This window comes from Nocardioides bigeumensis (genome assembly GCF_039531755.1).
Lineage (GTDB): Bacteria > Actinomycetota > Actinomycetes > Propionibacteriales > Nocardioidaceae > Nocardioides > Nocardioides bigeumensis.
On sequence record NZ_BAAAQQ010000013.1, the window covers coordinates 964258 to 1021126 of the forward strand.

Genomic DNA, 56869 nt, shown 5'->3' on the forward strand with positions numbered 1-56869 from the left:
GCAGGGCGACCGCCCCGCCCGACTGAGCCCGCCTGAGCCCCCTCACTCCGGAGGCCACGGCACGCGGTGCACCAGTGAGTGGTCGTGGTCGGTGATCCACAACCACCCGTCGGCGGCCGCGACGCTCCCGCTGCCGCCCCCGGTCCCGATGCGGGCGACCGCCCGTCCCGACGCGGCGTCGACGACCGTGACACCGGTCCACGTGCGGGACCAGACGAAGCCGTCGCTCGCCGCGATGTCGCCACCGTTGACCACCTGGTCCGACGTCGGGATCGCCGACACCTCGTCCGTGGCGGCGTCGACGCGGAACACGGTCCCGTCGACCTGGTCGAGGACCCAGGCCGCGCCGTACGCGAAGGTGAGGAAGCTCGGGACAACTCCGGTGTCCGCGTGCGAGAGCACCCTCCCGGTGTCGGGGTCGAGCCGCTGCACACCGTCGGTCGTGGTCACCCACAACGACCCCCACCCGTAGCGCAAGGCGCTGGGCTCGTCGGGCGTCGGCAGCGCCTTCAGGTCACCCGAGGCGGTGTCGACGCGCAGGATCCGGGGCCGGTCGCGGTCGACCAGGACCCAGGCGACCGCCTCGTCGGCGGCCACGGACGACTCCGGCACGGGTGGTGCCGGAAGCTCGACCCGGTCGACCAGGTCGCCGGTGCGGTCGTCGAAGACGAGGAGCAGGTTCGGCTCCAGTCCCGTGACCCACACCCGCCCCGGCGTGGCGTCGAGGGCCTGGACGACGGCCGACGCGAGGTGGATCCGATGGGTTATCTCGCCGGTCGCGGCGGCGTACCGCACCAGACCCGGCGGTACGCCGGTCACCCAGATCCCGCCCGCGGCCGCGATGGCGAAGTCGTTGTGGGGACCGGCCTCGATCGACTCCCCGCCCGCGTCCGCGACGCTCACCTCCACCGGGAGCTCGTTCCCCTGGGGCGTCGGCTCCGCCTCGGTGTCCGTGCCCGTGTCGGTGGTCGAGGACGTCGCCGTGTCCGTGGCCGAGGACGTCGGTGACGGCGGCTGCGCGGCCGGGCTGTCGGAGCAGGCCGCCAGCAGCAGCGCTCCGGCCAGCACGGCGGCGTACGCCCTCGTGACCCTCATCACCCCATCGGAGCACCAAGACGCCCACGCCACATCGGGGATTCCCCCGTGGTCTGGACCGCCCCACACAATGGGGCCGTGGATCTCGCCGTCATCGCCTTGACGTTCGGCGCGATCTTCGTCGTCGAGCTGCCCGACAAGACCTTCCTCGCGACCCTGGTCCTCTCCACCCGCTACCGGCCGCTCCTGGTGTGGATCGGCGTCGGTCTCGCCTTCGCGGTGCAGACGACGGTCGCCGTGCTGCTCGGGCACGCGGCGTCGTTCCTTCCCGACACCGCGGTCAAGGCGCTCGCGCTCGTGATGTTCCTGATCGGCGCGGTGATCCTCTTCCGCGAGGGACGCGCGCACCACCAGGCCGCAGAGGACGAGTTCGCCGACAAGGCGAAGCCGGCCCAGGGCTGGCGGGCGATCCTGGCCAGCTTCCTCGTGCTCTTCGCCGCCGAGTGGGGCGACCTCTCCCAGCTGCTGACGCTGACCCTGGTCGCGAGGTACGACGACCCGCGCAGCGTCTTCGTCGGCGCCCTCGGCGCACTGCTCATGGTCAGCGGCCTCGCCTGCCTGGTCGGGAGGGCGCTGCTGCGGTGGATCTCGCTGCACGTCCTGCACTACGTCGGAAGTGGCGTGTGTCTCGTCCTGGCTGCCGTAACGGCGTACGAGCTGCTCCGTTGATCCAGGCGTGACCGGCATCTTCGACGGCCTCTCGGCCAAGGACACCCGGCGGGTGCACGCCGCCGGCACCTCCGTGCGGCTGCCCCGGGACTGGTCGCCGATCCACGAGAGGACCCCCGCCGACAAGGCCTACATCCTGCTCGAAGGCGAGGCCTCGGTCCGGCGCGGCGGCCAGGAGGTCGCGCGGCTGGGACCCGGCGACGTCTTCGGCGAGGCCGGCCTGGTCAACCACAAGCTCCGCAACGCGTCGATCGTGACCACGACCCCGGTCCGGGCGTTGCACTTCACCGCCGAGCAGCTCGAGCGGCTCTGCGCCGACGTACCCGCCTTCCGGAGCGCGCTGGACCGCGCCGCGCAGGAGCGACTCGGCACCACGTAGTCACACCGTCGGGGCAGATCCTTGGGAGGGGACATGGCAGGCGAGCACGACGCGTTCGACGTGCGGGCGCTCGAGGAGACCGCCCTCGGGGCGCCGCTGCGCTTCACCCGGGTCGAGGTCGCCGACAAGGCCGGCGTCTCGCTCGACGTCGCCGAGGAGCTCTGGCAGCAGCTCGGCTTCCCCCACGCCGGCGACGACGACGTCGCCTTCACCGAGGAGGACGTCGAGGCGTTGTCGCGCACCCGTGAGCTGGTCGAGCTCGGGGTGCTCACGCCCGACAGCCAGGCCGCGCTGGTGCGCACCTGGGGACGCAGCTTCGCGCGGCTCGCCGAGTGGCAGGTCGCCCTGCTCACCCGGATCGCGGTCGAGGCGGAGGACCCGGCGTCGACGGTCGACGAGCTCACCGGTCAGGTGCTCCCCGCCGTCGAGCACCTCCAGTCCTACGTGTGGCGGCGCCACCTCGCCGGCGCCGTCGGTCGCCTTCTCGAGCAGGGCGGCGACACCTCCACGACGCTGGCCGTGGGATTCGTCGACATCGTCGGCTTCACCGGCCGCAGCCGGCAGCTGACCGAGGGCGAGCTGGTCGCCTGGGTCGAGCACTTCGAGGAGCACCTGACCCGGTCGGTCGTCGAGGCCGGCGGGCGGGTGATCAAGACGATCGGCGACGAGGTCCTCTTCGTCACCGACACCCCCGCCGCCGCGGCCGAGGTCGCGTTGATCGCGACCGAGCGCGGCGCCGACCCCGAGGACGAGTTCCCCCAGGTGCGCGCGGGGATCGCGTACGGCGGCGTGGTCAGCCGACTGGGCGACGTGCTCGGTCCGACAGTCAACGTCGCGGCCCGGCTGACCTCCATCGCGCGGCCAGGCACCGTCCTGGTCGACCGTGGAGCGCACGAGGCGCTCCTGGCGGTCGAGGCCGCGGACGACCCCGCACCGACCGAAGGTGAGCCGTCGAAGCTCGCGGCCCTGGTCGACCGGGCCGCCGAGGAGCTGGCCGACCTGGCGCCGTACTCCGAGGGCAGCGGGTTCAGCTTCCGCCGGGTGCCGCGCACGTCGGTGAAGGGGTACAAGCGCCTGGAGGCCTGGGCGGTCCGCCGCCCGAGCTGACCCCGGCGGAATTCCCCGTGCGGTCTCTAGGGGTGAGTGACCACGCAGGGGATCTCACCGGTCCCTCGCGAGTGCGGTCCTGGCGGCCGGACGTTAAGGTCCGAGCATGGTGAGCACCCCCGCCCCGGCAGACCCCGCCCGCCTCCACGGCGCCGACAGCGAGGTCGGCCGCCTGCAGACGGTGATGCTGCACCGGCCCGGACTCGAGCTGAAGCGGCTGACCCCGCGCAACAACGACCGGCTGCTCTTCGACGGGGTGCCGTGGGTGTCGCGCGCCCAGGACGAGCACGACGCGTTCGCGGCGGCGCTGCGTGAGCGGGACGTCGAGGTGCTCTACCTCACCGAGCTCCTCACCGAGACGTTCGCCGAGGCCGAGGCCCGCCACGAGGCGATCACGAAGGCGCTGGAGAGCCTGCACCTGGGCGACACCCTGCGGGGCTACCTCACTGGCCTGCTGCACGACGCCTCGCCGGAGGAGCTGACGACGTACCTCACCGCCGGCATCCGCAACGACGAGGTCGGCGGCGGTTTCGGGCTCGTCACCAGCCTGCTCGACAGCCACGACTTCCTGATCGACCCGCTGCCCAACCTGCTCTTCACCCGCGACTCCAGCGTCTGGGTGCGCGACCACGTCGCGGTCACCAGCCTGGCCATGCCGGCTCGCTCGCGGGAGACGCACCTGACCGAGCTGATCTACACCCGGCACCCCCGCTTCGTCGGCACCCCGCAGATCCACGGCTGGCACCACGAGCACGTCGAGGGCGGCGACGTGCTGCTGCTCGCGCCGGGCGTGATCGCGGTCGGGGTCGGGGAGCGTACGACGCCCGCCGGGGCTGAGCGCCTGGCCCGCCAGGTGTTCCACGCCGGCCTGGCGCACACCGTGCTCGCCGTGCCGATCGCCCAGGAGCGGGCGACCATGCACCTCGACACGGTCTGCACGATGGTCGACGTCGACAAGGTCGTGATGTACCCCAACGTCGCCCACCAGCTCCAGGCCTGGGCGGTGACGCTGGTCGGGAGTGCCGACACCAACGACGACACCGACCTCGAGCTGCACGTCGCCGACGCCGAGCCGTTCCTGGTGGCCGCGGCCAAGGCCATGCAGATCGACACGCTCCACCAGATCGACACCGGTCTCGACCCGGTCACCGCCGAGCGCGAGCAGTGGGACGACGGCAACAACACCCTCGCCCTCGCGCCCCGCGTGGCCGTGGCCTACGAACGCAACGACGAGACGAACGACCGGCTCGAGGAGTCCGGCATCGAGGTGGTCAAGATCGCCGGCTCCGAGCTGGGCTCGGGCCGCGGCGGCCCGCGCTGCATGAGCTGCCCGATCTCACGGGCACCGCTGGGCTCCTAACGGGTCGGTACTGCTGGATCTCGCAGGAGCCCGCCGGGACGTCGCACACGACGCGGCTTCGCGAGTCGCCCCGCTCGGCCTGGAGGTTCACCACGACGGTGTCGCCGGCCCGTCGCCTCCGTCGATCGCCGCAACGGAGACGCCGCTGTTGATACGCCTGGTCTATCCATCCCGCCGGATCAAGCGGCCCCACGCGGCGAGAAGCCGGCAAATGTAAAAACCCGGTCGTTGCTGACGGGGGAGGCAACAACGACCGGGCGACTCAAAACCTACGGGAAGGTGGAGCGTTGCACAACAGCCAGAGGGGGTTTGGCAAAGGATTCCCGGAGGCCGCCCGGGGTCGTCCGATTAGCGGATCGTGACCTGCCGGTTGGCGAGCCCGTTGCGGGCCGAACGCTCCTCCGGAGTGAGGGGCTCGGTGACGGCGAGGGCCTCGTCGAGGGCCTTGCGGAACGCCGCCGCGGGCTCCTCCAGCGCTGCCGCTCCGGTGCCGACAGGCAGGTCCCACACCGGCACCAGCAGGCCGTGGGCGCGGAACATGCCGACCAGGCGGGAGTCGGGCACGAGCTGGTCGCGACCCGCCGCATGGAGGCGGGCGAGGGCGTCGAACGCGTCGGCCTCGGGCTCGGGCAGCACCCAGCGCAGGTGCTCCTTGGTCGTGACGTCGGTCCAGTACGCCGCTTCGACGGACCCGAGCCGCGCGGTGGGTGCGGCGGAGTGGTCGGCCTGGTGCAGCGCCTCCTCCATCTCGGGCGTCTGCTCCTCCACGTCGGCGATCCAGAAGCCGAAGCCGTCATGCACGGTGATGTCCAGGCCGTCGCCGTTCCCCCCACTGACGACGAGGTCCTGCAGACGCGGCCCGGGACCCGGCGGGTCGGTCAGCCCGACGATCCCCGCCTCGGCGTCGAGGGCCTTGAGCAACACCGCGCCCAGGTCGCGCGCGGGGTCGCCGAAGCTGTGCTGGACCTGCAGCCCGAGCCAGATCGCCCCGGAGTCGCGCACCATCGCGGGAGCGGCGCCGGGGAGCAGCGTGCAGAGCAGCACCTCGCGGTCGGGGTGGTCCTTCAACGTCAGAGGGGCGCTCGCCGCCGGCACCAGCTCGCGCAGCGCCACGATGTCGCGCTCGCCGGGCAGCCCCTCGAACGGGCGGGCGACGTACACCTGCGCGCCACCGTCGGCCGCACCGTGGCAGTGCTTGTAGCGACGGCCCGAGCCGCACGGGCAGGGCTGGCGCGGACCGACCGCACCCTCGGCGGCGTCGGAGGCGGGCGTGCGGGTCTTGCTGCGGGAGCGCTTGGCCATGCGGGCGAAACTACCCGGGCTGCTCGAGCGTCCTGTCATCGAGGAGGCCGAGGATCATGCCGGGACGGTCGGTGATGACCGCCTTCACGCCGTAGCGCAGGCAGACATCCAGGTCGGCCTCGGTGTTGACCGTCCACACGTGGATGTCACGCCCGGTCGCGGCGAGGCGCTGCGCGAACACCGGCGTGTCCCGCAGCAGGTCGATGCCGGGCCCGAGGATCCAGTCGTCCCCGACCACCGGCTGCAACGCCGCCCAGTGGCGCTTCTTGTCGATCAGCATCACCAGCGGCACGCCCGGCGCCAACCGGCGCATCCGCTGGAGGGCGGTGTAGGAGAAGCTCATCACCCGCACCGGGGCGCCGGCTCCGTCCCAGCCGAACGCCGCCAGCGCCTCGGCCAGCCGCCTCTCGACGAGACCGGCGTACCGCGTGGGGTGCTTGGTCTCGATCGCCAGCTCGACGGACCGGTCGTAGTCGGCGACCACCTCGAGCAGCTTGCGCAGCGTGAGCACCCGGCCGAGCTCGAGGTCGAGGTCCTGCGCCTCGTCGTCGAGGTCGGCCCACGGGTTCTTCCACGACGCGAAGTCGAGCTGGTCGAGCTCGGCGAGCTCCATCGTCGACACGAGCCCGCGCGTGGACGCGGTGCGGAGCAGGTCGCGGTCGTGGACGCAGACCAGGTGCCCGTCGGCGGTCAGGCGCACGTCGCACTCGAGAGCCTCGGCCCCCTGGTCGAGGGCCTTCACGTAGGCGCCGAGCGTGTGCTCGGCCGTGTCATGGCTCGCGCCCCGGTGCGCGACGACCTGCGGTCGCATGGTCATGCCCGAACCCACGCCGCCCAGCATGACGGATCAGCCCGCACCCGTGGGTCAGCCGCGCGGGTCCACGCGCGGCGCGGAGGGAGATCTGTTCGCGCCCCTCGCCCGTAGTCCCGGGAGGACCGTTCACCGACGGAAGGAACCCGCATGTCCAGGTACTCGCTCAACCGTGTCATCCCGCTCGGGGTCGCCCTCATCGTGGCGGCCGCTGTCGTCTCCGGCGGCGTCGCCAGCGCCGGGAGCTCCGGACCCGGCGACGACCAGGGCAACCGCACCATCAGCGTCCAGCTCGACGGGTACGCCGAGACACCGCTCGCGCTCTCGACCTCCGGCGTCGGCACCTTCAAGATCCACGTCGACCGGGCCAACCAGACCATCGACTACGTGCTGTCGTACGACGCCCTCGAGGGCAGCGTCACCCAGTCGCACATCCACTTCGGTGCGGCCAGCCAGAGCGGTGGGATCGCGACCTTCCTCTGCAGCAACCTCGGCAACGGCCCGGCGGGCACCCAGGCCTGCCCGCCCGCACCGGCGACGATCTCGGGGACGTTGACGCCGGCCTCCGTCATCGGGCCGGGCGCCCAGGGCATCACGGCCGGCCAGTTCGACGAGCTGGTCGCGGCGATCAAGGCGCAGACGACGTACGTCAACGTGCACACCTCGCTCTACCCGACCGGGGAGATCCGCAGCCAGCTGGTCAACGGGCGCGGCTGACCGCGCCGACCCTCGGGGGCCGACGGGGAGCGGCCGCACAATGAGGAACGCGGTGTCCACCAGGTCGTGGTGGACACCGCGTCTCGGTGTCGACGCCGCTTCGGCGTCGTGTCGTGCCAAGGCTCAGGCGTCCCGGTGGAGGCGGGCGCCCAGGGCGTGCGCCCCGACGACCAGGCCGGCGGCGATCAGCACGATGTCCTTGAACACGTACTGCGCCGTCAGCGTGACGCCGTTGTCGAGGTAGAGCTCGCCCGGGAAGAGCACGAGCGGGGCCATGATGCCGCCCATCGCGGTGGCGAGGACGACCAGGCCCGTCTTCAGGAAGCGTCCCGACACGAGGGTCAGGCCGATGGTGACCTCCATGACCGCGGTGAGCAGGAGGGCGAAGTCGCCCGACACCATGCCGAAGGTGAGCTTCTCGACCGTGGCGATGGCGAGGTCCTCCGCCGGGCTGAAACCAGGGACGAGCTTGAAGGCGCCGAAGACCAGGAAGACCAGGCCGAGGCTGATCCGGAGCACCGGGATGCTGTAGGCCGTGAGCTTGCCGGCGAGGATCTCGACGGTCTGCTCGACGGGGTGGACGGGCTTCTGGGAGACGGGCTTCTGGGAGACGGGCTTCTGGGAGACGGGCTTCTGGGAGACTGGCTCGGCCGTCTTGGCCGGGCGGGTGGCGTACTGGGTGGACATCTGGGTGGTTCCTCTCGGGATGATTTCTGGTTGTTCCGACGAGGAACAACGCTCTCGGTTCTCGCAGCCCCTGCCATCGGCCAGCAAGCCGATCTCTGGGTGCCACCTGGGGCCAGGAACCGGTCGCGCGGCGTACGTCGTGCGACCTACGTGAGATCACCTATGCGGTCAGGAGCTGGCCCCTTCACGGCCCAAGGTCGTGCCATGACGACCTCGACGCCCGTGGTGTTCCTGCCCGGTGCCGAGACCTCGGTGGCGGCGTACGCCGAGGGGCGAGCGAGCCTGCGCGAGATCGTCGAGGGAGGGGAAGCGGCGCTGCCGGACCAGCCGTGCCACCTGGACGACCGCGGTCGCCTCCGTCACCTGCCGATGCTCAGCCACCCGGTGGTGCTGGCGGGACTGGCGACGCGGACGCTCATCCGGTGAGCACGGCCCGGGACGACACCCACCGGTGCGACGTGCGGTAGCCGAGCCGGTGGTAGATCCGCCGGGCGACGTCGTTGTCGGAGTACATCCCGAGCGTGACGACCGGTGAGTCCTGCAGGCCGCGCAACGTCATCGCGGCGGTCACGGCGGCGCCGTGTCCCTGACCGCGGTGGTCGGGGTGCGTGACGATCGCGCGCAGGTGCGGGGTGCCCGCCTGGGCGGTGCACAGCGCGCCCGCAGCCGCGAGCCGGTCGCCGCGGCGGACGCCGGCCCAGGCACGCACGTGCGGGTCACCGGGCCGCGCGTGCGCACGCGGACTGAAGGCGAGGAGCTCCTCGACCAGCGGCTCCTCGGCCGACGTCAGCCAGGCCACGCCGGTCGGGACCGGCGGCGGCGTGCTCGTCCACATCCACTCCCAGTGGCTGGGCTCGAGGACCTGCGCCGGTACGACGACGTCCGTGTCGGCCGGCACGCTGACCCGCAGCTCGGGACACCCCTCGCTTCGCAGGTGTGCCAGAGCCGCCGCCACCACGGCGTCGAGCGCCGGCCCAGCACCCAAGCAGGTGACGAACACCCCGTTGTCACGCTGGACCGCCACCGCGATCGCGTCGTCGGCACGCCACAGCCGGGCGGGCGCTTCCGGCCCGATCTGCCAACGCAGGAAGACGTCTTCGTGTGCGGCCTCGTCCTCGGCGAGTGGGCGCGGACCTTCGACGTGCATCTCGTCCAACCTAAAGGACAGGCGGTCGGAGCCGGCGACGTGGCACCCTCGGCCGGTGCCCGGCTACGTGCTCCGTCCTGCCGACTCCGACGACGTCGAGTTCCTGACCGACGTGGTCGTGGTGGTCACCAAGGACCAGGGGCGCTGGCCGGCCGAGCTCTGCGCGCCCGACGCCGAGGCCGAGTGGCGCGCCGGCTTCTCGGACTGGACGCGCGAGCAGCTGGGCGGAGACGTCGACGGCTCGACGACATCGGTCGTCCTGGTCGACGGCGATCGGGTCGGCCGGCACCGCGTCGTCCGCGCGCCCGATCACGTGGAGCTCGCGGGTGTCCAGCTCCTGCCGGCGCACCAGGGGCGGGGCATCGGCACGCAGGTCGTCCGGGACGTCCTGGCCGAGGCGCGCGACCGGGGGGTCCCGGCGCGGATCTCCGTCGAGCAGGACAACCCGCGGGCGCGGGCGCTCTACGAGCGGCTCGGCTTCACGGCGTACGGCGAGACCGAGCGCGACGTGCTGCTCGAGGCCCGCTGACCTCAGGGCGCGAGCCCGCGCGAGGCGAGGCAGCGCGCCGCCTGGGCATGGGCGGCACGCATCGCCACCGGCAGTGCGGCCCGGCCCAGCCGGGCGTCCAGGAAACCGGCGGCGAACGCGTCGCCGGCGCCGTTGGTGTCCACGACCTCGTCGACCGGGTCCACAGGCACGTGGAGGGTCTCGAGCGCGGTCATCGCCGTGGCGCCCTCCGCCCCCTGCGTGACGACGACCAACGAGGTGCCTCGCGCGACCTGCTCACGCATCCACGGCAGCGGGTCTGCCAGGCCGTCGGCGTTGAGGAAGAGCACGTCGGCGGCGGCGATCCAGTCGGCGTACCAAGGGTTCTCGCCGTCGAAGTCGTGGAGGTCGCAGACGATCGGGACCCCCGCCGCCTTGGCCTTGGTGAGGTAGGGGCGGGCGGCCTCGGCCAGGTCGATGCAGGCGTACGCCGACTCCGCCAGCGCCCGGTCGACCGCCGCGGCGTGCGCGTCGGTCACCTCGCCGGGCGTGTCCAGGAAGATCGAGACACGGTCGCCGCCGGACATCAGGTTGAGGTGCCGCTCGGTGCGCTCGGCCTGCTCGGCGAGCAGGTCGACGCCGGCCTCGCGCAGCACGCCCCCGATCCGCCTGCCCGGCTCGTCGTCGCCGAGGAAGGTCAGCAGCGTCACGTCGAGGCCGAGGGTTCGCAGGTTGAGCGCCTTGCCGGCCGACGTGCCGCCGACGGTCTCGTGGTGGCTGCGTGCGCTGAGGCTGTGGGGTCGCGGATCAGGCAGCGCGTCGACGTACACGAGGTGGTTCCAGGTCGCCGGCCCCGCCACGAAGACCCGCGTCATCAGGCCACGCCCGCCGTGAGGGCGACCAGCGCCGCAGCGGTCCGCAGCAGGTCCACGCGGCGCAGCCGCGCGAGCAGGGCCGGGTCCGGGTCTCGTCCCCTGCCGAGCCGGCCGTGCAGCGGGGCCGCACCGGCGGCCGTCGCGAGGCCGGCCACCGCCAGGGCTGCGACGGCCACGAGCCGTCGTGGACCGAGCCCGTCGACCAGCACGGCCCACCGGTCTGCCGTCATGCGTTCTCGCGCAGGTAGCGGCCGAAGTGCGGCACGGTGAAGGCGATCCGGCCGCGCTCGGCGGAGTAGATCAGCCCCTTCTTCAGCAGCGAGTCGCGGGCCGGTGAGAGCGACTGGGGCTTCTTGCCGAGGGAGGAGGCCACGTCGGAGGTGAGCACCGAGTCGTCGGGGGGCTGGTCGTCGGAGCGCCGGTCGCCGGCCTGGTCGCCGCCGGCAGCCGCCTCGGCAGCGACGTCGGCCATCGCGCGCAGGTAGTCGCGCTCCCCCGGCGTGGCCCGGTCGTAGCGCGAACCGAAGAAGCCGACCGCAAGCTCGGCCTCGGCCTCCGGGGCGGCCACGCCGACGTCGGCGACGTCGATCGGGGAGGTGGTGGCGCGGTCCCAGACGGCCTTGCCGTAGGCCTGGATGAAGTAGGGGTAGCCCCCGGTGGCGGCGTACATCGCCGCGAGCGCGTCGACAGACCAGGCGGCCTCCTCGTCCTCGGCGGGGACGCTGAGCGCGAGGTCGGCGGCGGCCCTCGGCAGTCGGTCGATGCGCTGGTAGCGGAACAGCCGCTCGGAGTAGGACTTGCTCGCGCTGAGCACCGCCGGAAGGTGCGGCAGCCCGGCACCGACGACGATCAGCGGCAACCCCGACTGGCTGATCTCGTGGCATGCCGCGCACAACGCGGACACGTCGTCGGGGCCGAGGTCCTGCATCTCGTCGATGAACACCGCGACGCCGCTCCCCCGGTCGGCCGCCAGCCCGCCGACGTCGGAGAGCAGCTCGACAAGGTCGATCTCGATGTCGCCCGAGTCGGCTCGGCCGCGGACCGCGGGCGCGTCGATGCCGGGGTTCCACTGGTCCTTGAGCCGGGCGCCGACGCCCGCCTCGCGCTGGGCGAAGGCCCGGATCACCCCGAGCACGTGGTCGGTCTCGTCGGGGCGGGGATGCCCGAGCTCGCGGACCGCCTGGTGCAGCGCCGACGCCAGCGGCCGGCGCAGGTGCTGGTCGGGGCGGGCCTCCAGCTTGCCGGTGCCCCAGTGCCGGCGTACGGCGGCCGAGCGCAGCGCGTTGAGCAGCACCGTCTTGCCGACCCCGCGCAGGCCGGTGAGGATCAACGACCGCTCGGGCCGCCCGCGCGCCACGCGCTGGAGCACGACGTCGAAGGCCTCGAGCTGCTCGTCACGGCCGGCCAGCTCGGGCGGACGCTGCCCGGCGCCGGGCGCATAGGGGTTGCGGACCGGGTCCATGCGCCCGACCGTATCCGCCGTATCCGGCTCTCTAGCGGATTCGCTAGACGACGCGCCGCTCCTCGCGGTCAGGCGGTGTCGGAGAGCGAGCCGCCGTCGGCAGGGGCCAGGCCCTTGGTGAGAGCGTGCACGAGCCCCGGCACCTCGTGGGCCTCGAGCCGGAACGACCCGACGCACAGGTTGGCCCGCCACAGCGAGATGACGACCATGCCGGCGTCGGCCAGGGCATCGGGCGAGTCGGCCACGTCGTGGTGCCAGGTGATCCGCAGCGCCCGGTCGGCGCCGCGCGGGTCGACGAAGATCGTCGTCTCCGTCGGGCGCCTGCTGGCCATGACCCATCCTCCCTCCTCCCGCCGGATCAGGGAAGGATTGCTGGCCCCGACTTTCCCCTGACGCCTCAGCACGATAAGTGACCACGAACGGCACGTCCCAGGTGCAGTTCACCCGTGCTTCTCGTGGTCAGGTATCGAATCGGGCGGGATGTCGGGGTGTGCAAATACACTGGCTCCGTGCCTGAGCTGCCCGAGGTGGAAGCACTGGCCCTCGACCTGAAGGGCCGGCTCACCGACCGTCCGATCACCCGGGTCGACCTGGCGGCGTTCAGCGCCCTCAAGACCTTCGACCCGCCGCTGCAGGCCCTGCACGGCACCCTGGTCGAGGACGTCACCAGGCACGGAAAGTTCCTCGACATCACCGCGAGCGGGCTGCACCTGATCGTGCACCTGGCCAGGGCCGGCTGGATCCGCTGGCGCGACGACGTGCCCAAGCTCCCGGCCCGCCCCAACAGCAAGAACCCGCTCGCGGCCCGGGTGGTCCTCGACGAGGACCCCCAGACAGACGGCGGGTCAGGCCTCACCCCAGGGCTCGACATCACCGAGGCCGGCACCAAGAAGTCGCTCGCCATCTACGTCGTCCGCGATCCGCTCGAGGTCGAGGGCATCGCCCGGCTCGGCCCCGACCCTCTCGACGAGTCGTTCACCATCGAGGTCCTCGACCAGATCCTGCAGGACGCCGGCCGCGCCCAGATCAAGGGCGTGCTGCGCCACCAGGGCACCATCGCCGGCATCGGCAACGCCTACTCCGACGAGCTGCTGCACGCGGCGCGGATGTCGCCGTTCAAGCCCGCCAACAGCCTGAGCGACGCCGAGCTGCAGACGTTGTACGACGCCATCCGCAACGTCCTCGGCGACGCGGTCGCGCGCTCGCGCGGTCTCGCCGCGAGCGAGCTCAAGGGCGAGAAGAAGTCCAACCTCGCCGTGCACGGCCGCACGGGCGAGAAGTGCCCGGTGTGCGGCGACACCGTGCGCGAGGTCAGCTTCGCCGACTCGAGCCTGCAGTACTGCGCGACCTGCCAGACCGGCGGCAAGCCCTTGGCCGACCGGCGGCTGAGCAGGTTGCTGAAGTAGGTCTCGACTCAGCTCGACCACCGGGGGCTCGACCACCGGGGGCTCGACCACCGGAGCCCGACCACCGGAGCCCGACCACCGGAGCCCGACCACCGGGGGCCCGACCACCGGGGGCCCGACCACCGGGGCCCGACTACCGGGGGCTCGACTACCGGGGGCTCGACCACCGGGGGCTCGACCAGCGCGGCTCGGGCAGCGCCAGCGCCGCGGGCAGTCGGGCCAGGTAGTCCGCGCGGTCGATCGCCACCGCGCCCAGCGACTCCAGGTGCGGGGTCAGCCACTGGACGTCCAGGAGCCGCTCCTCCGCGTGCTCGTCGCGCAGCCGGTCGACCAGCCCGAGCAGCGCCACCTTCGACGCGTCCCGCTCGTGGTGGAACATCGACTCCCCGGCGAACAGCCCGCCGACCGCGACGCCGTACAGCCCGCCCACCAGCCGACCGTCGCGCCACGCCTCGACGGAGTGCGCCCAGCCGAGGTCGAAGAGCCGGGTGTACGCCGCCAGGATCGTCTCGGAGATCCACCCACCAGGCCGCCGCGGGTCCGCACAGGCGTGCACCACGTCCACGAAGGCGGTGTCCACCCTCACCTCGAACCGCCCGACGGACTTCCGCAGCGACCGGGTGACCCGCAGCCCGTCGAGCGGCAGCACCCCGCGCTCGACCGGGCTGAACCACGCCATCGGGTCGCGGCGCCGCGGCCCCGACGGCATCGGGAAGAGGCCCTGCCGGTACGCCGCCAGCAGGGTGCCGGGCTCGAGGTCGGCCCCCATCGCCACCACGTCGTCGTCGGCCGGCCACGCGGACGCGGGCGGGAACGCCCACGGCGAGGGCCTCGGCTCGACCGGCATGCGCTCGACGCTAGCGTCCGAGCAGCGCCCGGCAGGTCCCGTGGTCCGACTCCGTAGGATCGGACCCATGGGTGTGAGGCACACGGTCGGCGCCGCACTGGCTCCTCGGATCAGCGAGATGGCGCCGGGGCTGACCTCGGCGTTCGTGCGCGAGGCGCTGCACCGCGCGATCGTGGGGGTCGGCCCGCTGAGCGGTGCCGTCGAGGGTGCCGAGAAGCAGCTCAAGGAGCAGCGCGGCGACGTCGACCGCGCCGTCCACGAGGTCATCGAGTTCCACGTGCGCCTCGCCGGCGCGCAGGGCTTCCTCACCAACATCGGCGGCCTGGTCACCGCCGCCGTCGCGATCCCGACCAACATCACCGGGCTGGCGCTGATCCAGTGCCGGATGATCGCCGGCATCGCGCACCTGCGCGGGTACGACGTGCACGACGGCCGCGTGCGCAACGCGATCCTCGTCGCCCTCCTCGGTGAGGACGAGATCGAGCAGATGATCAAGAAGAAGAAGCTCCCCGCGCCGCCGATGGCGATGGCGACCGCACCCGCGCACGACACCACGCTCGACCCGCTGATCTCCTCGACGGTCGCGACCAACCTGATCACCAAGGTCGCGGGCAAGCGCCTCGCCACCACCGTGGGGCGGCGGGTGCCGGTCGTCGGCGGCTTCATCGGCCTCGGGGCCGACGGCTTCGGGACGTGGCGGGCCGGCCGCTACGCCGACCGGGAGTTCCGCCCCCGCGCCGCCCGGTAGAGCCGCATGATCCTGCGTCCCGCGCCACTCGTCTCGAGGCCCCGGACCAGCTTGCGCCGGGCGATGAACGTCGGGCGCAGGTAGGCCCGGTCCAGCTCCTCACGCACCTGCTGCACCTCGTCGGCCAGGCGGGCCTCACCGCCGCGGAGCCGGGCGTTCTCGAGCAGCAGCGCCCGGATCGCGTCGACGGCGGCGCCCGCCACCGCACGCTCGGACGGAGTGTCGGGGTTGGTGCGCTTGGGGCCGGGCTCGGGCTCGGCGCCGACGAGGTCGGCGAGGTCGCCGATGACGTCGTACCCCCGCTTCTCGATCTCCTCGACCCACGACTGCTCGAGCTCGTGGACCCAGGGGTACTCGCTGGGTGGGAGCCGAAGCCGGGGTGACTTCTGCCGGCGCGACAGGGTCTGGTGGGCGAGCAGCTCGCGCACGAGGGGCCGGTAGTCGGCGGGGTCGAGGACCGAGTTGGCGGCCCGGTTGATCCGGCGCAGCAGCGCGGTCTCGGGGACGCCGAGCGACGGGTTGGCGCGCTCGGCGGTGAGGTCGAGGTCGATCCCGTCGAGCCCGAACGCAGTGCTGAACCGCTCCCACAGCAGACCCTGCGGCGACCCCTGCGGGGGCACGGTGACGATGTGCACACGATCGCGCGGGAGGTCGCTGCCCCAGCGGTCGAGGATGTCGGGCACCTCCTGCACGCCCCAGAACCACGCGCCGACACGGCTCTTGCGCTCGGGGTCGCGGATGCGCTCGAGGAAGCGCGCGAAGGTCAGCGGGCTGCGGTGCTTGACGTTCTCCTGCCACTCGGCGGGGATCTGGCGGACCAGGTCGCGCACCGACAGCACGACGTGCACCTCGACGCCCTGGTCGGCGCCGAGCGACGTCAGGGCCCGTCCCACCTGCGCCCGGGACGCGGTCGCCAGGATCTCGTGGCTGATGATCGCGGTGCCGGGGCAGGCGCGGACCTTGGCGGCGAGCCGGTCCCAGGCACCCACCGCCTCGGTCTCCAGGCCGCCCCAGGGCAGGCGCATCAGGTCCAGGGCCGCCAGGAAGTGGCCGTCGAAGCGGTCCGCGGGGTAGCACAGGCCGTGCTTGGCGAGGGTCTGGCGGTTGCGGAAGAGCACGTCCTGCAAGTAGGTCGTGCCGGTCTTGGGGGTGCCGACATGGACGATGACCTTGCGCACGCGCGGTCGCGTCATGTCGTCTCCTCCCGTCCCCCGGTGGCTGGCCCGGCTTCTGTGCCAACTTCCGGGCCAACTTCCGGGCCAACTTCCGGGCCCTCTGCTGGGCCTCCGGCAGAGTCTCCCCCAGAGTCTCCCGTCCTGCCGAGCAGGAGGGCGATCGCCACGGCCAGCACGTCGGCGTGGTCGACATGGGCCACGCCGCCAGGAGGGTACGCCGGCAGCAGCGCGTCGAGGCTGCCGACGACGGGATAACCGGCGCGGCGCAGCTTGTGGCGCATCCGGGCCGCTCGCTCCTCGACCCAGTCGCGGTGCTGGTCGGGGACGGTCAGCGGCGGTCCGCCGAAGCCGCGCAGCCGCGGGGCCAGCGTCTGGCGCAGCAGCTCCGCGCGCCGGTCGGGCACCACGAGGAGCCCCAGCACGGCCGCCACCCGACGGGCCAGGTCGACCGCCGGGGCGGAGAGCGGCACCGGCGTGGGCAGCCCCCGGCGTACGCCGGTGAGCCGGCCGACCTGCTGGGCGTCGAGCACGATCGTGACCCGCTCGGACGAGGTCCGCTCGGCCCAGCTGCGGGCCACCCGGGCCAGGTCGATGCGCGCAGCGAGCCGCTGGCGCGCCGCGAGGATGTCGAGCCAGCGCTCCCACGCCGGACCCCCTGTGTCGAGGGCGCGTGCCTCGAAGGCGTCGGCCAGCATGGTGTCGACGGCGCGCCCCACGACGAGGATGCGCGCCCGGGGTCCGCCTGGTGGCCGCCCGCGCGCGACCAGCTCCGCGCGCAGCGGGTCGGCCAGCACGGGGTCGCCGACGAGCCGGTAGTGACGTCGCCAGGGCCGCGGCAGCGGCGGCTCGGTCATGGTGGGTACCCCGGCGGCGACCACGTCGTCGGCGATCACGCTGGTGGCCAGGCGAACGAGCTCGTCGTCGGGCAGCAGCGAGGGGTCAACGGGCTGGGGGCCGAAGTCGGACGGCCGGGCGGCGCCGACGAGCTGCAGGTCGGTACGCCCGCGGCCGGCCGCGCTGGCGTCGAGCACCCGGGCGGCGAGGTCGGCGGGGACGCCGGCGGGCGCGGCCAGGTTGAGCCGCCGGAGCAGCTCGAGCTGCTGGGCGCCGGGGAGATGGCGACCGGCCCCGTCGGCTGCCGTCGACCAGGACGCCCACGGCGTCGTGCCTCCGTCGCGCAGGTGCGCGACCCAGCCCCACGCCCGGGACTCGTGCTCCCTCGTGCGCCCCTCCGTGTGCACGGTCGGGTCCTGCGTCACCGTCGCGACCGAACCCGCTCCACACCGGCGCGCACCCGGCCCAGGCCGGTCTTGTCCGGATCGGGACGCCGGGCCGCCTCCGCCGTCATCGCCGCCAGCGCGTCGACGGCGGCGTTGAACTTGAGCTTGTTGCGGACCCGGACGGGCTGCGCTCCCTCGGCGTCCGGGTCCGGGCGCACGGGACGCAGCTCCTCGACGTCGCCGATGACGTGGAGGCCGCTGGACCCGAGCCACTCGATCCAGCTCGCGGCCTGCTCCTCGGCCCAGTCGTAACGGTCCGGGGGCAGCCGCACCGGGATGCTGTCGCGGCTGGCGAGGTGCTCCTCGGCGAGGACCTTGCGGATCAGCTCGTCGAAGAGGGCCTCCCGCCGCGCCTTTCGACCCATGTGCTGGTTCAGCGCCCGGATGACCTCGGTCTCGGCCGCCCCCATCGACGGGTTGGCGCGTCGGCTCTCGGCCGGCGACCAGGCGGGGTCGATGGCCAGCGCCTCACACATGCGCCGCCACAGCAGGTCCCTCGGCTGACCGGGGTGCGGCACGGTGACCACGTGGATCCGGTCGGCCGGCACCGCGGCGCTCCAGCGCTCCAGCACCGTGGGCAGGTCGAAGGCGCGGAAGAACCAGTTGTGGCCCCGCTCGACACGGCTCAAAAACCTGCGCAGGGTCCACTTTCGGCCCTGCTTGATGCTCTCCTGCCACGCGGCCGGCAGCTGGCGGCCCAGGTCCCGCGAGGAGTAGACGACGTGGAGCTCGCCCCCCTCAGCACCGCCCAGCGCCTCGCCGAGCTCGCCGACGATCCGCTCGATGCGCTCGGGGGGTGCGGGCGCGAAGATCTCGTGGCTGACGACCACCGATCCGGAGGCCCGCCGGACCCGCTTGAGCAGCGTGTCCCAAGCACCCTCGGCGTGCCCCGGTGAGCCACCCCAGTCCTGGTCGAGCACGTCGAGCGCGGCTCGGAAGTGGAAGAGCGCCGGCGAGACGATCGGGGACGACGTCGGGAGGACCACGCCGTGCTTGCGCAGCGACGACGCGTTGCGTGTCAGCCGGTCCTGCACGTAGGTCGTGCCGGTCTTGGGTGCCCCGATGTGGAGGTACACCCGCCGGCCGTCGGTCACGCGGCCAAGTCTGCCGCAAGACTCCTCAGGCGAGCGCGCGGACCACCGCCGACGGGCTCTCGCGCCCGAGCCGCTCGGCCATCCAGACGCTCGAGGCCGCCAGCGAGGCGAGGTCGACGCCGTGCTCGATCCCGAGCCCGTCCAGCATCCACACCAGGTCCTCGGTCGCGAGGTTGCCGGTGGCGCTCTCGGCGTAGGGGCAGCCGCCCAGGCCGCCGGCGCTCGCGTCGTACGTCGTGATGCCGGCCTCGAGCCCGGCCAGCGTGTTGGCGAGCGCCTGGCCGTAGGTGTCATGGAAGTGCAGCGCCAACCGCTCGGCCGGCACGTCTGCGTCGGCGAACGCCGCGACGAGCGCCTTGACCCGGCCGGCGGTGCCGACGCCGATGGTGTCGCCGAGGCTGAGCTGTCCGGCGCCGAGGTCGAGGAGCCGCTTGCCGACGCGGACGACCTGCTCGATCGGGACCTCGCCCTCCCACGGGTCGCCGAAGCACATGGAGACGTAGGCCCGCACGTCCACCCCGGCGGCCAGCGCGCGGGTCACGACGGGCTCGAACATCGCGAACTGCTCGTCGAGGCTGCGGTTGAGGTTGCGCCGGGCGAAGGTCTCGGTGGCGCTGCCGAAGATCGCGACGTGCCGCAGCCCCAGCGCCAGAGCGCGGTCGAGCCCGCGCTCGTTGGGCACCAGCACCGGCAGCGCGACACCGTCGGGGCCGAGCCGGGTCATCAGCTCCTCGGCGTCGGCGAGCTGGGGCACCCACTTCGGGTGCACGAAGGAGGTCGCCTCGACGACCGGGAGCCCGGCGGCGACCAGGCGGCGCACGAACTCCTCCTTGACGTCGACGGGCACGATCGCCTTCTCGTTCTGCAGGCCGTCACGCGGGCCGACCTCGTAGATCGTCACCCGCTCGGGCAGTCCGGGGATGCGCACCGGAGCCGGTTGCCTGCCCGTCGCGCCCGCCATCAGTCGTCCGCCTGCACGGTGAAGAGGACCGCGCCCAGCGCGACCTGGTCGCCGACCGCCGCGCCGACCTGCGTCACGGTGCCGTCGAAGGGCGCGGTCAGCGCCAGCTCCATCTTCATCGCCTCCAGGGTGCCGAGCGGGTCGCCGGTCGTCACGCGCTGCCCTTCGGCGACGCGCACCGCGAGCACGGTGCCGGGCATCGGGGCGAGCATCGTCCCGTCTCCCACGGCGGGTCCGCGGTCGCCCATCACGTCGGGGCGCTCGAAGACGAACCGCTGCCCCTGCCAGGCGACCTCGGCCGTGTGCGGCTGGACGTTGACGACGGCGCTGACCCGGCGCCCGTCGACCAGGAGGGTGAGCACGTGGTCGGCGGCTCCCAGCTCGCGGACGTCGTAGGCCCTGGTCGAGGACGCGGTGCCGGTCGTGACCCGGCCGGCGGACCGGTCGACGACGACCAGCTCGTCCAGCTCGACCCGTTGGGGTGCCGGGGCGGCACCCAGCCGGAACCCGTCGGCCTGGAAGGGATGCCCGCCGTCGGCGAGCGAGGTGATCATCGCCTGCGTCCAGGCGACCAGGATCCTGGGCAGCTCGTCGTCGGGCGGCGACAGCGCCGGGCTGTCGCCCCTGTCGGCCCTGTCGAGCCAGGCCGTGTCGATCTCGTTGTCGCGGAACGCGTCGCTCGTCGCCAGCGCGCGGAGGAAGCCGGTGTTGGTGGTGAGGCCGAGGATGCTGGTCTCGTCGAGGGCGCGGACCAGCGCCTGACGGGCGCTCTCGCGGTCGGGACCATGCACGATCACCTTGCCGAGCATGGGGTCGTAGGACGTCGACACCACCTGGTTCGGCTCGAGGGCGTGGTCGTTGCGCGCGTGTGCCGACCAGCGCACGATCGACGCGGTCCCGGCCTGCGGCAGGAAGCCGCCGAAGGCGTCCTCGGCGTAGATGCGGGCCTCCATCGCGTGCCCGTGGATGCCGAGGTCGTCCTGACCGAACGACAGGGGCTCGCCGGCGGCGACGCGCAGCTGGTGCTCGACAAGGTCGAGACCCCCACAGATCGCCTCGGTCACCGGGTGCTCGACCTGGAGCCGGGTGTTCATCTCCAGGAAGTAGAACTCGCCCGTGCTGTTGTCGACGAGGAACTCGACGGTGCCGGCGTTGGTGTAGCCGACCGCTCGAGCCAGGGCGACCGCGCTCGACGTCAGCCGGTGCCGCAGCTCGGCGTCGACCGTCGGAGCGGGCGCCTCCTCGATGACCTTCTGGTGCCGGCGCTGGGCCGAGCAGTCGCGCTCGTAGAGGTGCACCACCGTGCCGTGGTGGTCGGCGAGCACCTGCACCTCGACGTGCCGGCCGCTCTCGACGTACTTCTCGAGCAGCAGCGTGTCGTCGCCGAACGCCGCCTTGGCCTCGCGGGCCGCGGCGAGCACGGCCTCGGCGTACGTCTCAGGCGTGCGCACGATGCGCATGCCCTTGCCGCCCCCACCGGCCGCGGCCTTCACCAGCACCGGGTAGGGCAGCTCGTAGCTCACGGAGGCTCGCGCGTCGGTCATGGAGTACGACGGCACGACCGGCACCCGGGCGGCGACCGCGATCTCCCGCGCGGCGTCCTTGCGGCCCATCCGCTCCATCACCTCGGCGGTCGGGCCGACGAGCACGAGCCCGGCCTTCTCCACGGCTTCGGCGAAGGCCGCGCGCTCGGACAGGAAGCCGTAGCCGGGGTGGATCGCTTGGGCGCCGCTGTCGACGGCTGCCGCGACGACCGCATCGATGTCGAGGTACGACGGGACCCGCACCGCCTCGTCCGCGGCCCGGGTGTGCGGCGCGGACGCGTCGGCATCGGTGAAGAGGGCGACGGTGCGGACGCCGAGGCGCGCGCAGGTGCGCATCACCCGGAGCGCGATCTCGCCGCGGTTGGCGATCAGGACGGTCTGGAGCCCGCCCGGTTGAGCGACCGAAGGGGGGTTGTAGTTGAGGTTCAAGACGACCGTTCCTTACATCCGGAAGATGCCGTAGGAGGGCTCGGCGACCGGAGCGTTGGCCGTCGCCGCGAGGCCCATGCCGAGCACCCGGCGGGTCTCGGCGGGGTCGATGACGCCGTCGTCCCAGAGCCGCGCGGTGGAGTAGTAGGGCGAGCCCTGGGTCTCGTACTGGTCGCGGATCGGCGCCATCAGCTCCTCGTCGTCCGGCCGGCCGGCGACGGTCGCGAGCACGGAGGCCGCCTGCTCGCCGCCCATCACCGAGATGCGCGCGTTGGGCCACATCCACAGGAAGCGCGGGTCGTAGGCCCGCCCGCACATGCCGTAGTTGCCCGCGCCGAAGGAGCCGCCGATGACGACGGTGAACTTCGGCACGACCGAGCACGCCACCGCGGTGACGAGCTTGGCGCCGTCGCGGGCGATGCCCTTGTTCTCGTACTCCTTGCCGACCATGAAGCCGGTGATGTTCTGCAGGAAGACCAGCGGGATGCCGCGCTGGTTGCACAGCTGCACGAAGTGCGCGCCCTTGAGCGCCGACTCGCTGAAGAGGATGCCGTTGTTGGCGACGATGCCGACCTCGTGGCCCCAGATACGGGCGAACCCGCACACCAGCGTCTCGGCGTACAGCTTCTTGAACTCGTGGAAGCGGCTGCCGTCGACGATCCGGCGGATCACCTCGCGCACGTCGTACGGCGTGCGGGTGTCGGCCGGCACGACGTCGTACAGGCTCTCGGGCGGCTCGTGCGGCTCCTCGACGTCCACGGGTCTCGACTGGGCTCGACCACCGACGGGCGGCAGCGTCTCCACGATCGAGCGCACGATCGCCAGCGCGTGCGCGTCGTCCTCGGCCAGGTGGTCGACGACCCCGGACGTGCGCGCATGCACGTCGCCACCGCCGAGCTCCTCGGCCGTCACGACCTCGCCGGTCGCGGCCTTCACCAGGGGAGGTCCGCCGAGGAAGATCGTGCCCTGGTTGCGCACGATCACGGTCTCGTCGGACATGGCCGGGACGTAGGCACCGCCGGCCGTGCAGGACCCCATCACCGACGCGATCTGCGGGATGCCCTTCGCCGACAGGTTGGCCTGGTTGAAGAAGATCCGGCCGAAGTGCTCGCGGTCGGGGAACACCTCGTCCTGCATCGGCAGGAAGGCCCCGCCCGAGTCGACGAGATAGAGGCAGGGCAGGTGGTTCTCGGCGGCGATGGTCTGCGCACGCAGGTGCTTCTTCACCGTCAGCGGGTAGTAGGTGCCGCCCTTGACCGTCGCGTCGTTGGCGACGACCACGCACTCGCGGCCCGCGACCCGCCCGATGCCGGTGACGATCGAGGCGGACGGCACGGCCCAGTCGTCGCCCCCCTCGAGGGTGGGGTCGCCGTACATGCCGTACGCCGCCAGCGGGCTCAGCTCCAGGAAGGGGCTCCCGGGATCGAGCAGCCGGTCGACGCGGTCGCGGACGAGGAGCTTGCCCCGATCGGTGTGCTTGCGGCGCGCGCTTTCGGAGCCGCCCCTGCGGGCCCGCTCGAGCTTCTCGCGCAGCTCGGCGACCAGCTCGACGAGGCCCTCGCCCTTGACCGGTCCGGTCGTGACACCCGACGTGACACTCATGGACACAAGGTTAACGTTCATTAACCACGGACGCTATCCTTCGACCATGGTAGGCCGCCGCGAGCAGATCCTGTCGACGGCGGCCGAGCTCTTCGCGAGGCGCGGGTTCCACGGCGTCAGCGTCGGCGACATCGGCGCGGCCGTGGGGGTCTCCGGGCCAGCGCTCTACAAGCACTTCGCCTCCAAGGAGGCCATCCTCGCGCAGATGCTGGTGCGCATCAGCGAGGAGCTGCTCGAGGGCGGCCGTCGGCGAGTCGCGGGAGCACCGGACGCCGCCGCAGCGGTCGCCGCCCTGGTCGACTGGCACGTCGACTTCGCGCTCCACAACCGTGCGCTCATCGTCGTGCAGGACCGCGACTGGCAGTCGCTCCCCGACTCCGACCGCGAGCGGGTGCGCGCGCTGCAGCGCGAGTACGTCGACGTGTGGGCCGGCGAGCTGCGGCGCCTGCACCCCGGGCTGCGCAACAAGAGCGGCGCCGAGCGGTCCCGCGCGATGGCGCACGTCGCCTTCGGACTGATCAACTCCACCCCGCACAGCCGGCTGCTCCCGGTCGAGCCGATGCGCGAGCTGCTGACCCGGATGGCGCTCGACGCGCTGGGCGTTCACTGAGCCCGGACGGCCGCGCCGCCCCACGTATCCTGCTTCGGTGACGAGACCGGGGGGACGCAGCATGGCCGTGATGGCCGTGGCGGCGGTCATCGGTCTCTCGGGCGGGGCCGTGACAGCCTTCTTCACCCAGCCGGAGGACCTCCCGGACCCGCTAGGCCTCGGCATCCCGATGGTCAACGTCGGCTGCACCGGCGAGGCGCTGATGATCGTCGGGCGTGGCAACGATGCTCGCGACCTTCGTGACTCGGTCGTCGACTTCGACGCCGAGGGTGCCCGCTACCTCGAGCCGGCGAAGTCCTGCGACACGGCGTACCCGCCCTACGAGGGTGCGCCGGCGACGTACGCCGTCTACCTGTCCGGCTACGCCGACACCGAGGCAGCCTGCACGGTGCGGATGCGCAACGATCACAAGAGCGACATGGTCACCGTGATGAGGGCCGGCAACACCGATGCAGTGATGTGCCCGTGCGAGCTCGATCGGACCTCGCTCCCCGAGATCGGCGGCGAGGGCTTGGACGTGACGACCGAGTCGGCGATGTGGACGTCGGCGTACCAGAACATGCTGATCAGGGCCGGATCCAAGATCCTCAACGACCCCAAGCAGGTGACCGGGCAGTTCGACAAGGTCACGCTCGACGCCACGCGCGCATTTCAAGCCGAGACCTTGCTGCCGCCCCTGGGCAAGGTCACCACCGACACCTGGGTGCAGCTGCGCAGCAAGGCCTGCCGCACCTACAACTACTGACCTCTCGGAGACACTCGTGACCACTTTCCCCAGTCCTCGACGCGTAGCCGTCCTCGCGTCCGGCGCCCTCCTGACCGCGGGCCTGCTGGTGCCGGCACCGGCGCTGGCCGGCGGCCTCACCGCAGCCAGCCCCTTGGCTCCCGCAGGCGGCAGCGTCGTCCTGGCCACCGATGCCGCCGGCAACGCCGCGGCCGCGTGGGTCGCCGGGGGTCAGGTGCAGGTGTCGCGGCGTACGACGGGCGCGCCGGCGTGGACGCCCGCGGCGACCGTCAGCGTGGCCGGTGTCGCGGCGAGCGACCCCGACGTGGCGATCGGTCCCGACGGGACGGTGGCGGTCGCCTGGGTCGGCGCCGCAGGCGGGGTGTCGCCCAACGTCGAGATCGCGATGCAGCCACCTGGAGGTGCCTGGGTCGCCGCCCGACGGGTCTCCGACAACGAGAACTGGACCGACAACGACCCGCAGGTCGAGGTCGGCCCGGCCGGGGTCGCGACCGTCGTGTGGGCGGCCAAGCAGAACGGCACGACCAAGACCGTCGTCCGGTCCAAGACCGCGGGACCCACCACGATCAGCACCCAGGTGCGGCTGAGCGCGGCCGACGTCGACGGCACCTTCTCTGGGCTGTCGCTCGACCAGAACCCCACCGGCGACACGGTCGCGGCGTGGCGGCTGGAGGGCGCCACCGGCTACGTCCAGGCGTCGCGGCGCCTGTCCGGCGGCGCGTGGTCGACGGCACCTGCCCTGGCCTCAGCGACCACCGTCGCCGACGCGACCTCCGTCGCCATCGACACCGCCGGCAACGCCACGGTCGGGTGGGCGGCGGGCGCGACCGAGGCCGCTGCGCTTCCCTACGTCGCCCAGTGGGCGCGCGCAGCCGGCTCGCCGGCTCTGCCCGCCGGACCCGTAAGCGCGACACCCGGACGCCAGGTCCAGGTCGCCCGCTCCGCCACCGGACTGGCAGCGGTGGCGTGGATCGACGGCAGCGGGATGCGGTACGCCGACGGGGTCTCCCCCGCGGTCGTCCTCGCCGGCGGCGTCATCGCGTCCTTCTCGCTCTCGTTGAGCAGCTCCGGTGCCGCCGCGGTGGCCTACACCCCCGCCGGGGGCGGCATCAGCCTCGCCACCCGAGCGGCGGCCGGGTCCGCGTGGTCGACGCTGGCGGTGCCCTCGGCAGCCGGGTCGGTGCCGGTCGTCTCCGCGCACGGGGCCGACGCCACCCTGGTCTGGCCGGAGGGCGGCTCCGGCGCGGTGCAGGCGCAGACCCTCGACAACAGCGCGCCGTACGCCGTCCACCTGACCGCGCCGATGAGCATGCTCAACAAGGGCAAGCTCATCCGCGCCGGCTGGATCGGGGCCGACACGTGGTCGCCGATCACCTACCAGGTCGAGCGCCAGGTCGGGACCTACCGCGCCCCCCTCGGGGGGCCCACCACCTGGGTGACGACCACCGCGATCGGCGGCTCGCTGACCGCGAAGCCCGGCGAGACCGTGTGCCTGCGAGTGCGCGGCACGGACCAGGGCGGCAACGCGAGCGCCTGGTCGGTCCCTCGCTGCGCGAGCGTGGCCGTCGACGACAAGACGCTGAAGCAGAAGAAGCTGAACCACAAGAGCGTCTGGAAGACGGTCAAGAAGGCCAAGGGCTCCTACTCGAAGACCTACACGCAGAGTTCCCGACGGGGCGCCACCCTGGCGCTGCGCGTCAAGGCGCGGCGGATCGCGCTGCTCGTCAGCACCGGGCGCGGCCACGGCTCGGTCAAGGTGTCGCTCGGCAAGGACAAGCTCGGCACCTACTCACTGGCGTCCTCGAAGGGTGCCCAGCAGGTGATCATCCCGGTGACGGTCTTCAGCAGCGCCCGCAAGGGCAGCCTGAAGATCGCCGTCACGACCAACGGCAAGCCGGTCCGGATCGACGGGGTGTACGCCGGCCCGGCCTAGTCGCCGACGTCCCGACGCGGGTCACCGGCCGCTGGCCGCTGGCCGCTGGCCGTCGTCCCGGGCGGCAACTTCCGCGCAATTGTGCGGTTGTTGTCGCGTTCTGCCCTCACGCGCGACAACATCTCAGCAATTGCGCGGGAGTTGCCGCCCCGGGACGCGGGGGTCGGCCGAGACTGGCTTGCCTAGAGCAGGTGGTCGATCGGCGCGCCGGCGGCCAGCAGCTGGAGGGCGCGGCGGGCCCTGAGGGCGGCGTCGTAGGCGATCTCGACGTCGTCGGGGGCCGAGTCCTGCTGGGGGGACGCCGAGCCGCGCGCATGGAGCCTGGCGAGCAGGTCGTCGCGCGGAAGCCCGCGCAGCCCGAGCAGCACGAACGGGTCGGCGTCGACCAGCCAGGCGAGCTGGTAGCCGACCGCGAGCGCGTGCCGGCAGGGGTCGAGCCAGGCGTCACAGGTGCAGCCCCAGGAGAACTCGCCGGAGTACGGCAGCAGCTCGACGCCCACCTCCTCGGCGTGCTCCACCAGGCGCAGCGGGAGGTCGCCGGCCAGCAGGGCCGCGATGCGCCCGGCCTCGGCGGCGACCAGGTCGACCAACGCGTCGAGCGCACGGTCGGGCAGCAGCTCGAGCGACCCGACGACCGCCGGCATCGTTTCCTCGCCGACCACCGTGCAGCCGATCGTCCCCCGGTCGACCGCGATCGGGCCGAGCCGGCCGGAGCGGGCCAGCGTGCGGGCGGCGCGCAGGTCCTCCTCGGCGTACGCCGACTCCTCGACGGCGCGGACCCACGCCTTGCCCCACCAGGTGCTGGCCCGCGCTGCGCCGCGGCGGGCGGCCTGGCGGCGGTGGATGGGACTCACTCGCCGACCTCGTCGGCCTCGTCGGCCTCGTCGGCCTCGTCGGCCTCGTCGGCCTCGTCGGGATCGTCGGGATCGTCGGGCCAGTCGTCCTGCGGGCGCAGGGTGACCAGGTCGCGCAGCTCGGCGTCGCTCAGCTCGGTCAGCGCCGTGAGCCCGCCGTCGGCGGCAAGCACGGAGTCGGCCAGCGCGCGCTTGCGGGTCAGCAGCTGCGCGATGCGCTCCTCGATGGTGCCGCGGGTGATCAGCTTGTGCACCTGGACCGGCCTGGTCTGGCCGATGCGGTAGGCCCGGTCGGTGGCCTGCTCCTCGACGGCGGGGTTCCACCAGCGGTCGACGTGGATGACGTGGTCGGCCCGGGTGAGGTTGAGCCCGGTGCCGCCGGCCTTCAGGGACAGCAGGAAGACGGGGACCTCGCCGGCCTGGAAGCGGGTCACCATCGCCTCGCGCTCGCCCACCGGCGTGCCGCCGTGCAGGAACTGGTGCGACACCCCCGCGCGGGTCAGGTGGGTCTCCAGCAGGCGGGCCATCGCGACGTACTGCGTGAAGACCAGGACGGCGCCGTCCTCGGCCACGACGGTGGAGACCAGCTCGTCGACGGCGTCGAGCTTCTGGGACCGGCCCGCCAGCCGGGGGCTGGCCTGCTTGAGGAACTGCGCCGGGTGGTTGCAGATCTGCTTCAGCCCGGTCAGCAGCGCCAGCACGAGACCACGCCGCTGGTCCTCGTCGGCACGCTCGATGCGCTCCATCGTGTCCTTCACGAAGGCTTCGTAGAGCACCACCTGCTCCCGCGTCAGCCCGAGCACGTGGTCGGTCTCGGTCTTGGGCGGCAGCTCGGGAGCGATGCCGGGGTCGGACTTGCGCCGGCGCAGCAGGAACGGCCCGATCAGCTCGGCGAACTGCCGCGCCTTGGTCGGCTCGAGCCCGGACTCGATCGGACCGGCCCACACCTTGCGGAAGGCGTTGCGGCTGCCGAGCAGCCCGGGCGTGGCCCAGTCGAGGATCGCCCACAGCTCGGTGAGGTCGTTCTCCACCGGCGTACCGGTCAGGGCGACGCGGGCCCGGCTCGGGACCGTGCGCAGCGCGCGGGCCGTCGCCGAGCGCGGGTTCTTGACGTGCTGCGCCTCGTCGGCGACCACGAGGTCCCAGCGCACCTCGCGCAGGGCCTCCGCCATGGGTCCGTCCGAGGCCAGGGTCGACCTGAGGGTCCCGTACGTCGTCAGCACGATGCCGTCGGTCAGGTCGCCGAGGTCGCGGGCGGACCCGTGGAAGCGGCGCACGGGCACGGTCGGGGCGAAGCGGCGCACCTCGGCCTCCCACGTGCCGAGCAGGGACGTCGGGCAGACGACGAGGGTGGGCCCGGTGAGCCCGGCCTCGCGCCGGTGCAGGTGCAGGGCGATCAGGGTGACGGTCTTGCCGAGGCCCATGTCGTCGGCGAGACAGGCACCCAGCCCCAGGCCGGTGAGCTCGGCCAGCCAGGTGAGCCCGTGGCGTTGGTAGTCGCGCAGCGTCGCCTGCAGGCCGGCCGGCGGCGCGACAGGCTCCCTGGTGGCGGCGGTGCGCAGCTGCTCGCGCACCTTCAGCAGCGAGGCGCCGACGATGACCTCGTGGTCGACGTCCTCGACCTCGACGACCCCGGACAGGGCCGCGGCGACCGCCTCGACCGGCCGCACGCTGCGGACCAGACGCTTCTTGGCCCGGCGGGCGACCGCCGGGTCGACCACCGTCCACTGGCCGCGCAGCCGGAGCAGCGGGCCGGTGGCCTGGGTGAGCCTGGTCATCTCCTCGGCCGTCAGCGGCTCGCCATGCAGCGCGACCTGCCACTGGAAGGCGAACAGGGCGCTCGTCCCGAGCAGCCCCTCGACCAGCTCGCCCTCGCGCGCACCGGAGCGCCGGTCGAGGGTCACGGTGGTCGTGAGATCGCGGCCCAGGCTGCGCGGCCACAGGACGTCGACGCCCCGGCGACGCAGCGCCTCGACCCCGTCGTCCAGGAGGCTGACCAGCTCGTCGGTGTCGAGGGTGAGCTGGTCGGGCACCGGTTGCTCGAGCAGCCGGTCGAGGACGGGCCACTCCTCCGCCGCCGCCCGGAGAGCGATGGTCGCGTGCACCCTGGCCCGGTCGCCGAAGCCGTGCTCCGCCGGCGGGCCCGTCCAGAGCACGGCGGCGTCGACGAGGTGGAGCGGGTCCTGCTCGTCCTGCACCTGCAGCACCAATCGGACCGAGCCCGCCACGAGCTCGTCCTCGTCGGCCTCGACGCGCAGGCTGAGGCCGACCAGCTGGGGTGGGTCGGCAGCCCCCTCAGCCGCTCCCCTCGCCGGGGCCAGCCGGCGACGCAGCGCGGGGGCGAGCTGCCGATGGGTGCTCGTGGGCGCGGCCCGCGGCAGCACGTCGGCCACCGCGTCGAGGAGCCGGCCCACCGTCACGCGCGCGGTCGCCGGCTCGAGCCCGCCCGCCACGGCGTCGTCGACGAGGCGCTCCACGGTGGCGGCCGCTTCGTCGTCGAGCTCTCCCGCGCGCCAGTGCGGCCCGCTCGCGCCCTGTTCGGGGCGTACCCGGCCCGCGGCGACCAGGCGCAGCCCGAGCAGGGTGGTCTCGGCGAAGAGACGCATGGACGGGGAGAGGTCGTCGCGCGCCTGCGCGCGAGCCAGGCCGGCGAGCGCGTCGCGGACCGGCAGCGTGACCGTGCGCCGCTCATCGACGACCTGGATCGAGCCCTGCCGCGGCGGGTCGGCGACCAGGAGGCTGGCCGTGCCCGAGGAGGGCAGCGCACCGCGATCGAGTCCCACCCGTCGTCCACCTCCCCGCCGCTCTCGTCCCCTGGCGCACCCTGGCGCACGCCGCGCACGCGTGACCGACTCGACGCTAACGCGGGGCACCGACGAATGGTTCCGATGCCGGATCCGCAAGAACTCCCGACGCCGCGCGCGTGGCCGTTAACGATTGGCCGGACGTCGGTGTCCGTCCCTACCCTTGCGGGTGTGACAACTGAGACCTCCACCGACGCCGGGAAGTCCGGCGAGACCACCACCTCGGCCTCGGGAGACGGGCTGGACCGCGACGTGCTCGTCGTCGCCGGTGTCGTCGTCCTCGGCGCCATCATGTCGATCCTCGACATCACCGTCGTCTCCGTGGCCCTGCAGACCTTCCAGAGCGTGTTCTCGGCGAACCCCGCCGAGGTCGCCTGGACGATGACGGGCTACACGCTGGCGCTCGCGAGCGTCATCCCGCTGACCGGCTGGGCAGCCGACCGGTTCGGCACCAAGCGGCTCTACCTGCTCGCCGTCGTGCTCTTCACCGCCGGCTCCGTGCTCTGCGCGACCGCGACGTCGCTGGAGATGCTGGTCGCGTTCCGGGTCGTCCAAGGACTCGGTGGCGGCATGCTGATGCCGCTGGGCATGACGATCCTGACCCGCGCCGCCGGCCCCGACCGCGTCGGCCGCGTGATGGCCGTGCTCGGCGTCCCGATGCTGCTCGGGCCGATCTTCGGCCCGATCCTCGGCGGCTGGCTCATCGACATCGCCTCGTGGCACTGGATCTTCCTGATCAACCTGCCGATCGGCATCGTCGCGCTGATCTACGCCGCGATGGTGCTGCCGACGGACAACGTCCAGCCGTCCGAGAGCTTCGACTGGCTGGGCATGGTGATGCTCTCGCCGGGTCTGGCGCTGTTCCTCTACGGCGTCTCCTCGATCCCCGAGGCCGGCGGCGTCGGTCACGCCAAGGTGCTGGTGCCCGCCGCAATCGGCCTGGTGCTGATCATCGCCTTCGTGCCGTGGGCGCTGGCCCGCCGCAACATCCACCCGTTGGTCGACCTGCGCCTGTTCGCCAACAAGGACATGACCATCGCCGTCGTCGCGATGATGCTCTTCGCTGTCGCGTTCTTCGGGTCGAGCCTGCTCTTCCCGCAGTACTTCCAGTTCATCCGCGGTGAGGACGCCCTCTCGGCCGGCTGGCTGATCGCGCCCCAGGGCTTCGGAGCGATGATCACGATGCCGATCGCGGGCATGCTCGCCGACCGCATCGGCCCCGGCAAGATCGTCCTCACCGGCATCGGCACGATCGTGGTCGGGATGGCCGCCTTCACCCAGCTCAGCGACACGACGTCCTACGCCGTCATCATCGGCGCGCTGTTCGTCATGGGCCTCGGCATGGGCGGCACGATGATGCCGATCATGTCCGCGGCGCTGGCCACGCTGAAGGACCACAGCATCGCCCGCGGCTCCACACTGATGAACATCACCCAGCAGATCGCGTCGTCCATCGGCTTCGCGCTGTTCTCCGTGCTGCTCACCAACGGCATCCAGGACGCCTCGGCCGCCGCCGGTGGCCCGACCCCGTCGGGTCTCGCCGGAGCCTTCGCCGACTCGTTCCTGGTCGCGGTGATCCTGGTCGCCGTCTGCCTGGTCCCGGCGCTCTTCCTCCCACGTCGCAAGGTCGCGCCGGTCGACCCCGCCGCGATGATGCATTGAGCCGAGTCGGCGGGTGAGCGTCAGCTCTCGACGGCGAGGGTGAGCGGAGAGACCTCGGTGGCGCCGGCCTGGAGCAGCGCGCGGGCGGCGAGGGTGAGGGTCCAGCCGGTGCCGACGAGGTCGTCGACGAGCAGGATCCGCCCGGAGACCGGGGCGTCGAGCGCGAAGCGCCGCGAGACGGCGGCCACCCGCTGGGCGGAGTTCATCGCGCCCTGGCCGGGGCGTACGTCGGGGTCCACGATCGCGAAGTGCGCGACGACCGGGACCCGGAGATAGCGCGAGAGCCCGTCGGCCAGGTCGCCCACCAGGGTCGGGCGGCGGGCCGACTCGATCGACACGATCGCGTCGACCCCGGGACGCCAGTCGGCGAGGACCGACACCATCGCGCGGGCCAGTCCATCGGGGACCGGTCCGTCGACGACGCGGCCGTCGCCGTCCACACGGAAGAGGTCGCGCAGCTGTTGGCCGTAGCCCAGGTCGGTGAGGCGGGCGACGGCCCGGCCCTGCGAGGGACGCTCCGCGATCTTGCCGGTGAGCGACACTCCGAGCGCCGAGAGCGCCTGGGGCCACAGCTTGCGCGGCTCGATGGGCACGCCGGGGCGCGAGAGCCGCTGTGCGGCCGCCGCCACGGAGTCCTCGGACACCTCGGCGCCGAGCGTCAGGCCGCCGCAGTTGTCGCAGCGCCCGCACCGCTCGCCGGCCTCGAGGTCCCAGTTGGCCTCGTCGTCGAGCTGGTCGCGCAGGAACCACATCCGGCAGCTGTCGGTGTCGAGGTAGGCCAGCATCGCGTCCTGCTCGCGCTTGCGCGCGGCCGCGAGGGCGGCGTAGCGCTCCTCGTCGTAGGTCCAGTCGGCGCCGGTGGCCTCCCACCCGCCCTGGACGCGGCGTACGGCGCCATCGACGTCGAGCACCTTGAGCATCTGCTCGAGCCGGGTGCGGTTGAGCTCGACCCGGGCCTCCAGGGCCGGCGTGCTGACGGGCCGGCCGGTCTCGGCCCCGACCTCGGCGAGGGTGGCCAGCGTCTGCCGCACCACCGGCTCGGGAGGAAACGCGAGCGAGGCGAAGTAGGCCCAGATGTCGCGGTCCTCCAGCGCGGGCAGCAGCACGACGCTGGCGCTGGTGCCCGGGGCGATGCCGCGCCCGGCCCGGCCGACCTGCTGGTAGTAGGCCACCGGTGACGCGGGCGCCCCGAGGTTGACCACGAAACCCAGTGCGGCGTCGAAGCCCATGCCGAGCGCGGACGTGGCCACCAGCGCCTTGACCCGCCCGTTGATCAGGTCGTCCTCGAGCGCGAGCCGCTCGGTCGTCTCGGTCTGGCCGGAGTACGCAGCCACGACGTGCCCGCGGCTGCGGAGGTAGTCGGCGACCTCCTGGGTGGCCGCGACGGTCAGGCAGTAGACGATCCCCGAGCCGGGCTGCTCGGCGAGGTGGTCGGCGAGCCAGGCGAGGCGCTGCTCGGCCGTGCGCAGCCGGACGACGCCAAGCTGCAGGGAGTCGCGGTCGAGCGACCCGCGCAGCACGAGCACGTCGGAGCCCAGGCTCTCCAGGCGCGCGCCCGGCTCGCCGCGCGCGACGAGCTGCTCGGCGACGTCGGCGGTCACCCGGGCGTTGGCGGTGGCGGTGGTCGCGAGCACGGGGATGCCTTCGGGCAGCTCGGCCAGGAGGGTGCGCAGCCGTCGGTAGTCCGGCCTGAAGTCGTGCCCCCAGTCGGAGATGCAGTGCGCCTCGTCGACGACCAGCAGCCCCGCCGACGCGGCCAGGCGGGGCAGCACCTCGTCGCGGAAGCCCGGGTTGTTGAGACGCTCCGGAGAGACGAGGAGGACGTCGACCTCGCCGGCTGCGATCGACGCGTGGACCTCTTGCCACTGCTCGTTGTTGGTGGAGTTGATGGTGACCGCCCGGATGCCCGCCCGCTGGGCGGCCGCGATCTGGTTGCGCATCAGCGCGAGCAGCGGCGACACGATCACCGTCGGACCCGCACCTTCCGCCCGCAGCAGCGCGGTGGCGACGAAGTAGACCGCCGACTTGCCCCAGCCGGTCCGCTGCACCACCAGGGCGCGCCGCCGACCGACGACGAGCGCCTCGATCGCCGCCCATTGGTCGTCGCGCAGCCGGGCGTCGTCGCGCCCCACCAGCGCACGGAGGTGCTCCTCGGCGGCTGGCCTCAGGTCGACGATCTGGGTCTGGGTCACCCCTCATCTCTACCAGCGCGTCCCGACACTCGACGCGGTCCTCCACAACGGTGCGAACCAATCCGCCCTGCCGTGCATCAGACTGAGCACCGGACCACGAGTCACCCATCCGTCATGCTCCCGACAGAGACCGAGGACGATCTCCCATGGCCACCCGTATCGCCGGCGTCGTCGCGGCGTCGGCCCTCGCGTGCGCACTGGTGTCGGCGACCTTCGGCACCTCCTACGCCGACGGCTTGCGCGCACCCGCGCAGAGCGTCGACGGCACCTGCTTCGGCGCGACGCCGACGGAGGAGCTCGAGATCGGTGAGGACTTCGTCGGCAGCGACGCGGTCGACGTCGTCATCGGCGGCGACCAGGTGCAGGGCATGGGCGGGAACGACCTGATCTGCGGGGCGACGTACGCCGACGGTGGAGAGGGCGACGACCGGATCGAGGTGCACGGCGTCGACACGGCGCTCGGCGGCCCCGGCGACGACGAGTTCGTCGCGCTCGCCGTGAGCGGCACCGACACCACCGGCGCCCGTCTCATCGGCGGCCCCGGCAACGACGTCTTCTGGGGCAGCACCCTGGCGGAGTCCGTCTTCGGTGGCGGCGGCGTCGACGTGGTCTGGGCCGGCGGTGGCGACGACGTGGTCAAGCTCGGTAGGGGAAACGACCAGGGCTTCGGCCAGATCGGCGACGACCTCTTCAAGGGCGGCGGCGGTGACGACGTGGTCGACGGCGGTCCGGGACTCGACCAGGTGAGGGGCGGAGCGGGCTCGAACCGCTGTCAGAACGTCGAGTCGCCGTCCGCCTGCCCCAACCGCTGAACGGACAAGTCGTTGCCAGGTCGTCCGGAAGTTGAGGATCGACGCACTTCACACCTTGAGGTGTAAGGCGACCCTTCACCTTTTACCCTCGGGCCATAACTTTTTTGACACATCCGGTTTTTACTTAAGCCGGCCTTTTTCCGTGCCAACCTCGGTCCATGACCAGTTATCTACGCCGCATCTCCCCCGTCATGGCGGTGGCCGTCCTGGCCCTCGTCGTCGCGATCTCCTCCTCGGCCACAGCCGCGCTGATGATCTCCGGAAAGCAGATCAAGGACCACAGCATCACCGGCAAGGACCTGAAGAAGAACGCCGTCAAGAGCAAGGCCATCAAGAACAGGACAGTGAAGGGCAAGGACCTGAAGAAGGGCGCCGTCAAGGGCTCGCACGTCGCCGACCACAGCCTCACGGGCGCCGACATCAGGAGCAACTCGATCACCAGCGAGCAGATCGCCGACGGCACTCTCACCTCGTCGGACATCAGCACGACGCTGCTCCAGACGATCAACAGCGGAGCCACCGGCTTCCAGGTCGTCACGGCGCAGTCGACAGGCCCCGTGCCGCTGCTGTCTCGCCGTTCCGTGTCGGCGAGCTGCCCGGCCGGCAAGGTCGCCATCAGCGCGAACTCCTACACCGAGAGCCCGCTGGACGCCCTGCCCGCCTCGCAGATCCAGCGCAACGGCAACAACGGCTTCACCGCCTCGGACGTGAACCCGATCACCGTGCTCGGCGCCGGTCCGCTCATCCTCCAGGTCACCTGCCTCTCGGCAGGCTGACGAACCCGCGATCCCTCGGAGGTCCCGCCGGGCCGACTCCCAGCGGGACCTGAGGGGTCCGATCTCCACGGGTTGTCCCCCCGCAAGGGCCGGGTGCCCCCGCAACCCACCGGCACCGGTGGTCGGGCATCCGGCCCACGACTTGCCCGGACGTCGTCCAACAGGGCGCGCCAGGGCATTCCCCCCGACAGCCGTCCTGCGCGCTCATCCGTCGCTCCGCGGGGTGTTGCGGCGCCGCTGGTCCAGCGGCGGCAGCGCGCAGGGCGGCGCTAACAGCGCGGCGCTAACAGGGCGGCGCTAACAGTTGAGGGCTACCAGATCCTGACCCGCTTGTCAGGGTCGAGCCAGAGGCCGTCGTCCGCAGTGGTCTCGAAGGCGTCGTGGAACTCGTCGAGGTTGCGCACGATGTTGGCGCGGAACTCCGGCGGGGAGTGCGGGTCGATGGTGAGGTACTGCTGCTCCTGCTCCGTACGCCGCTTCGTGCGCCAGACGTAGCTCCAGTTCATGAACAGCCTGCGGCTCTCGTCCTTGCTCGGCCGCCCGCCCTTCGCGATGGCGTACGCCTTGTGCGCGATCGTCAGCCCGCCGAGGTCGCCGATGTTCTCGCCCACGGTGAGCGAGCCGTTGACCTTCTCGCCCGGCAGGTTGCGCGGCTCGAACTCGTCGTACTGCTCGACCAGGGCCTTCGACTTCACCTCGAAGGCCGCCTTGTCGTCGGGAGTCCACCAGTCGTGGAGGTTGCCCGCGCCGTCGTACTGCGCGCCCTGGTCGTCGAAGCCGTGGCCGATCTCGTGACCGATCACCGCCCCGATGCCGCCGTAGTTCTCCGCCTCGTCCGCGTCGGCGTCGAAGAACGGCTTCTGCAGGATGCCGGCCGGGAAGCAGATCTCGTTGGTGCCGGGGTTGTAGTAGGCGTTCACGGTCTGCGGCAGCATCAGCCACTCGTCGCGGTCGACGGGGGCGCCGATCTTGGCGAGCTGACGGTCGGTCTCGAACGCCGCGGCGGCCGCGACGTTGCCGATCAGGTCGTCGCCGCGCACGTGCAGCCCGGAGTAGTCGCGGAACTCGTCGGGGTAGCCGATCTTGGGCCGGAAGGTGTCGAGCTTCTCGTAGGCCCGCTGCTTGGTCTCCTCGGTCATCCAGTCGAGCGCCGCGATCGACTCGCGGTACGCCGTCAGCAGGTTCGCGACCAGCTCGTCCATCAGCGCCTTCGAGCGCGGCGGGAAGTGGCGGGCGACGTACTCGCGCCCGACCGCCTCGCCGATCGCTCCCTCGACGAAGGCCACGCCGCGCTTCCAGCGCGCCCGCAGCTCGGGCGTCCCGTTGAGCGTGCGCCCGTAGAAGTCGAAGTTGGTCTCGACGAACGCGTCGGTGAGGTACGGCGCCGCGGAGCGCAGCACGCGCGACAGCATCCACGGCTTCCAGTCCTCGATGGGCACCTCGGCCAGCACGGTGGACAGGTGTGAGAAGAACGAGGGCTGCATGACGACCGACTCGGCGAGCGTCTTGCCGTCGCCGCCGAGGTTGGTGACGTACGCGGACCAGTCGAACTCCGGAGCGAGGTCACGCAGCTCGTCGAGGGTGAGCAGGTTGTAGGTCTTCTGCACGTCGCGCGTCTCGGAGCGCTCCCAGTGGCCGGCGGCCAGCTTGGTGTCGATGGCCAGCACGGTCGCGGCGGCCGCATCGGCGTCGCCGTCGTAGTCGGCCAGGCGCAGCAGGGCGGCGACGTAGGCGACGTACTTGTCGCGCATCTCGGCGAACTTGTCGTCGCGGTAGTAGGACTCGTCGGGCAGGCCGAGCCCGCCCTGGAAGAGATAGACGAGGTAGCGGTCGGAGTTCTTGCGGTCCATGTTGACGTAGGAGCCGAAGAGCCCGTGGCCGCCGATCCGCTCGAACTCGCCCAGGAACGCGGCCAGGTCGCGGACGTCACGCAGCGCCGCGACCGCGTTGACCAGCGGCTGCACCGGCCGGGTCCCGAGCCGCTCGATGGCGTCGGTGTTCATGAAGGAGTTGAAGAGGGCGGAGATCTTCTCGCGCTCCGTGCTGACCTCACCGGTCGGAGGGTCGCCGGCGAGGTCCTCGATGATGTGGTGCACCTGTTCCTCGGCGGTGTCGGCCAGCTGCACGAACGGACCCCAGCTGGACCGGTCCGACGGGATCTCCACAGTCTCCAGCCAGGTGCCGTTGACATGGCCGAACAGGTCGTCCTGAGGGCGGATGTCGAGGTTCATGCCCTCGCGGGCGTCGTCCAGGATGCTCACGGAGCGACCCTAACGCGGCGCAGTCAAGGCTTTCTGGTCCAGACCGGGAACTGGGTCAGCCCGCGTCGGTCTGCATGTCGTCACGCATCGGTGCCCGGGCCGACGGCCAGCACGACCTTGCCCATCGCGCGCCGGCCGTCGAGGACCTCGAGCGCCTCGGCCGCCCGCTCGTGCGGGTACGTCGCCCCGATCGGCGGGTCCACCACACCGCTGTCCCACCAGGGCAGCACGGCGTCCCACTGCTGCCGGAGGTAGCCCCGCCGGTTCAAGGCGTACGCGCCCCAGCCCACGCCCCTGACGTCGATGTTGTGCAGCAGCAGCCGGTTCACCCGGACCTCGGGGATGCCCTGCCCGGCCGCGAAACCGACCACCAGCAACCGGCCGAGCGGCGCCAGCACCCGGAGCGAGTCGGTGAAGACGTCTCCGCCCACCACGTCCACGACCACGTCGACACCTCGGCCGTCGGCAAGCCCGGCGACGGCGTCCTTGAACCCGTCGAGCAGCACCGTCTCGTCGGCGCCCGCGCCCCGTGCGACCGCGGCCTTCTCGTCGGTCGACACCACCGCGATCGTGCGAGCGCCCATCGCCTTGGCGACCTGGATCGTCGCGGTGCCGACGCCGCCGGCCGCGCCGTGCACCAGGACCGTCTCACCGGCCCGCAGGCCCGCTCGCTCGGCGAGCGCGAACTGCGCGGTGAGGTAGTTCATCGGGAGTGCCGCCGCGACGTCGTACGACATCGCGTCCGGCATCGGGAGCACCGACCCTGCCGGGACCGCGGCCAGCTCGGCCGCGGCGCCGTGGGGCACCACCGCCGCCACCCGGTCGCCCGCCGTCAGGCCGGACCCGTCCGGCGCGACGAGCACGTCCCCCGCGAGGTCGACGCCGATCGTGAAGGGCGGGTCGGGCCGCAGCTGGTAGAGCCCCTTGCTCAGCAGCAGGTCCGGGAACGACAACCCCACCGACCGGACCCGGACCAGCACCTCGCCGGGCCCCGGCTGCGGCTCCGGCACGTCCTGGACCTCGACGCCGGACGGACCGGTGGTGCGGACGACCTGGGCTGCACGCATGCGGTCAGGCTAGAGGGCCGTTCAGCTCGGGCGCACGAGGGCGTTGAGCTCGAAGTGCATCGGGTCGGTCCAGCTCCACCGGCCACCCCAGCCGAATCCCCAACGCTCGAAGATCGCGACGATCCGGCGGTCGATCTCGCCGACGGTGCCGCGCCGGTTGCCCGGCACGTTGAGGTCGAAGGCGAGGCCGAACGCGTGGTTGGACAGCGTGGTGGAGCCGGCGATGAAGCGGGGGTTGTAGCAGCCGGCGTACTCGTCGGGGTGGATCTCGGCGGCCAACCCCTGGCGCTGGATCTCCGTGAGCGCGGCCCGCAGCTGGGGGAAGATCGCCTTGTTGCAGGTCATCTGGCCGAGGATCGGCACTTCTTCGGTGGTGATGTGGCTGCTGACCCACGCCGGGTCCGGCGCGATCCGGCCCCCGTCGAGGACGGTGTAGGTGAAGGTCCCGACCACTGCGCCGACGGAGCCGCCCGTGAGGAGCGCCGTCTGGATCGACGCCGAGGTGTCGAGGCCGAGCTCGGCGGCGATGTCGAGGCGCTGCACGGACACGCCCTTCCCGACGACGTCCTGCACCTCCGGGCGGACCTTCGCGGGGTCGGTCAGGCGCGTGGAGATCAGCACCGCGTTGCCGGGGGTCATGTCGAGCGCCGCACCCCACTTCTCGTTGAGGACGACGTCGACCTGGGGCAGCTGGTCCGCCCGCGTGCCGACGTGCACCTCCGGCGCGTCGGCAGCCGAGCCCAGGCGCAGGTACCCCTCCTCGGTGCGCCTCCACAGCTTCGCCTCGATCGACAGCTCTCCGTCGGCGACGCGGTCCCACACCGTCCGGTCGTCGGCGAGCAGCGTGAAGTTGCGGTACGTCGCAGGGTCGACCGCTGCGACGTTGACGGCCCTGTTCTGGATGGTGACCTGGGCCAGGCTCAGCTGCTCGACCGCCGCGACCCCGTCCAGGTCGGCCAGCCGCTCGAGCGTCTCCGCATCGACGGTCTCCTGCCCGAACACGAGGAGGTCGGCGCTCCAGACCTGGCCCTCGCGGCGACCGGGCCGCTCGACGGCCATCGCCGGGTCGAGCGTGTCGCCGGTCGGCGCGAAGGACCCGCTGGTGGTCGGGACCGGCGACGAGGCCGACGGGGTCGGCTCGGACTCCGGCTGTTCGGGGTCGCGCCCGCAGCCCGCGACGAGGAGGGGCAGCAGCAGGGCCAGCACGAGCGTGCGGCGCGCGGACCCTCCCCCGATCGGCATCCTTCGACCGTACCGGGGGAGGCTCGTCGGTCAGCTCCGGAGCGCCTCGTTGAGCGCGGGCAGCACCTCGTGCATGTCGCCGATGACGGCGTACGTCGCCTTGGTCACCATCGGCGCCTCGGCATCGGTGTTGATCGCCAGGATCACCTTGGAGCTCGAGCAGCCCGCCCAGTGCTGGATCGCCCCGCTGATGCCGCAGGGGATGTAGACCTCCGGCGAGATGCGGGTGCCGGTCTGGCCCACCTGCTCGTGGTGCGGACGCCAGCCGAGGCTGGTGACCACTCGCGAGACACCGACGGTGCCGCCAAGGATCGCGGCGAGCTCGTCGACGTGGGTGAACCCGTCCGCGCCGCCCGCGCCGCGACCGGCGCCGACGACGATGCGCGCCTTCTTCAGGTCGCCGGTCTCCCCGGCCTCCCGAACGGCGGTGCTGCGCACCCGGGCCACCAGGTCGGCGTCCTTGACCTCGACGGACAGCGGCTTGACCGTGCCGGCTCCGGGAGTGTCGGCCGGGGCGGCCTCGACGGCGTGGCCCGCGACCGTGAAGACCGCCGGGCGTTCGTCGAGCTGCATCTCCTCCATCGCCTGACCACCGACCACCTGGCGGGTCACGACGAACGGCGCGAGACCGCCGAAGGACACGACGTTGGCGGCCATCGCGACGCCCTCGCGAGCGGCGACGTGCGCGATCACCTCGGTCTCTAGGGGGCCACCGCCGGACATCACGACGACCGAGCCGGCGGCCGCGCGCGCGGCCTGCACCGCGGCGGCGTACGCCGCGGCGGAGTAGCTCTCGAACGCCTCGCCGGTCGCCTGGTGGATGTCGCGGACGCCGTACGCCGCGAGCGTCGACACCTCGATGTCGCCGACGACCACGGCGTCGATGGCGATGCCGCCGCCGGCTGCGGCCAGCGTTCGGGCGAAGGTGAGGGCCTCGCGAGAGACCTCGGAGACCTCGGTGGTGCCGTCGGTCTCGCGTTCGACATAGACCAGGATCATCGGGAGAACACCCCCAGCTCGGCAAGGACCTTCTTGACGTTGTCGACAGCGGTCGCACCCTCACCCAGGATCTGCACCTGGTTGGGGGTCGGCGGAGGCAGCGTGAGCTTGACACGCTTGGCGCCGCGAGGCGAGGAGGACGCCGGCTGGCGCTCCTCGATGGCGATCTTCTTGGCCTTCATCCGGCCCGACACCGTCGGGTAGCGCGGCTCGACGCCGCCCTCGAGCACCGTCACCACGGCAGGGACCGGGAGCTCGTAGGTGTCGGTGCCCAGCGCACCCTCGGCGGTGACCGTGGCCACGCCGTCGGTCACTTCGACCACGCTCGCACCGGCCACCACGGGGCGGCCGAGGAGGTAGGCCAGCCGGATGCCGACCTGGAAGTCGCCGCTGTCGGCGGCGTCGTTGCCCAGCAGCACGAGGTCGTGCGACCGTCCCTCGGCCTCGTGGGCGCGTACGACGGCGGCGATCTCCTCGGCGACGTCGGACGGGCCGAGGCCCACCGGGTCGGCGACGACGTGGGTCGCGGCGGTGCAGCCGAGCGCCAGTGCGGAACGCAGTTGCTCGGCGGCGTCCTCGGTCCCGATGGTGACGACGCTCGCCTCCCCGCCGGTCGCCACGGCGATCTGCACGGCCAGCTCCAGGGCGCACAGCTCGTGGTTGCTGATCGTGAAGCCGACGAAGCGGCCGTCGACGCCCTGCGCGTCAGGCGTCAGTAGCACCTCGCCGGACGAGTCCGGGACGCGCTTGATCGCGACGAGCACGTTGCTCATGCGCGGATCCGCTCGTTGGCCGGGTCGAACAGGGAGGTGGCGTCGACGGAGCCGACGGTCACGGGGTAGAGCTCCTCCATGTAGGACACCGCGAGCTGGTTGCCGATCGAGGCCTGCTCCGGCGCCAGGTAGGCGAGCAGCACGTGCTTGCCCAGCGACGGCGCGGAGCCCGCGGAGGTGACGTAGGCACCGTGACCGTGGCCATCCACGATCCGCTCGCCCTCGCGGGTCAGGATCGGCTCCCCTCCGAGCATGTAGCGCTTGATGCCCGACTTCGAGGTGTGGTCGTCGACGGTCAACGTGCACAGCACGCTCTGCGGCGCGGACTCGCGCTGCTTGAGGTAGGCCTCCTTGCCGACGAAGTCGGCCGCCTTGACCTTCGGCCGCTGCATGCCGGCCTCGACGATCGAGCGCTCGCCGTCGAGCTCGGCGCCGAAGGCGCGGTAGCCCTTCTCGATGCGACCGGTGGTGCCGTAGACGCCGATGCCGACGGGGACGGCGCCATGCGGTGCGCCGGCCTCGTGCAGCACCTTCCAGAGACGGGCACCCTGCTCGATCGGGACGTAGAGCTCCCAGCCCAGCTCGCCGACGTAGGAGATCCGCGAGGCGAGGACGGGCAGCGCGTCCATCTCGATGGTGCGGCAGGAGCCGAAGCCGAAGCCCTCGTTCGACACGTCGTCGTCGGTGAGCGAGGCGACGATGTCGCGGGCCCGGGGCCCCCAGATGCCGATCGTGGTGTACGCCGACGTCAGGTCGGTCACCACCGCGCCACCTGAGCCCGCGGCAGTGCGGGCGGCGATGTCGGAGAACCACTTCCTGTCGACCATGCCGTGCGCACCGCCGGTGACCACACGGAAGTGGTCCTTGCCGAGGCGCATGACGGTGAGGTCGGAGACGAACCCGCCCTGCGCGTCGAGGACCGGGGTGTAGATGACCTTGCCGACGGCGACGTCGCACTGCGAGACGCACGCGGTCTGCACGGCGTCGAGGGCGCCGGCGCCCTGCACGTCGAAGATCGCGAACGCGGAGAGGTCGACGATGCCGGCGGCGTCGCGCATCTTGAGGTGCTCGGCGTTGATGATCGGCGACCACCAGCGCGCGTCCCACTCGTGCTCGCGGGGCATGACGGCGTCGCCGTACTCCTCCAGCAGGCCCTTGTTGGACTCGTACCAGAACGGGCGCTCCCAGCCGGCGGCCTCGAAGAACACCGCGCCCTGCTCGACCTGCTGCGCGTGCATCGGCGCGAGGCGCTGGTTGCGGTTGGACTCGTACTGCTCGGCCGGGTGGACGATGCCGTAGGTCTTGATGAACGCCTCGCTGGTGCGGGCCTTCACGTGGGCGCGGGTCTTCTGGTGGTCGTGGAAGCGCGCCGCGTCGGAGTGCGAGATGTCGATCTCGGAGTAGCCGTGGGTCATCTTCTCGGCGACGGCGCGGGCGGTGCCCGGGCCCTCCTTGATCCAGACGGCGGCGGCGGACCACAGACCCTTGACCTCGGGGAGCTCGCCGAGGATCGGCAGCCCGTCGGGGGTCAGCGAGAGCAGGCCGTTGATCGCGTAGCGGATCTCGGCACCCTCGGCGCCGAGCAGGTCGGGCATCAGCTCGAAGGCCTGCTCCAGCTGCGGGTCGAAGTCGGCCTCGGTGAAGGGCAGCTCGGTGGGCGAGAGCTTGGACTGCTCGATCGAGGGGATGTCCTCGGGGTCGTGCAGGATCGCCCGGTGCGCGTAGGAGCCGACCTCCATGTCGGCGCCGTGCTGGCGCTCGTAGCAGAGGGTGTCCATGTCCCGCACGATCGGGAAGGTGATCTCGCCCTCGGTCTCCGCCAGCTGGGGGCACGGACCGACGGAGATCATCTGGTGCACCGCCGGGGTGAGTGGGATGTGGGCGCCGGCCATCTTGGCGATCTTGGGGCTCCACACGCCGCAGGCGATGACGACGTGCTCGGCCTCGATGTCGCCCTTGTCGGTGCGCACCCGCGCGATGCGCCCGTCCTCGACGTCGAGGCCCTCGACCTCGACGTTGGGGACGACGGTGAGCGCACCGGCCTCCATGGCCCGCTCGCGCATGATCGTGCCGGCGCGCAGCGAGTCGACGACGCCGACGGTCGGGCACCAGAAGGCGCCGACGATCTGGTCCTTCTCGAGGAAGGGGACCTTCTCGACGACGAAGTCGGGGTCCACCAGGTGCGCCTCGATGCCCCACGACTTGGCGCTGGACATGCGGCGACGCAGCTCCTCCATGCGCTCCTCGGTGCGGGCCACCTCGAAGCCGCCGCTCTGGGTGAAGACGCCCATCTCCTTGTACTGCGCGACGGAGTCGGCGGTGAGGTGGGTGTTCTCCCGGGAGTGGTCCACCGGGAAGATGAAGTTGGACGCGTGCCCGGTGGAGCCGCCGGGGTTGGGCAGCGGGCCCTTGTCGATCTGCACGATGTCGCGCCAGCCGAGCTTGGACAGGTGGTAGACCAGCCCGTTGCCGACGATGCCCGCGCCGATCACGACGACCTTCGCCGAGGTGGGGACCTCCGCCATGGTGCAGCTCCGTTCTTTCAAGCACTCTGTTGCGTCATGTGCAACGTGTTGCGTAGTATGAAACTTCACGGACCAGTTTGCGCCATCCGCGCCGCACCGTCAAGCGCTCTATACGTGGTTATACGTGGCCGTGGGTATAACAAAGTATGTCGCGACGATCCGACGAGGAGGTGAGACCGTGACGAGCACCGCGTCCGGCGCCCGAGTGCCCCTGCCGAACCCCTACACGCCGGGGCAGGTGCCGCGCTTCCTCGCCGGCCGGCGCGAGGAGCTCGGACGGATCCGCGACCAGGTCGGCAGGGTCGCGACGTACGGCGAGACCGGCGGCCCGCTGCTCGTCTTCCACGCCCCCCGAGGGCTCGGGAAGACCTCGCTGCTGCGGGCCGCGCAGCGCGAGACCGCCGAGCTGGGCGTCGTCTCGGTGTGGGTCTCGTGCGTGCGCGGGACCCCCGTGCTGCCCGAGCTCGTGGCCGGGGTCGCCCGCAGCCTGGAGCGCGCCGAGGTCACCGCCGGTGCCACGTCCGGGGCGGAGGGCACGCGCTGGCGGGCCCGCCTCGACCGCATCGGTGTCGAGCTGGGCGTGGTCGGGCTGGCCGGCGTGCGCGTGTCCGCCGACCTGCGCGACGACGAGCCCCAGGACCCCTCACCGACGGCGCCGGTGACCGCGTTGGAGGACCTCCTGCACGACGCGGCCACGCTCGTACGCCGCCGCGGCGGCGCGGGCCTCCTCGTCCTGGTCGACGAGCTGCACGCCGCGCAGCGCGGCGAGCTGTCGCTGCTGCTCAACGCCCTGCAGAACCTCGACGGCCAGCGCGAGGACAACCCCCTGGCCGTGGTCACCGCCGGACTGCCCGTCACCCCCGAGGCGATCACCCGCGCAGCGACGTTCGGCGAGCGCTCCGCCTTCGTCGCGCTCGACCTGCTGGCCGACGCCGACGCCCGCGCAGCCGTCACGGGACCGGCCGACGCGCTCGGCGTCTCCTGGACCGTTCCCGCGCTCGACGCCGTCGTCGCCGAGTCGGGCGGCTACCCCTACTTCCTCCAGCTCCTGGGCAGCGCCGCGTGGGCGGCGGCCGCTCCGGCCGCGGGCGAGCGCATCGGCCTCGCCGACGTCCGCGCCGGCGTCCCGGCCGCCCAGGGCCAGATCACCGCCATGTACCGCGCCCGCTGGGGCTCGGCCACCCCCGGCGAGCAGGCCTTCCTCGCCGCCATGGCCGCCTCGGTGCCCGACGAGGGCAACGTCTCGCGCGCCCAGATCGCCGCCGCGCTGGGCCAGGACTCCCGCGCGATCTCGGTCCCGCGGGAGCGGCTCATCGACAAGGGCGTGATCGAGCCGGTCGGCCACGGGCTGGTGCGGTTCACCCTGCCTGGGTTCGCGGCGTTCGTACGCCGGCGCGGCGAGCCGTGAGCGCGGCCACAACCGTTCAATTGTCTGGTTGTTGCCCCTCCGGACGCCGAATCAGGGCCATAACCCAACAATTGAACGGTTGTGGCGCTCGTGGCTCGCTGCCAATGGCGCGGACCGGCGCCGGCTCCGAGGAGCCGACGCCGGTCCGGCGTGCTGTTCGGTGCTAGCGACTCACTGCAGCCAGGCGTCGACCTTGTCGCCGTTCTCGTCGATCCACTTCTGCGCAGCCTCCTCAGGCGACATCCCGTCGGCGGCGATGTAGCCCGCGACGACGTTCTGGTCCTCGTTGGTCCAGGTGAAGTTCTGCACCAGGGCCACTGCGGTGGAGTCGGACTCCGACCACTCCGTGCCGACGATCTTCTTCAGCTCGGTCTCGGGGTAGTCGCAGGCGACGGTGGCGGGGTCGTCCTGGCAGCCTTCCGTGTACGGCGGGAGCGCGACGCGCTGCATCGCGACCTCGGCGTTGAAGTACTGCGGCTCGTACCAGTAGCCGATGACCCACTCCTTGTTCTCCTCGGCCTTGCGGAACGCCTCGATCGAGGCGGCCTCCGACCCGGAGAAGACGACCTGGAAGTCCAGGTCGAGGTTGCTCACGATCGACTCGTCGAACTGGACGTACGACGGGTCGGCGCCGAGGAACTGGCCCTTGCCGCCGGACTCCGAGGTCGCGAACTCCGAGGCGTACTTGTTGAGGTTCTCCCAGTCGAGGATGTCCGGGTGCTCCTCGGCGAGCCACGGCGGGACGAACCAGCCGATGATGCCGACGTTGCCCTGCGGCCCGAAGTCGGTGGCGGTGCCGTCGCCCTCCTCGGCGAAGAACTTCTTCTCGAGGTCGGGGTGACCCCAGTCCTCGATGACGACGTCGACCTCGCCGGTGCCGAAGCCCTGCCAGGAGACGTCCTCCTTCAGCTCCTTGTAGTTGACCGTGCAGCCAAGCTCGGCCTTGGCGACCTCGCCGACGACGTAGGCGCTGGCCTCGTAGCCGACCCACGGGTTGACGGCCATGTTGAGGTCGCCGCACTCACCGCCGGCGTCGCCTGCTGCGTCCTCGTTGGCCTCGGTCTGGTCGTCGATCGAGCCCCCGCCACAGGCGGAGAGCACAAGGGTGGCGATGGCGGCGACTGCCCCCAGTCGCGCACCCCGGGTGCGGGCAGTTCTCATGGTGCGTGTCTCCTCATTCTCGGGTGTGCAATCACTTGGTGGCTTGTCGGTGGCTCGTGGAGAGCCGGTTCGGGAGCGGCCGGGTCGTCCGTCACCTGGGAGGACCGATGGGCAGGCGGATGTTGAACGCCCGCCGGGTCGTCGGACCGTCGTCGCGGCGTACGTCGGCGGCAGCGCGGGTGATCCGGTCGAGCATCACGCCGAGCAGCACGATGGTGATGCCGGCCGCGAGGCCCTTGCCCCAGGCCTCGCTGCGGGAGAAGCCGTAGACGACGTCGTAGCCGAGGGCGCCGGCGCCCACCAGGCCGCCGATGACGGTCATGGCGAGGACGTAGAGGAGGCCCTGGTTGGTGGCCAGCACCAAGGAGCCCTTGGCCATCGGCAGCTGGACCTTGGTGATCTCCTGCCAGGTGGTCTGACCGGTGGAGCGTCCCGCCTCGATGGTGGTCGGGGAGACGGCCTTGACGCCGTCGGCCACCAGCTTGATGGCGGCGGGGGCGGCGTACACGATGCCCGCGGTGATCGCGGTGAACCGCGAGGGGCCGAAGAGCGCGAGGACCGGGATCAGGTAGACGAACGGCGGGATCGTCTGACCGGCGTCCAGCAACGGCCGGATGCCGAGGTCGACGCGTCTGTCGCGGGCCATCCAGACCCCGAACACCAGTGCCAGGATCATGACCAGGACGGTCGCGACCAGCGTCATGTTGAGGGTCTTCATCGCGTCGTTCCACAGGTCGAAGTACCACATACCGGCCAGGCAGACGATCGTGCTGACGAGCGCGCGCACACCGCCGAAGACGAAGGCGAGGGCGGCGATGGCGATGAACGAGAGCCACCAGGGGGAGTCGGCGAGCAGCGCCTGCGTGCGGTTCAGGAACTGGTTGGTGATGAGGTCCTTGATCCACTCGGTCGCGCCGCCGAAGGTGTCGGTGAACCAGTCGACGCCGTCGCTCACGCCGCTCGCGACCTTGTCGCCGATGGTGTACGTCGGGAACTCCGCCAGGCTGACGTAGGTGCGGGAGAGGTAGATGCACACGAGCGCCACGACGGCGCCGCCGATGATCATCGCGCGACGGACGCGGACGTTGCCGCCGCCGCCGCGCGCGACCTTCTCGGCCCGCTCGCTGGCCGCCGTGGTCGTGCGGTCCAGCATGATCGCCATCACCACGATGAGGGCGCCGGGGACGAACGCCGTGCCCACGTCGTTGATGCGCAGTCCCGCGAGGACGGGCTTGCCGAGGCCGGGGCCGTTCACGAACGCCGCGAGGGTCGCCATCGAGAGCGCGGCCAGCGTGGTCTGGTTGAGGCCGACGATGATCGTCTTGCGGGCCATCGGGATCTGCACCTTGACCAGCCGCTGCCAGTAGGTCTGGCCGGCCGAGTCGGTCGCCTCGATGGTCGTCGTCGACACCTCGCGGATGCCGAAGCCCGCGATCCTGATGAGGGGCGGCAGCGCGTAGATCAGCGTCGACACCACCGCCGCGCTGGGGCCGATGCCGAAGAAGAGCACGATCGGCAGCAGGTAGACGAACGTCGGCATCGTCTGCATGAAGTCGAGGACCGGCGTGACGATCGCGTTGGCCCGCTTGTTGGTGCCGATCAGCACGCCGAGCGGGAGACCGATGACCACGGCGATGACCACCGAGATGCCGGTGATGATCAACAGGTCGAGGGAGTCCTGCCAGTAGCCGAAGACTCCGAAGGAGAGGAAGGAGCCCAGCACCAGCAGGGCGATGCGCCAGTTGGCGACCACGAGGCCGACGTACGTCGCGAGGGCGGTGACGCCCAGCCAGCCGATCTCCGGAACCGGCCTCGGGAAGCTCGGCAGCACGACCATCTTCTGCAGCCACTCGACCGCGCCGCGCAGGGCGTCGGCGATCGAGTTGGTGAACTGCATGACCGGGTTGGTGGCGCGCCCGGCGAGCAGGTCGTTCTGGAACTCGGTGAGCCGGTCGTGCAGGTCGGTGCGGGCCGTGCCGGGCAGCGCGAGGGTGTCGTTGCCCTTGGTGAGGGTCCACACGATGATCCAGACCGCCACGACCGCGGCCGCCGGGATCCACCGGCTGAGGCTCTGCCGCTCCGGGACCGGAGGCGCGGCGCCCGGTTCGACCGGCTTCGGGGCGGTGGGGGCCGGGGCGGTGGTGGTCACGACTCTTCCTCGGCCACGACGACGCGCATGATGTCGTCCTCGTCGATGACGCCGACCATCTTGTCGCCGTCCATCACCCGGATCGGGTGCTCCGAGGCGATCGCCGCGCGCGCGGCCTGCCGGACGATCGTGGTGATCGGCAGTGCGGGGCCTTCGAGCGACTCGCCCGGCCGCGGCTCGCGCATCACCCACTTCAGCGTGAGCACGTGCGACTTCGGCACCTCGGACACGAAGTCCTTGACGTAGTCGTCGGCCGGCCGGGCGACGACCTCGTCGGGCGAGCCGATCTGGACGATCGCGCCGTCGCGCATGATGAGGATGCGGTCGCCGAGCTTGAGGGCCTCGGCGAGGTCGTGGGTGATGAAGACCATCGTCTTGCCGAGCTCGCGGTGCAGCCGGATGACCTCGTTCTGCATGTCGCGCCGGATCAGTGGGTCGAGCGCCGAGAACGGCTCGTCGAAGAGCAGCATCTCGGGGTCGCCGGCAAGGGCCCGGGCCAGGCCGACGCGCTGCTGCATGCCGCCCGACAGCTGGTCGGGGTAGGACTTCTCGTAGCCCTTGAGGCCCACCAGCTCGACGATCTCCGAGGCCTTCTCACGGCGGTCCTTCTTGCTCACGCCGCGGACCTCGAGGCCGTAGGCCACGTTGTCGATGACCTGCCGGTGCGGCAGCAGGCCGAAGTGCTGGAAGACCATCGACACCTGGTGGCGGCGGATCTCGCGCAGCTTGCTCTCCGACGCGGCGGTGATGTCCTCGCCGTTGAGGGTCACCGTGCCCGACGTCGGCTCGATCAACCGCGTCAGGAGGCGCACCAGCGTCGACTTGCCCGAGCCCGACAGGCCCATGACGACGAAGACCTCGCCCGGAGCCACGTCGAACGACACGTCCTTGACGCCGACCACGTTGCCGGTCTTGGCCTTGAGCTCGGCGCGCGAGAGGTCGGCGTCCGGGGTGCCGATGATCTGGTCGGACCTGGGCCCGAAGATCTTCCACAGCGAGTCGACCTTGAGGGCGGAGTCGGTCGTGGGGGAGTCGGTCACGAGGGTGTCGGTCATGAGGAGGCCTCCTGGTGATGGTCACCGACCGCGTCGGCGGCCCACAGGGGCATGCCGGCGCCGTGCTTGTAGTAGGGCACCGTCGCGGCGGGCAGCGGCGTGTTGCCGAGGATCAGATCAGCGGCCTTCTCGGCCACCATCATCACCGGAGCGTAGATGTTGCCGTTGGTCACGTAGGGGAAGACCGAGGCGTCGACCACCCGCAGCCCCTCCACTCCGTGCACCTTCATGGTGAGCGGGTCGGTGACCGAGCCCTCCGTGGTGCCCATCTTGGCTGTGCACGACGGGTGCAGCGCCGTCTCGGCGTCCTCGCGGACCCAGTCGAGGATCTCCTCGTCGGTCTCGACCGACGGGCCGGGTGAGAGCTCGCCGTCGTTGTACGGCGCGAAGGCCGGCTGGTTGAGGATGTCGCGAGCCGTGCGGATCGCCTCCACCCACTCCTTGCGGTCCGTCGGCGTCGACAGGTAGTTGAAGACCATGCTCGGGTGCATCCGCGGGTCGGTGCTCTTGATCTTGATGTGGCCACGGGTGTCGGCGTACATCGGGCCGACGTGCACCTGGTAGCCGTGGCCCTCGGTCGGCGACGAGCCGTCATACCTGATCGCGATCGGCAGGAAGTGGAACATCAGGTTGGGCCAGGTCACCTCGTCGTTGCTGCGGCAGAAGCCACCGCCCTCGAAGTGGTTGGTGGCGCCGAGCCCCTTGTGGCGGAACAGCCAGTCGAAGGCGATCTGCGGGCGCCGGTGCCAGGCCAGGCCGGGCGCGATGGAGACTGGCTGCTTGGAGGCGTACTGGATGTAGACCTCGAGGTGGTCCTGCAGGTTGGCGCCGACTCCCTTGAGGTCGTGCACGACGGGGATGCCGAGGGGCCGCAGGAGGTCGGCGTCACCGACCCCGGAGAGCTGCATCAGCTGCGGCGTCGCGATCGCTCCCCCGCAGAGGATCACCTCGCCGGCCCGCACCGAGCGGCGTACGCCGCCGTGCCGGTAGTCCACGCCCACCGCCCGCTTGCCCTGGAAGCGGATGCCGGTGACGAAGGCGAGCGTCTCGACCTTGAGGTTGGAGCGGCGCATGATCGGGTGGAGGTAGGCGCGGGCCGCGGAGTAGCGCCGGCCGTTGCGGATGTTGCGGTCGAACCGCCCGAAGCCCTCCTGCCGGTAGCCGTTGACGTCGTCGGTCAGCGGATAGCCCGCCTCCTCGCAGGCCTTGAAGAAGGCGTCGAAGAGCGGGTTCTCGGCCGGGCCACGCTCGAGCACCAGAGGTCCGTCGCCGCCGCGCCAGGCATCGGGCGCCGGGCGCCCGTCGTCGTCGAGGCGGGTCTCCATCCGCTTGAAGTAGGGCAGGCAGTGCCGGAAGTCCCAGGTCTCCATGCCGTCGTCGGCGGCCCAGCGCTCGTAGTCCATCGGGTTGCCCCGCTGGAAGATCATCCCGTTGATGGAGCTGCTGCCGCCGAGCACCTTGCCGCGGGCGTGCACGATGCGGCGGCCCTTCATGTACGGCTCGGGGTCGGTCTTGTAACGCCAGTCGTAGAGCGGGTTGCCGATCGAGAAGGGGAGCGCGGCAGGCATGTGCACCAGCGGGTCGATGATGTAGTCGGAGCGTCCGGCCTCGAGCACCAGCACCGACGTACCGGGAGCGGCGCTCAACCGGTTGGCGATCGCCGACCCGGCCGAGCCGCCGCCGATGATCACGTAGTCGTAGGCCCGCTCAGCCATGGGCAGCACCGTTCTCCTCGTTGGCGTCGTCGTCACCGTCGGCCGAGGAGGAGCCGAACCACTCGGACGGCGCGGGCTTCAGGTTGCGCCAGATGTGCTTGGTCTCGCGGTACTCCTCGAGACCGGCCGCGCCGAGCTCGCGGCCGATGCCGGACTGCTTGTAGCCGCCCCACTCCGCCTGCGCGACGTAGGGGTGGTAGTCGTTGATCCACACCGTGCCCATCCGCATCCGGCGGGCGACCCGCTCCCCCTTCGACTCGTCGGAGGTCCACACGGCTCCCGCGAGGCCGTAGACGGAGTCGTTGGCCAGCCGGACCGCCTCCTCCTCGTCGCGGAAGGTCTCGATCGTGACGACCGGGCCGAAGGACTCCTCCTGGACGCACCGCATCGTGGTGTCGCAGTCGTCGAGGACGGTCGGCGGGAAGAAGTAGCCGTCGGCGAGGTCGCCCTCCGTGGCCCGGGCACCACCCACCAGCAGGCGGGCCCCCTCGGCGACCGCCATGTCGACGTACGCCGTCACCTTGTCGAGGTGCGCCTCGGAGATCAGCGCCCCGGTCTCCGCGTCGGCGTCGAACGGGCCGCCGAGGCGGATGGCCGCGGCGCGCTTCACGATCTCGGCGACCAGCTCGTCGTGCAGGCTCTCCTCGACCAGGAGCCGCGCCCCCGCGGAGCAGACCTGGCCGGAGTGGAGGAAGACGGCGGTCAGCGCGTTGTCGAGAGCCGCCTCACGGTCGGCGTCGGCGAAGACGATGTTGGGGTTCTTGCCGCCGAGCTCGAGGGCGATCTTCTTCACCGTCGCGGCGGAGTTGACCATCAGCCGCTTGCCGGTCTCGACACCGCCGGTGAAGGAGACCAGGTCGACGCGCGGGTCCGTGGAGAGCGGGGCACCCGCGTCGGCGCCGGCGCCGAGGACGAGGTTGGCGACGCCGGCCGGCACGCCGGCCTCCTCCAGCAGTCGCATCAGGTGGATCGCGGTGTGCGGGGTCAGCTCGCTCGGCTTGAGCACGAAGGTGTTGCCGGCGACCAGGCAGGGCGCGACCTTCCAGGCCACCTGCAGGAGCGGGTAGTTCCACGGCGTGATCAGCGCGCAGACGCCGATCGGCTCGTGCACGACCCGCGACTCCACGTCGTCACGACCCACGTCGACGCTGCGCTCGGACTCGCTGCGGGCCGACTCGCCGTAGTGGCGGAAGACGCTGGTGACGTCGTCGACGTCGTACTCGCCCTCGGCCAGGCGCTTGCCGGTGTCGAGGCTCTCCATGCGGGCGATGTCAGCCTTGTCGCGCTGCAGCAGGTCGGCGACCTTCAGCAGGACGTCGGCCCGCTCGGCGGTGGGGAGGTGCGGCCACGGTCCTTCGTCGAAGGCCTCACGTGCCGCCGCGATGGCTGCCTCGGTGTCAGCGGCGCTCGCCTCGTCGACGGTGCCGACGAGCGAGCCGTCTGCTGGGCAGCGGATCTCGCGGGTCCCGCCGGCCCGAGCCCTCACCCAGGAACCACCGATGTACAGCGACGACACTCGAACCCTCACCTCGGTTCCGTCTCAGCCTCAACCTAACCGGATTTGTTGCACATCAAGCAACCCGATGCTCCTGTCGCAACGCTCAACGCCTGAGCATGTGCCCTGGGCCACACCGAGTCAAGGCTCACCCTCCTCCAAGAATGTTGCGATGATGCAACGGTGCCGCCTGTCTTCGCGTTCGGTCTCGGCTGCCAGAAGGGCGGTACGTCGTGGCTGCACGCGTATCTCGCCGCCTCGCCGTCCTGCGACCCCGGGTTCCGCAAGGAGTATCACGTCTTCGATGGTCTGGACCTCCCGTCGGAGGCCTGGATGCGAGGCCGTGTCCTGCGTCGAGCGGCCTCAGCCGTTGAGGCGCTCCAAGAAGGGCGTCCCGCCAACGTCGACGCACTGCGGCAGGCCTCCTTCTACGCCGACCAGGAGACGTACTTCGACTACTTCGCCTCGCTCCTGGCCAGGCCAGGAGTGGACCTCACGGGCGACATCACCCCGTCGTACGCCCTGCTCTCGGCCGAGCGCTTGAGGTCCGTGGGCGCCGGCTTCGCCGAGCGCGGCATCGCCACGGTGCCGATCTTCCTCATGCGCGACCCGGTCGAGCGCATCTGGTCGATGGTGCGGATGAACCAGCAGCGTCGCCCCGACGACTTCCCCGGCCCGACCGAGGAGTGGGTGCGCCGGCTCTACACCCAGGACGACCACGCGCTGCGCACCCGCTACGACCTCACCCTCGCCGCGCTCTCCGAGTCGTTCCCGGCCGGGGATCCGTGGTTCGCGTTCTACGAGCGGCTCTTCGACCGCGACGTGCTCGCTGATCTCTGCGCGAGACTGGGCATCTCCTTCCACGAGCCCGAGCTGGGCCAGGTCGTCAACGCCTCCCCGAAGGGCTCGCCGCTGCCTGACGACCTCGTCGCCGAGATGGCCGCGCACTTCAGGTGCGTGTACGACACCGTCGCGGCCCGCTTCCCCGACGTCGACCTCGAGCACCTCTGGCCCAGCGCGAGACACCTGTGAGGGACCGCAAGCACCGACAGCAGCGCGCTCGCGAGGTTGGTTTGCCTGAGACGTCAGCCCGAGGGCTGTCTCAGCGATGTCCCCAGCCGAGGCGGTGGGAGACCTCGACGGCGGCCTCGACCAGCAGGTCGATCACCCGGGGCAGCCGCTCCTCGTCGAGGCGGAAGGTGGGACCGCTGACGCTCATCGAGGCGATCACGTCGCCGTGCGCGTTGCGGATCGGCGCCGCGACCGCGGTCAGGCCGACCTCCAGCTCGTCGACCGCGAGTGCGTAGCCGGTCTCCCGCACCTTCTCGAGCTCCTTGCGCAGCTCGCCCTTCTTGGTGATCGTCAGCGTGGTGTAGGCCGGCAGCGCGCCGAGGACGCGCGTCTGCTCCTCGGGCTCCAGCCAGCTGAGGAGCACCTTGCCGTTGCTGGTGGCGTGCAGCGGGATGTGCTGGCCGACCCAGTTGTGCGACTGGAGGGCGCTCGAGCCGGCGACCTGGTCGAGGTAGAGCGCCGAGTGGTCGGCGAGCACGGCGATGTTGACGGTCTCGTTGGTGTCGGCCGCGAGCTTGCGGCAGATCGACCGGGCCTCCTGCACCACGTCGAGGCGGGCCGTCGTCGCACCTGCCAGCCGCAGCAGCCCGACGCCGAGGCGGTACTTGCCGCGGTCCTCGGTCTGCTCGACGAGCCCGTGCCCCTCCAGGGTGGCGACCAACCGGAACGCAGTCGACTTGTGCACGTCGAGCCGTTGCGCCAGCTCGGTCACGCCCAGCTCACCGCTGCGGGCCAGCGTCTCCAGGATGCTCAGCGCCCGATCGACCGACTGGACCGCCCCGGCACCGTGGGAGCCGTTCGTCGCGCCGCCGGACCCGTTGCTCATGACGCAACCGTAGACCTCATGACGCAACGTGTCACCACGGGTCTGCTCCGTTGGTCGACCAGCGAGCGAAGCGAGCGGATAGTCGGGACCACTCGTCTCAGGTGAAGACCACAGTCCGGTGCCCGTTCATCAGCACCCGCGACTCGGCGTGCCAGCGCAGTGCACGCGAGAGCACCTGCGCCTCGACGTCGCGACCGGCCGCGACCAGCTGGTCCTGCTGGAGCCGGTGGTCGACCCGGAGCACGTCCTGCTCGATGATCGGGCCCTCGTCGAGGTCGGCGGTGACGTAGTGCGCGGTCGCGCCGATCAGCTTGACCCCGCGCTCGAAGGCCTGGTGGTAGGGCTTGGCGCCCTTGAAGCTCGGCAGGAAGGAGTGGTGGATGTTGATGATCCGCCCCGACCATCGTGTGCACAGGTCGTCGCTGAGGATCTGCATGTAGCGCGCCAGCACGATGAGATGGACGGCGTGCTCGTCGGCGAGCTCGGAGAGCTGGCGCTCGGCGGAGGCCTTCGTGGACGCGGTGACCGGGATGTGGTGGAAGGGCAGCTCGTAGATGTCGGCCAGGCGCTTGGCGTCCTGATGGTTGGACACGATCGCCGGGATCTCGATGTTGAGCGACCCAGTGGACCACCGGAAGAGCAGGTCGTTGAGGCAGTGCAGGTGCTGGGAGACCATGAGCAGGGTGCGGTAGGGGACGCCGGTGTCCCACAGCTCCCACTCCATCCCGAACTTCTCGGCCACCGCGACGAAGTCCTGGCGCAGCGCGACGGGGTCGAGCAGCCCGGACGTGGCCTCGAACCGCACCCTCATGAAGAAGCGGCGCGTCTGCAGGTCGTCGAAGTGCTGGCTCTCCACGATGTTGGCCGAGTGGCGCACCAGGAAGCCCGAGACCTCGTGGACGATGCCCGGGCGGTCGTCGCAGATGACCGTCAGCACGCACTCCCGCGCGGAGCCGCTCGTGCCACCGCCGTGCGGGTCACTGGGGCTGGCGAGCTCGTCAGGCATCAGTCACCCAGCTCGGCGCGGCGGCGGGTGACGTACTCGTCGAGCTCGGCGGCGATCGCGTCGTCGAGCGGCGGCGGCTCGTAGGCCTCGAGCTTGTCCTGGTAGATCTTCGTGGCGCGCGCCGCGGTGTCGAGACCACCGTTGCGGTTCCAGCGCTCGTAGTTCTCCGACGACGAGAGCAGCGGCCGGTAGAAGCAGGTCCGGAACCGCTCCATGGTGTGCATGGCGCCCAGGAAGTGCCCGCCGTGGCCGACCTCCTCGTGGGCGTCGAAGGCCATGGAGGCCTCGTCGATCTCCATCGGCGTGAACTCGTGCTGCAGCATCTGGAGCAGCTCGATGTCGACGATGAACTTCTCGAAACCGGCCACCAGGCCACCCTCGAGCCAGCCCGCGGAGTGCATCACCCAGTTGGCTCCGGCGAGGAACGTCGGCATCATCGTCATCAGCGCCTCGTAGCCGGCCTGGGCGTCGGGGACCTGCGAGGACGTCAGGCCGCCGCCGGTGCGGAACGGCAGGCCGAAGTGGCGGGCGATCTGACCGGTGC

50 protein-coding genes and 1 pseudogene (2 of these 51 running past the window's edge) are annotated in these 56869 nt (G+C 71.7%); 18 read left to right on the top strand and 33 right to left on the bottom strand.

What is annotated here, in order from left to right:
- Positions 1-26, top strand: partial view of an LLM class flavin-dependent oxidoreductase gene (locus ABD295_RS18830; RefSeq protein WP_344305348.1) — the end only. 799 nt of this gene lie to the left of the window's left edge; the window shows 26 of its 825 coding nt (coding positions 800-825); the start codon falls outside the window, past its left edge; its stop codon occupies positions 24-26.
- A gap of 16 nt (positions 27-42) precedes the next feature.
- Here the strand turns inward: ABD295_RS18830 and ABD295_RS18835 are convergent, their stop codons facing one another.
- The gene (locus tag ABD295_RS18835; RefSeq protein WP_344305349.1) at positions 43-1095 is read right to left on the bottom strand and encodes a Vgb family protein; all 1053 of its coding nucleotides are present in this window, start codon (positions 1093-1095) and stop codon (positions 43-45) included.
- A 78-nt stretch (positions 1096-1173) separates the two neighbouring features.
- Here ABD295_RS18835 and ABD295_RS18840 point away from each other — a divergent pair, with 78 nt between their 5' ends.
- The 4 genes from ABD295_RS18840 (at position 1174) to ABD295_RS18855 (ending at position 4610) form a co-directional block, all read left to right on the top strand.
- Positions 1174-1764, top strand: a complete 591-nt coding sequence (locus ABD295_RS18840) for a TMEM165/GDT1 family protein (protein WP_344305350.1) — start codon at positions 1174-1176, stop codon at positions 1762-1764.
- A 7-nt stretch (positions 1765-1771) separates the two neighbouring features.
- Positions 1772-2143: a Crp/Fnr family transcriptional regulator gene (locus tag ABD295_RS18845; RefSeq protein WP_344305351.1), complete on the top strand. Its 372-nt coding sequence runs from the start codon at positions 1772-1774 to the stop codon at positions 2141-2143.
- A 33-nt stretch (positions 2144-2176) separates the two neighbouring features.
- On the top strand, positions 2177-3250 hold the full coding sequence (locus tag ABD295_RS18850) for an adenylate/guanylate cyclase domain-containing protein (protein WP_344305352.1): 1074 nt from the start codon (positions 2177-2179) through the stop codon (positions 3248-3250).
- 106 nt (positions 3251-3356) lie between these two features.
- Positions 3357-4610 (top strand): arginine deiminase, encoded by a 1254-nt coding sequence (locus ABD295_RS18855; protein ID WP_344305353.1) that lies wholly within the window; start codon positions 3357-3359, stop codon positions 4608-4610.
- A gap of 348 nt (positions 4611-4958) precedes the next feature.
- On the opposite strand, the gene ABD295_RS18860 is transcribed toward ABD295_RS18855, so the two are convergent.
- Together ABD295_RS18860 and ABD295_RS18865 are read right to left on the bottom strand one after the other, a co-directional pair.
- Positions 4959-5912, bottom strand: a complete 954-nt coding sequence (locus ABD295_RS18860; RefSeq protein ID WP_344305354.1) for a DUF5926 family protein — start codon at positions 5910-5912, stop codon at positions 4959-4961.
- A gap of 10 nt (positions 5913-5922) precedes the next feature.
- Complete coding sequence (locus ABD295_RS18865; RefSeq protein WP_344305355.1) at positions 5923-6729, bottom strand: glycerophosphodiester phosphodiesterase family protein; 807 nt, start codon at positions 6727-6729, stop codon at positions 5923-5925.
- Between the two features lie 144 nt (positions 6730-6873).
- Between ABD295_RS18865 and ABD295_RS18870 the strand changes: the two genes are divergently transcribed.
- Positions 6874-7440: a CHRD domain-containing protein gene (locus ABD295_RS18870; RefSeq protein WP_344305356.1), complete on the top strand. Its 567-nt coding sequence runs from the start codon at positions 6874-6876 to the stop codon at positions 7438-7440.
- A gap of 123 nt (positions 7441-7563) precedes the next feature.
- Here ABD295_RS18870 and ABD295_RS18875 read toward each other — a convergent pair whose 3' ends face one another.
- On the bottom strand, positions 7564-8127 hold the full coding sequence (locus ABD295_RS18875; RefSeq protein WP_344305357.1) for a DoxX family membrane protein: 564 nt from the start codon (positions 8125-8127) through the stop codon (positions 7564-7566).
- 204 nt (positions 8128-8331) lie between these two features.
- Between ABD295_RS18875 and ABD295_RS18880 the strand changes: the two genes are divergently transcribed.
- Entirely contained in the window at positions 8332-8553 is a 222-nt protein-coding gene (locus ABD295_RS18880) for a hypothetical protein (protein WP_344305358.1), read from the top strand.
- Here ABD295_RS18880 and ABD295_RS18885 read toward each other — a convergent pair.
- Entirely contained in the window at positions 8543-9274 is a 732-nt protein-coding gene (locus ABD295_RS18885; protein WP_344305359.1) for a GNAT family N-acetyltransferase, read from the bottom strand. The genes ABD295_RS18880 and ABD295_RS18885 overlap by 11 nt on opposite strands.
- Before the next feature lie 55 nt (positions 9275-9329).
- On the opposite strand from ABD295_RS18885, the gene ABD295_RS18890 reads away from it, so the two are divergent.
- Positions 9330-9803 (top strand): GNAT family N-acetyltransferase, encoded by a 474-nt coding sequence (locus ABD295_RS18890; RefSeq protein WP_344305360.1) that lies wholly within the window; start codon positions 9330-9332, stop codon positions 9801-9803.
- A 2-nt stretch (positions 9804-9805) separates the two neighbouring features.
- Here ABD295_RS18890 and ABD295_RS18895 read toward each other — a convergent pair whose 3' ends face one another.
- The 4 genes from ABD295_RS18895 to ABD295_RS18910 form a co-directional block, all read right to left on the bottom strand.
- Complete coding sequence (locus ABD295_RS18895; protein ID WP_344305362.1) at positions 9806-10636, bottom strand: carbohydrate kinase family protein; 831 nt, start codon at positions 10634-10636, stop codon at positions 9806-9808.
- Positions 10636-10866, bottom strand: coding sequence for a hypothetical protein (locus tag ABD295_RS18900; protein WP_344305363.1), 231 nt, complete (start codon positions 10864-10866; stop codon positions 10636-10638). Before ABD295_RS18900 ends, ABD295_RS18895 begins: the two co-directional genes overlap by 1 nt.
- Positions 10863-12098 (bottom strand): ATP-binding protein, encoded by a 1236-nt coding sequence (locus ABD295_RS18905; RefSeq protein WP_344305364.1) that lies wholly within the window; start codon positions 12096-12098, stop codon positions 10863-10865. The genes ABD295_RS18900 and ABD295_RS18905 overlap by 4 nt, the downstream gene beginning before the upstream one ends.
- Before the next feature lie 68 nt (positions 12099-12166).
- Positions 12167-12430 carry a hypothetical protein gene (locus tag ABD295_RS18910; protein WP_344305365.1) on the bottom strand — a complete coding sequence of 88 codons (264 nt, stop codon included), beginning with the start codon at positions 12428-12430 and terminating at the stop codon, positions 12167-12169.
- A gap of 177 nt (positions 12431-12607) precedes the next feature.
- Between ABD295_RS18910 and ABD295_RS18915 the strand changes: the two genes are divergently transcribed.
- On the top strand, positions 12608-13504 hold the full coding sequence (locus tag ABD295_RS18915) for an Fpg/Nei family DNA glycosylase (protein WP_344305366.1): 897 nt from the start codon (positions 12608-12610) through the stop codon (positions 13502-13504).
- A 148-nt stretch (positions 13505-13652) separates the two neighbouring features.
- Here ABD295_RS18915 and aat read toward each other — a convergent pair whose 3' ends face one another.
- Entirely contained in the window at positions 13653-14351 is a 699-nt protein-coding gene (gene aat, locus ABD295_RS18920) for a leucyl/phenylalanyl-tRNA--protein transferase (RefSeq protein ID WP_344305367.1), read from the bottom strand.
- A gap of 67 nt (positions 14352-14418) precedes the next feature.
- On the opposite strand from aat, the gene ABD295_RS18925 reads away from it, so the two are divergent.
- A complete protein-coding gene (locus ABD295_RS18925) occupies positions 14419-15099 on the top strand; it encodes an EcsC family protein (protein ID WP_344305368.1) in 681 nt (226 codons plus the stop codon).
- Here the strand turns inward: ABD295_RS18925 and ABD295_RS18930 are convergent.
- The 6 genes from ABD295_RS18930 to ABD295_RS18955 are packed head-to-tail and all read right to left on the bottom strand — an operon-like array spanning position 15060 to position 23184.
- The gene (locus ABD295_RS18930; protein WP_344305369.1) at positions 15060-16292 is read right to left on the bottom strand and encodes a hypothetical protein; all 1233 of its coding nucleotides are present in this window, start codon (positions 16290-16292) and stop codon (positions 15060-15062) included. The genes ABD295_RS18925 and ABD295_RS18930 overlap by 40 nt on opposite strands.
- Complete coding sequence (locus ABD295_RS18935) at positions 16289-17533, bottom strand: hypothetical protein (RefSeq protein WP_344305370.1); 1245 nt, start codon at positions 17531-17533, stop codon at positions 16289-16291. Before ABD295_RS18935 ends, ABD295_RS18930 begins: the two co-directional genes overlap by 4 nt.
- On the bottom strand, positions 17530-18648 hold the full coding sequence (locus ABD295_RS18940) for a hypothetical protein (protein ID WP_344305371.1): 1119 nt from the start codon (positions 18646-18648) through the stop codon (positions 17530-17532). The genes ABD295_RS18935 and ABD295_RS18940 overlap by 4 nt, the downstream gene beginning before the upstream one ends.
- A gap of 25 nt (positions 18649-18673) precedes the next feature.
- The gene (locus tag ABD295_RS18945; RefSeq protein WP_344305372.1) at positions 18674-19609 is read right to left on the bottom strand and encodes a hydroxymethylglutaryl-CoA lyase; all 936 of its coding nucleotides are present in this window, start codon (positions 19607-19609) and stop codon (positions 18674-18676) included.
- Positions 19609-21582: an acetyl/propionyl/methylcrotonyl-CoA carboxylase subunit alpha gene (locus ABD295_RS18950; RefSeq protein WP_344305373.1), complete on the bottom strand. Its 1974-nt coding sequence runs from the start codon at positions 21580-21582 to the stop codon at positions 19609-19611. Before ABD295_RS18950 ends, ABD295_RS18945 begins: the two co-directional genes overlap by 1 nt.
- A gap of 12 nt (positions 21583-21594) precedes the next feature.
- Entirely contained in the window at positions 21595-23184 is a 1590-nt protein-coding gene (locus tag ABD295_RS18955; RefSeq protein ID WP_344305374.1) for a carboxyl transferase domain-containing protein, read from the bottom strand.
- A gap of 46 nt (positions 23185-23230) precedes the next feature.
- Here ABD295_RS18955 and ABD295_RS18960 point away from each other — a divergent pair, with 46 nt between their 5' ends.
- From ABD295_RS18960 to ABD295_RS18970, 3 genes are read left to right on the top strand one after another with little or no spacing between them, the layout of a single operon-like run.
- The gene (locus ABD295_RS18960) at positions 23231-23794 is read left to right on the top strand and encodes an SACE_7040 family transcriptional regulator (RefSeq protein ID WP_344305375.1); all 564 of its coding nucleotides are present in this window, start codon (positions 23231-23233) and stop codon (positions 23792-23794) included.
- Positions 23795-23831: 37 nt separating this feature from the next.
- Positions 23832-24539 carry a peptidoglycan-binding domain-containing protein gene (locus ABD295_RS18965; RefSeq protein ID WP_344305376.1) on the top strand — a complete coding sequence of 236 codons (708 nt, stop codon included), beginning with the start codon at positions 23832-23834 and terminating at the stop codon, positions 24537-24539.
- A gap of 16 nt (positions 24540-24555) precedes the next feature.
- The gene (locus ABD295_RS18970; protein WP_344305377.1) at positions 24556-26472 is read left to right on the top strand and encodes a hypothetical protein; all 1917 of its coding nucleotides are present in this window, start codon (positions 24556-24558) and stop codon (positions 26470-26472) included.
- Positions 26473-26654: 182 nt separating this feature from the next.
- Here ABD295_RS18970 and ABD295_RS18975 read toward each other — a convergent pair whose 3' ends face one another.
- Together ABD295_RS18975 and ABD295_RS18980 are read right to left on the bottom strand one after the other, a co-directional pair.
- Positions 26655-27326: an SWIM zinc finger family protein gene (locus ABD295_RS18975; protein WP_344305378.1), complete on the bottom strand. Its 672-nt coding sequence runs from the start codon at positions 27324-27326 to the stop codon at positions 26655-26657.
- Entirely contained in the window at positions 27323-30109 is a 2787-nt protein-coding gene (locus tag ABD295_RS18980) for a DEAD/DEAH box helicase (protein WP_344305379.1), read from the bottom strand. The genes ABD295_RS18975 and ABD295_RS18980 overlap by 4 nt, the downstream gene beginning before the upstream one ends.
- 192 nt (positions 30110-30301) lie before the next feature.
- Here ABD295_RS18980 and ABD295_RS18985 point away from each other — a divergent pair, with 192 nt between their 5' ends.
- Positions 30302-31792 (top strand): DHA2 family efflux MFS transporter permease subunit, encoded by a 1491-nt coding sequence (locus tag ABD295_RS18985; protein WP_344305380.1) that lies wholly within the window; start codon positions 30302-30304, stop codon positions 31790-31792.
- Between the two features lie 20 nt (positions 31793-31812).
- On the opposite strand, the gene ABD295_RS18990 is transcribed toward ABD295_RS18985, so the two are convergent.
- Complete coding sequence (locus ABD295_RS18990) at positions 31813-33984, bottom strand: RecQ family ATP-dependent DNA helicase (RefSeq protein WP_344305381.1); 2172 nt, start codon at positions 33982-33984, stop codon at positions 31813-31815.
- 146 nt (positions 33985-34130) lie between these two features.
- Between ABD295_RS18990 and ABD295_RS18995 the strand changes: the two genes are divergently transcribed.
- Together ABD295_RS18995 and ABD295_RS19000 are read left to right on the top strand one after the other, a co-directional pair.
- Positions 34131-34796 carry a hypothetical protein gene (locus ABD295_RS18995; protein ID WP_344305382.1) on the top strand — a complete coding sequence of 222 codons (666 nt, stop codon included), beginning with the start codon at positions 34131-34133 and terminating at the stop codon, positions 34794-34796.
- Positions 34797-34954: 158 nt separating this feature from the next.
- Positions 34955-35572: a hypothetical protein gene (locus tag ABD295_RS19000; protein ID WP_344305383.1), complete on the top strand. Its 618-nt coding sequence runs from the start codon at positions 34955-34957 to the stop codon at positions 35570-35572.
- 311 nt (positions 35573-35883) lie between these two features.
- Here ABD295_RS19000 and ABD295_RS19005 read toward each other — a convergent pair whose 3' ends face one another.
- From ABD295_RS19005 to ABD295_RS19030, 6 genes are all read right to left on the bottom strand, one after another.
- Positions 35884-37833 (bottom strand): M13 family metallopeptidase, encoded by a 1950-nt coding sequence (locus ABD295_RS19005; protein ID WP_344305384.1) that lies wholly within the window; start codon positions 37831-37833, stop codon positions 35884-35886.
- A gap of 80 nt (positions 37834-37913) precedes the next feature.
- Positions 37914-38900: an NADPH:quinone oxidoreductase family protein gene (locus tag ABD295_RS19010; RefSeq protein WP_344305385.1), complete on the bottom strand. Its 987-nt coding sequence runs from the start codon at positions 38898-38900 to the stop codon at positions 37914-37916.
- 21 nt (positions 38901-38921) lie between these two features.
- Positions 38922-40142: a M15 family metallopeptidase gene (locus tag ABD295_RS19015; protein WP_344305386.1), complete on the bottom strand. Its 1221-nt coding sequence runs from the start codon at positions 40140-40142 to the stop codon at positions 38922-38924.
- A 30-nt stretch (positions 40143-40172) separates the two neighbouring features.
- Positions 40173-41141, bottom strand: coding sequence for an electron transfer flavoprotein subunit alpha/FixB family protein (locus ABD295_RS19020; protein WP_344305387.1), 969 nt, complete (start codon positions 41139-41141; stop codon positions 40173-40175).
- Positions 41138-41914: an electron transfer flavoprotein subunit beta/FixA family protein gene (locus ABD295_RS19025; protein WP_344305388.1), complete on the bottom strand. Its 777-nt coding sequence runs from the start codon at positions 41912-41914 to the stop codon at positions 41138-41140. Before ABD295_RS19025 ends, ABD295_RS19020 begins: the two co-directional genes overlap by 4 nt.
- Positions 41911-44439: a GcvT family protein gene (locus ABD295_RS19030; RefSeq protein ID WP_344305389.1), complete on the bottom strand. Its 2529-nt coding sequence runs from the start codon at positions 44437-44439 to the stop codon at positions 41911-41913. Before ABD295_RS19030 ends, ABD295_RS19025 begins: the two co-directional genes overlap by 4 nt.
- A gap of 178 nt (positions 44440-44617) precedes the next feature.
- On the opposite strand from ABD295_RS19030, the gene ABD295_RS19035 reads away from it, so the two are divergent.
- Positions 44618-45847, top strand: a complete 1230-nt coding sequence (locus ABD295_RS19035; RefSeq protein ID WP_344305390.1) for an ATP-binding protein — start codon at positions 44618-44620, stop codon at positions 45845-45847.
- Between the two features lie 171 nt (positions 45848-46018).
- Here the strand turns inward: ABD295_RS19035 and ABD295_RS19040 are convergent, their stop codons facing one another.
- The 5 genes from ABD295_RS19040 to ABD295_RS19060 all read right to left on the bottom strand — a co-directional run bounded on the left by ABD295_RS19040 (position 46019) and on the right by ABD295_RS19060 (position 53413).
- A complete protein-coding gene (locus tag ABD295_RS19040; RefSeq protein WP_344305391.1) occupies positions 46019-47008 on the bottom strand; it encodes an ABC transporter substrate-binding protein in 990 nt (329 codons plus the stop codon).
- A 91-nt stretch (positions 47009-47099) separates the two neighbouring features.
- Entirely contained in the window at positions 47100-49157 is a 2058-nt protein-coding gene (locus tag ABD295_RS19045; protein ID WP_344305392.1) for an ABC transporter permease, read from the bottom strand.
- Positions 49154-50212: a quaternary amine ABC transporter ATP-binding protein gene (locus ABD295_RS19050; protein ID WP_344305393.1), complete on the bottom strand. Its 1059-nt coding sequence runs from the start codon at positions 50210-50212 to the stop codon at positions 49154-49156. The genes ABD295_RS19045 and ABD295_RS19050 overlap by 4 nt, the downstream gene beginning before the upstream one ends.
- Entirely contained in the window at positions 50209-51927 is a 1719-nt protein-coding gene (gene betA, locus ABD295_RS19055; protein ID WP_344305394.1) for a choline dehydrogenase, read from the bottom strand. The genes ABD295_RS19050 and betA overlap by 4 nt, the downstream gene beginning before the upstream one ends.
- Positions 51920-53413, bottom strand: coding sequence for an aldehyde dehydrogenase family protein (locus tag ABD295_RS19060; RefSeq protein ID WP_344305395.1), 1494 nt, complete (start codon positions 53411-53413; stop codon positions 51920-51922). Before ABD295_RS19060 ends, betA begins: the two co-directional genes overlap by 8 nt.
- A gap of 192 nt (positions 53414-53605) precedes the next feature.
- Between ABD295_RS19060 and ABD295_RS19065 the strand changes: the two genes are divergently transcribed.
- Entirely contained in the window at positions 53606-54454 is an 849-nt protein-coding gene (locus ABD295_RS19065) for a sulfotransferase (protein ID WP_344305397.1), read from the top strand.
- A gap of 70 nt (positions 54455-54524) precedes the next feature.
- On the opposite strand, the gene ABD295_RS19070 is transcribed toward ABD295_RS19065, so the two are convergent.
- The 3 genes and pseudogenes from ABD295_RS19070 to ABD295_RS19080 all read right to left on the bottom strand — a co-directional run.
- Positions 54525-55319: an IclR family transcriptional regulator gene (locus ABD295_RS19070; RefSeq protein WP_344305398.1), complete on the bottom strand. Its 795-nt coding sequence runs from the start codon at positions 55317-55319 to the stop codon at positions 54525-54527.
- 97 nt (positions 55320-55416) lie between these two features.
- Positions 55417-56325 carry a formyltetrahydrofolate deformylase gene (purU, locus tag ABD295_RS19075; protein ID WP_344305399.1) on the bottom strand — a complete coding sequence of 303 codons (909 nt, stop codon included), beginning with the start codon at positions 56323-56325 and terminating at the stop codon, positions 55417-55419.
- Positions 56325-56869, bottom strand: a pseudogene (locus tag ABD295_RS19080) (trimethylamine methyltransferase family protein); its annotated part runs 901 nt beyond the window's last position; the annotation flags it as partial. The gene purU and the pseudogene ABD295_RS19080, both read right to left, overlap by 1 nt.

Excerpts from the sequence above, each read along its gene's own strand:
- ABD295_RS18865 (WP_344305355.1), bottom strand. The coding sequence starts at position 6,729 with ATGACCATGCGACCGCAGGTCGTCGCGCACCGGGGCGCGAGCCATGAC.
- ABD295_RS19050 (WP_344305393.1), bottom strand. The coding sequence starts at position 50,212 with ATGACCGACACCCTCGTGACCGACTCCCCCACGACCGACTCCGCCCTC.
- ABD295_RS18895 (WP_344305362.1), bottom strand. The coding sequence starts at position 10,636 with ATGACGCGGGTCTTCGTGGCGGGGCCGGCGACCTGGAACCACCTCGTG.
- ABD295_RS19025 (WP_344305388.1), bottom strand. The coding sequence starts at position 41,914 with ATGAGCAACGTGCTCGTCGCGATCAAGCGCGTCCCGGACTCGTCCGGC.
- ABD295_RS18905 (WP_344305364.1), bottom strand. The coding sequence starts at position 12,098 with ATGGACCCGGTCCGCAACCCCTATGCGCCCGGCGCCGGGCAGCGTCCG.
- ABD295_RS18835 (WP_344305349.1), bottom strand. The coding sequence starts at position 1,095 with ATGAGGGTCACGAGGGCGTACGCCGCCGTGCTGGCCGGAGCGCTGCTG.
- ABD295_RS18875 (WP_344305357.1), bottom strand. The coding sequence starts at position 8,127 with ATGTCCACCCAGTACGCCACCCGCCCGGCCAAGACGGCCGAGCCAGTC.
- ABD295_RS18860 (WP_344305354.1), bottom strand. The coding sequence starts at position 5,912 with ATGGCCAAGCGCTCCCGCAGCAAGACCCGCACGCCCGCCTCCGACGCC.
- ABD295_RS18930 (WP_344305369.1), bottom strand. The coding sequence starts at position 16,292 with ATGACGCGACCGCGCGTGCGCAAGGTCATCGTCCATGTCGGCACCCCC.
- ABD295_RS18880 (WP_344305358.1), top strand. The coding sequence starts at position 8,332 with ATGACGACCTCGACGCCCGTGGTGTTCCTGCCCGGTGCCGAGACCTCG.
- ABD295_RS19000 (WP_344305383.1), top strand. The coding sequence starts at position 34,955 with ATGACCAGTTATCTACGCCGCATCTCCCCCGTCATGGCGGTGGCCGTC.
- ABD295_RS18995 (WP_344305382.1), top strand. The coding sequence starts at position 34,131 with ATGGCCACCCGTATCGCCGGCGTCGTCGCGGCGTCGGCCCTCGCGTGC.
- purU (WP_344305399.1), bottom strand. The coding sequence starts at position 56,325 with ATGCCTGACGAGCTCGCCAGCCCCAGTGACCCGCACGGCGGTGGCACG.
- ABD295_RS19015 (WP_344305386.1), bottom strand. The coding sequence starts at position 40,142 with ATGCCGATCGGGGGAGGGTCCGCGCGCCGCACGCTCGTGCTGGCCCTG.
- ABD295_RS18900 (WP_344305363.1), bottom strand. The coding sequence starts at position 10,866 with ATGACGGCAGACCGGTGGGCCGTGCTGGTCGACGGGCTCGGTCCACGA.
- ABD295_RS18850 (WP_344305352.1), top strand. The coding sequence starts at position 2,177 with ATGGCAGGCGAGCACGACGCGTTCGACGTGCGGGCGCTCGAGGAGACC.
- ABD295_RS19010 (WP_344305385.1), bottom strand. The coding sequence starts at position 38,900 with ATGCGTGCAGCCCAGGTCGTCCGCACCACCGGTCCGTCCGGCGTCGAG.
- ABD295_RS18925 (WP_344305368.1), top strand. The coding sequence starts at position 14,419 with ATGGGTGTGAGGCACACGGTCGGCGCCGCACTGGCTCCTCGGATCAGC.
- aat (WP_344305367.1), bottom strand. The coding sequence starts at position 14,351 with ATGCCGGTCGAGCCGAGGCCCTCGCCGTGGGCGTTCCCGCCCGCGTCC.
- ABD295_RS18960 (WP_344305375.1), top strand. The coding sequence starts at position 23,231 with ATGGTAGGCCGCCGCGAGCAGATCCTGTCGACGGCGGCCGAGCTCTTC.
- ABD295_RS19070 (WP_344305398.1), bottom strand. The coding sequence starts at position 55,319 with ATGAGCAACGGGTCCGGCGGCGCGACGAACGGCTCCCACGGTGCCGGG.
- ABD295_RS18870 (WP_344305356.1), top strand. The coding sequence starts at position 6,874 with ATGTCCAGGTACTCGCTCAACCGTGTCATCCCGCTCGGGGTCGCCCTC.
- ABD295_RS19020 (WP_344305387.1), bottom strand. The coding sequence starts at position 41,141 with ATGATCCTGGTCTATGTCGAACGCGAGACCGACGGCACCACCGAGGTC.
- ABD295_RS19030 (WP_344305389.1), bottom strand. The coding sequence starts at position 44,439 with ATGGCGGAGGTCCCCACCTCGGCGAAGGTCGTCGTGATCGGCGCGGGC.
- ABD295_RS18855 (WP_344305353.1), top strand. The coding sequence starts at position 3,357 with ATGGTGAGCACCCCCGCCCCGGCAGACCCCGCCCGCCTCCACGGCGCC.
- ABD295_RS18885 (WP_344305359.1), bottom strand. The coding sequence starts at position 9,274 with ATGCACGTCGAAGGTCCGCGCCCACTCGCCGAGGACGAGGCCGCACAC.
- ABD295_RS18910 (WP_344305365.1), bottom strand. The coding sequence starts at position 12,430 with ATGGCCAGCAGGCGCCCGACGGAGACGACGATCTTCGTCGACCCGCGC.
- betA (WP_344305394.1), bottom strand. The coding sequence starts at position 51,927 with ATGGCTGAGCGGGCCTACGACTACGTGATCATCGGCGGCGGCTCGGCC.
- ABD295_RS18955 (WP_344305374.1), bottom strand. The coding sequence starts at position 23,184 with ATGAGTGTCACGTCGGGTGTCACGACCGGACCGGTCAAGGGCGAGGGC.
- ABD295_RS19040 (WP_344305391.1), bottom strand. The coding sequence starts at position 47,008 with ATGAGAACTGCCCGCACCCGGGGTGCGCGACTGGGGGCAGTCGCCGCC.
- ABD295_RS18945 (WP_344305372.1), bottom strand. The coding sequence starts at position 19,609 with ATGGCGGGCGCGACGGGCAGGCAACCGGCTCCGGTGCGCATCCCCGGA.